The sequence below is a fragment of the Asticcacaulis sp. P2_C5 genome (assembly GCF_056404555.1).
In genome coordinates this window covers 345,716-403,386 of sequence record NZ_JBFUDU010000003.1, presented here as the reverse complement: position 1 = coordinate 403,386, position 57,671 = coordinate 345,716, and the positions used below count along the sequence as shown (strand labels likewise).

General features: G+C 61.1%; 49 protein-coding genes (2 of these 49 running past the window's edge). 26 read left to right on the top strand and 23 right to left on the bottom strand.

Features of this window, described 5'->3' with window-relative positions; all coding sequences use genetic code 11:
* The 3 genes from AC1DXO_RS07735 to AC1DXO_RS07725 all read right to left on the bottom strand — a co-directional run.
* On the bottom strand, positions 1–289 hold the 5' portion of the coding sequence (locus tag AC1DXO_RS07735) for a DUF1349 domain-containing protein (RefSeq protein WP_476977541.1). The gene continues 335 nt to the left of window position 1, outside the view; 289 of the gene's 624 nt are visible here — the first part of the coding sequence; it begins with the start codon at positions 287–289; the stop codon falls past the left edge of the window.
* Between the two features lie 101 nt (positions 290–390).
* The gene (locus AC1DXO_RS07730) at positions 391–2,979 is read right to left on the bottom strand and encodes a TonB-dependent receptor (protein ID WP_476977540.1); all 2,589 of its coding nucleotides are present in this window, start codon (positions 2,977–2,979) and stop codon (positions 391–393) included.
* A 288-nt stretch (positions 2,980–3,267) separates the two neighbouring features.
* A complete protein-coding gene (locus AC1DXO_RS07725; RefSeq protein WP_476977539.1) occupies positions 3,268–4,506 on the bottom strand; it encodes an ROK family transcriptional regulator in 1,239 nt (412 codons plus the stop codon).
* A 227-nt stretch (positions 4,507–4,733) separates the two neighbouring features.
* On the opposite strand from AC1DXO_RS07725, the gene AC1DXO_RS07720 reads away from it, so the two are divergent.
* From AC1DXO_RS07720 to AC1DXO_RS07710, 3 genes are read left to right on the top strand one after another with little or no spacing between them, the layout of a single operon-like run.
* On the top strand, positions 4,734–5,693 hold the full coding sequence (locus AC1DXO_RS07720; protein ID WP_476977538.1) for a carbohydrate kinase family protein: 960 nt from the start codon (positions 4,734–4,736) through the stop codon (positions 5,691–5,693).
* A complete protein-coding gene (locus AC1DXO_RS07715; RefSeq protein ID WP_476977537.1) occupies positions 5,675–6,892 on the top strand; it encodes an MFS transporter in 1,218 nt (405 codons plus the stop codon). The genes AC1DXO_RS07720 and AC1DXO_RS07715 overlap by 19 nt, the downstream gene beginning before the upstream one ends.
* Positions 6,889–8,013 carry an acyltransferase family protein gene (locus AC1DXO_RS07710; protein WP_476977536.1) on the top strand — a complete coding sequence of 375 codons (1,125 nt, stop codon included), beginning with the start codon at positions 6,889–6,891 and terminating at the stop codon, positions 8,011–8,013. Before AC1DXO_RS07715 ends, AC1DXO_RS07710 begins: the two co-directional genes overlap by 4 nt.
* Positions 8,014–8,019: 6 nt before the next feature.
* Here AC1DXO_RS07710 and AC1DXO_RS07705 read toward each other — a convergent pair whose 3' ends face one another.
* From AC1DXO_RS07705 to AC1DXO_RS07695, 3 genes are read right to left on the bottom strand one after another with little or no spacing between them, the layout of a single operon-like run.
* Positions 8,020–9,561 (bottom strand): ComEC/Rec2 family competence protein, encoded by a 1,542-nt coding sequence (locus AC1DXO_RS07705; protein WP_476977535.1) that lies wholly within the window; start codon positions 9,559–9,561, stop codon positions 8,020–8,022.
* A 7-nt stretch (positions 9,562–9,568) separates the two neighbouring features.
* Positions 9,569–11,683 carry a hypothetical protein gene (locus AC1DXO_RS07700; protein ID WP_476977534.1) on the bottom strand — a complete coding sequence of 705 codons (2,115 nt, stop codon included), beginning with the start codon at positions 11,681–11,683 and terminating at the stop codon, positions 9,569–9,571.
* 14 nt (positions 11,684–11,697) lie between these two features.
* Positions 11,698–12,855: a patatin-like phospholipase family protein gene (locus tag AC1DXO_RS07695; RefSeq protein WP_476977533.1), complete on the bottom strand. Its 1,158-nt coding sequence runs from the start codon at positions 12,853–12,855 to the stop codon at positions 11,698–11,700.
* Positions 12,856–13,078: 223 nt separating this feature from the next.
* Between AC1DXO_RS07695 and AC1DXO_RS07690 the strand changes: the two genes are divergently transcribed.
* The 9 genes from AC1DXO_RS07690 to AC1DXO_RS07650 all read left to right on the top strand — a co-directional run bounded on the left by AC1DXO_RS07690 (position 13,079) and on the right by AC1DXO_RS07650 (position 20,573).
* A complete protein-coding gene (locus AC1DXO_RS07690; protein ID WP_476977532.1) occupies positions 13,079–13,435 on the top strand; it encodes a YerC/YecD family TrpR-related protein in 357 nt (118 codons plus the stop codon).
* Positions 13,432–14,310: an ATP phosphoribosyltransferase gene (gene hisG / locus AC1DXO_RS07685; RefSeq protein ID WP_476977531.1), complete on the top strand. Its 879-nt coding sequence runs from the start codon at positions 13,432–13,434 to the stop codon at positions 14,308–14,310. The genes AC1DXO_RS07690 and hisG overlap by 4 nt, the downstream gene beginning before the upstream one ends.
* Before the next feature lie 79 nt (positions 14,311–14,389).
* Positions 14,390–15,688 carry a histidinol dehydrogenase gene (gene hisD, locus AC1DXO_RS07680; RefSeq protein WP_476977530.1) on the top strand — a complete coding sequence of 433 codons (1,299 nt, stop codon included), beginning with the start codon at positions 14,390–14,392 and terminating at the stop codon, positions 15,686–15,688.
* A 92-nt stretch (positions 15,689–15,780) separates the two neighbouring features.
* The gene (hisB, locus tag AC1DXO_RS07675; RefSeq protein WP_476977529.1) at positions 15,781–17,262 is read left to right on the top strand and encodes an imidazoleglycerol-phosphate dehydratase HisB; all 1,482 of its coding nucleotides are present in this window, start codon (positions 15,781–15,783) and stop codon (positions 17,260–17,262) included.
* Positions 17,259–17,846: an imidazole glycerol phosphate synthase subunit HisH gene (gene hisH, locus AC1DXO_RS07670; protein ID WP_476977528.1), complete on the top strand. Its 588-nt coding sequence runs from the start codon at positions 17,259–17,261 to the stop codon at positions 17,844–17,846. The genes hisB and hisH overlap by 4 nt, the downstream gene beginning before the upstream one ends.
* Positions 17,843–18,574: a 1-(5-phosphoribosyl)-5-[(5-phosphoribosylamino)methylideneamino]imidazole-4-carboxamide isomerase gene (gene hisA, locus AC1DXO_RS07665; RefSeq protein ID WP_476977527.1), complete on the top strand. Its 732-nt coding sequence runs from the start codon at positions 17,843–17,845 to the stop codon at positions 18,572–18,574. The genes hisH and hisA overlap by 4 nt, the downstream gene beginning before the upstream one ends.
* Positions 18,564–19,331 (top strand): imidazole glycerol phosphate synthase subunit HisF, encoded by a 768-nt coding sequence (gene hisF, locus AC1DXO_RS07660; RefSeq protein WP_476977526.1) that lies wholly within the window; start codon positions 18,564–18,566, stop codon positions 19,329–19,331. The genes hisA and hisF overlap by 11 nt, the downstream gene beginning before the upstream one ends.
* 13 nt (positions 19,332–19,344) lie before the next feature.
* On the top strand, positions 19,345–19,992 hold the full coding sequence (gene hisIE, locus AC1DXO_RS07655) for a bifunctional phosphoribosyl-AMP cyclohydrolase/phosphoribosyl-ATP diphosphatase HisIE (protein WP_476977525.1): 648 nt from the start codon (positions 19,345–19,347) through the stop codon (positions 19,990–19,992).
* A gap of 56 nt (positions 19,993–20,048) precedes the next feature.
* Positions 20,049–20,573, top strand: coding sequence for a DUF805 domain-containing protein (locus tag AC1DXO_RS07650; RefSeq protein WP_476977633.1), 525 nt, complete (start codon positions 20,049–20,051; stop codon positions 20,571–20,573).
* On the opposite strand, the gene AC1DXO_RS07645 is transcribed toward AC1DXO_RS07650, so the two are convergent.
* Complete coding sequence (locus AC1DXO_RS07645; protein WP_476977524.1) at positions 20,570–21,571, bottom strand: cupin-like domain-containing protein; 1,002 nt, start codon at positions 21,569–21,571, stop codon at positions 20,570–20,572. The genes AC1DXO_RS07650 and AC1DXO_RS07645 overlap by 4 nt on opposite strands.
* A gap of 159 nt (positions 21,572–21,730) precedes the next feature.
* On the opposite strand from AC1DXO_RS07645, the gene AC1DXO_RS07640 reads away from it, so the two are divergent.
* The 4 genes from AC1DXO_RS07640 (at position 21,731) to dgcA (ending at position 27,087) form a co-directional block, all read left to right on the top strand.
* The gene (locus AC1DXO_RS07640) at positions 21,731–22,246 is read left to right on the top strand and encodes a DUF805 domain-containing protein (RefSeq protein ID WP_476977523.1); all 516 of its coding nucleotides are present in this window, start codon (positions 21,731–21,733) and stop codon (positions 22,244–22,246) included.
* Positions 22,247–22,388: 142 nt separating this feature from the next.
* Positions 22,389–22,652 carry a hypothetical protein gene (locus AC1DXO_RS07635; protein ID WP_476977522.1) on the top strand — a complete coding sequence of 88 codons (264 nt, stop codon included), beginning with the start codon at positions 22,389–22,391 and terminating at the stop codon, positions 22,650–22,652.
* A gap of 159 nt (positions 22,653–22,811) precedes the next feature.
* Positions 22,812–25,667, top strand: coding sequence for a tipN (locus tag AC1DXO_RS07630; protein ID WP_476977521.1), 2,856 nt, complete (start codon positions 22,812–22,814; stop codon positions 25,665–25,667).
* 442 nt (positions 25,668–26,109) lie between these two features.
* Positions 26,110–27,087: an N-acetyl-D-Glu racemase DgcA gene (gene dgcA, locus AC1DXO_RS07625; protein ID WP_476977520.1), complete on the top strand. Its 978-nt coding sequence runs from the start codon at positions 26,110–26,112 to the stop codon at positions 27,085–27,087.
* A gap of 168 nt (positions 27,088–27,255) precedes the next feature.
* On the opposite strand, the gene AC1DXO_RS07620 is transcribed toward dgcA, so the two are convergent.
* On the bottom strand, positions 27,256–28,473 hold the full coding sequence (locus AC1DXO_RS07620) for an MFS transporter (protein ID WP_476977519.1): 1,218 nt from the start codon (positions 28,471–28,473) through the stop codon (positions 27,256–27,258).
* 51 nt (positions 28,474–28,524) lie between these two features.
* Between AC1DXO_RS07620 and pip the strand changes: the two genes are divergently transcribed.
* From pip to AC1DXO_RS07605, 3 genes are all read left to right on the top strand, one after another.
* Positions 28,525–29,529, top strand: a complete 1,005-nt coding sequence (gene pip / locus AC1DXO_RS07615; RefSeq protein WP_476977518.1) for a prolyl aminopeptidase — start codon at positions 28,525–28,527, stop codon at positions 29,527–29,529.
* A 90-nt stretch (positions 29,530–29,619) separates the two neighbouring features.
* Entirely contained in the window at positions 29,620–30,039 is a 420-nt protein-coding gene (locus AC1DXO_RS07610; RefSeq protein WP_476977517.1) for a response regulator, read from the top strand.
* 35 nt (positions 30,040–30,074) lie between these two features.
* Positions 30,075–30,746: a protein phosphatase CheZ gene (locus tag AC1DXO_RS07605; RefSeq protein ID WP_476977516.1), complete on the top strand. Its 672-nt coding sequence runs from the start codon at positions 30,075–30,077 to the stop codon at positions 30,744–30,746.
* Positions 30,747–31,008: 262 nt separating this feature from the next.
* On the opposite strand, the gene rodA is transcribed toward AC1DXO_RS07605, so the two are convergent.
* The 6 genes from rodA to AC1DXO_RS07575 all read right to left on the bottom strand — a co-directional run bounded on the left by rodA (position 31,009) and on the right by AC1DXO_RS07575 (position 38,281).
* Entirely contained in the window at positions 31,009–32,175 is a 1,167-nt protein-coding gene (gene rodA / locus AC1DXO_RS07600) for a rod shape-determining protein RodA (RefSeq protein WP_476977515.1), read from the bottom strand.
* Positions 32,176–32,179: 4 nt separating this feature from the next.
* Positions 32,180–34,183, bottom strand: a complete 2,004-nt coding sequence (mrdA, locus tag AC1DXO_RS07595) for a penicillin-binding protein 2 (protein ID WP_476977514.1) — start codon at positions 34,181–34,183, stop codon at positions 32,180–32,182.
* Positions 34,184–34,310: 127 nt separating this feature from the next.
* On the bottom strand, positions 34,311–34,883 hold the full coding sequence (locus AC1DXO_RS07590; protein ID WP_476977513.1) for a hypothetical protein: 573 nt from the start codon (positions 34,881–34,883) through the stop codon (positions 34,311–34,313).
* On the bottom strand, positions 34,880–36,070 hold the full coding sequence (gene mreC / locus AC1DXO_RS07585) for a rod shape-determining protein MreC (protein ID WP_476977512.1): 1,191 nt from the start codon (positions 36,068–36,070) through the stop codon (positions 34,880–34,882). Before mreC ends, AC1DXO_RS07590 begins: the two co-directional genes overlap by 4 nt.
* Before the next feature lie 98 nt (positions 36,071–36,168).
* Positions 36,169–37,212, bottom strand: coding sequence for a rod shape-determining protein (locus AC1DXO_RS07580; protein WP_476977511.1), 1,044 nt, complete (start codon positions 37,210–37,212; stop codon positions 36,169–36,171).
* 370 nt (positions 37,213–37,582) lie between these two features.
* Positions 37,583–38,281 carry a TVP38/TMEM64 family protein gene (locus AC1DXO_RS07575; RefSeq protein WP_476977510.1) on the bottom strand — a complete coding sequence of 233 codons (699 nt, stop codon included), beginning with the start codon at positions 38,279–38,281 and terminating at the stop codon, positions 37,583–37,585.
* Positions 38,282–38,471: 190 nt separating this feature from the next.
* On the opposite strand from AC1DXO_RS07575, the gene AC1DXO_RS07570 reads away from it, so the two are divergent.
* Both AC1DXO_RS07570 and AC1DXO_RS07565 read left to right on the top strand, forming a co-directional pair.
* Complete coding sequence (locus AC1DXO_RS07570) at positions 38,472–39,680, top strand: pyridoxal phosphate-dependent aminotransferase (protein WP_476977509.1); 1,209 nt, start codon at positions 38,472–38,474, stop codon at positions 39,678–39,680.
* A gap of 101 nt (positions 39,681–39,781) precedes the next feature.
* Positions 39,782–40,963: a glycosyltransferase family 4 protein gene (locus AC1DXO_RS07565; protein WP_476977508.1), complete on the top strand. Its 1,182-nt coding sequence runs from the start codon at positions 39,782–39,784 to the stop codon at positions 40,961–40,963.
* 15 nt (positions 40,964–40,978) lie between these two features.
* Here AC1DXO_RS07565 and AC1DXO_RS07560 read toward each other — a convergent pair whose 3' ends face one another.
* The 5 genes from AC1DXO_RS07560 to AC1DXO_RS07540 form a co-directional block, all read right to left on the bottom strand.
* A complete protein-coding gene (locus AC1DXO_RS07560; protein ID WP_476977507.1) occupies positions 40,979–41,482 on the bottom strand; it encodes an N-acetyltransferase family protein in 504 nt (167 codons plus the stop codon).
* Positions 41,472–41,939, bottom strand: coding sequence for an alternative ribosome rescue aminoacyl-tRNA hydrolase ArfB (gene arfB, locus AC1DXO_RS07555; RefSeq protein WP_476977506.1), 468 nt, complete (start codon positions 41,937–41,939; stop codon positions 41,472–41,474). The genes AC1DXO_RS07560 and arfB overlap by 11 nt, the downstream gene beginning before the upstream one ends.
* 29 nt (positions 41,940–41,968) lie before the next feature.
* Positions 41,969–42,478: a hypothetical protein gene (locus AC1DXO_RS07550; protein ID WP_476977505.1), complete on the bottom strand. Its 510-nt coding sequence runs from the start codon at positions 42,476–42,478 to the stop codon at positions 41,969–41,971.
* A gap of 72 nt (positions 42,479–42,550) precedes the next feature.
* Positions 42,551–43,222, bottom strand: a complete 672-nt coding sequence (locus tag AC1DXO_RS07545) for a DUF2459 domain-containing protein (RefSeq protein ID WP_476977504.1) — start codon at positions 43,220–43,222, stop codon at positions 42,551–42,553.
* Positions 43,223–43,309: 87 nt separating this feature from the next.
* The gene (locus AC1DXO_RS07540) at positions 43,310–43,777 is read right to left on the bottom strand and encodes a Dps family protein (protein WP_476977503.1); all 468 of its coding nucleotides are present in this window, start codon (positions 43,775–43,777) and stop codon (positions 43,310–43,312) included.
* A gap of 195 nt (positions 43,778–43,972) precedes the next feature.
* Here AC1DXO_RS07540 and nadA point away from each other — a divergent pair, with 195 nt between their 5' ends.
* Genes nadA through AC1DXO_RS07520 form a run of 4 tightly spaced genes read left to right on the top strand, consistent with a single transcriptional unit; the run spans position 43,973 to position 48,067 of the window.
* Complete coding sequence (gene nadA / locus AC1DXO_RS07535; RefSeq protein WP_476977502.1) at positions 43,973–45,061, top strand: quinolinate synthase NadA; 1,089 nt, start codon at positions 43,973–43,975, stop codon at positions 45,059–45,061.
* Between the two features lie 14 nt (positions 45,062–45,075).
* Positions 45,076–46,617 (top strand): L-aspartate oxidase, encoded by a 1,542-nt coding sequence (locus AC1DXO_RS07530; protein ID WP_476977501.1) that lies wholly within the window; start codon positions 45,076–45,078, stop codon positions 46,615–46,617.
* On the top strand, positions 46,617–47,465 hold the full coding sequence (gene nadC / locus AC1DXO_RS07525) for a carboxylating nicotinate-nucleotide diphosphorylase (RefSeq protein ID WP_476977500.1): 849 nt from the start codon (positions 46,617–46,619) through the stop codon (positions 47,463–47,465). The genes AC1DXO_RS07530 and nadC overlap by 1 nt, the downstream gene beginning before the upstream one ends.
* On the top strand, positions 47,465–48,067 hold the full coding sequence (locus AC1DXO_RS07520) for a hypothetical protein (RefSeq protein WP_476977499.1): 603 nt from the start codon (positions 47,465–47,467) through the stop codon (positions 48,065–48,067). Before nadC ends, AC1DXO_RS07520 begins: the two co-directional genes overlap by 1 nt.
* A 45-nt stretch (positions 48,068–48,112) precedes the next feature.
* Here AC1DXO_RS07520 and AC1DXO_RS07515 read toward each other — a convergent pair whose 3' ends face one another.
* The 4 genes from AC1DXO_RS07515 to AC1DXO_RS07500 all read right to left on the bottom strand — a co-directional run bounded on the left by AC1DXO_RS07515 (position 48,113) and on the right by AC1DXO_RS07500 (position 56,563).
* Positions 48,113–49,954, bottom strand: coding sequence for a glycoside hydrolase family 35 protein (locus AC1DXO_RS07515; protein ID WP_476977498.1), 1,842 nt, complete (start codon positions 49,952–49,954; stop codon positions 48,113–48,115).
* A 278-nt stretch (positions 49,955–50,232) separates the two neighbouring features.
* The gene (locus tag AC1DXO_RS07510) at positions 50,233–51,492 is read right to left on the bottom strand and encodes an MFS transporter (protein WP_476977632.1); all 1,260 of its coding nucleotides are present in this window, start codon (positions 51,490–51,492) and stop codon (positions 50,233–50,235) included.
* A gap of 226 nt (positions 51,493–51,718) precedes the next feature.
* Entirely contained in the window at positions 51,719–53,365 is a 1,647-nt protein-coding gene (locus AC1DXO_RS07505) for a sodium:solute symporter family transporter (RefSeq protein ID WP_476977497.1), read from the bottom strand.
* Between the two features lie 396 nt (positions 53,366–53,761).
* Entirely contained in the window at positions 53,762–56,563 is a 2,802-nt protein-coding gene (locus AC1DXO_RS07500) for a TonB-dependent receptor (protein ID WP_476977496.1), read from the bottom strand.
* A 352-nt stretch (positions 56,564–56,915) separates the two neighbouring features.
* Here AC1DXO_RS07500 and AC1DXO_RS07495 point away from each other — a divergent pair, with 352 nt between their 5' ends.
* Positions 56,916–57,671: the 5' end (the start) of a tryptophan halogenase family protein gene (locus AC1DXO_RS07495; RefSeq protein WP_476977495.1), read on the top strand. It continues 777 nt past the right edge of the window; only the first 756 of its 1,533 coding nucleotides appear in the window; it begins with the start codon at positions 56,916–56,918; its stop codon lies off the right edge, out of view.

The following is a 57,671-nucleotide window of genomic DNA, read 5'->3' as shown; positions in this document are numbered from 1 at the left end:
AATGGCCGTCGTCGGCATAGAGCATCAAGGCGGCGCCGTCGAAGGTGTTCTGGAACGGAATGTCGACCCTGGCGGCGAAGATGAAATCGCCGGTGACGGGGAACAAGACCAGAGGCGCCGTGACGCTCGGCGGGCTCCCGTCCGCCGGGACATAGAAGTCGCTGCCCTTCGATGCGGTCAGGCTCAGGCTTTCCGGAGGCTTGGCGAGAATCGTGTGGGCCGGTTCCGCGGCGACGCTTGATGCCATAACGGCGATGAACAGCGGGATTAGAATTTTCGCAAACGTCACGTCAGCTCCAATGTGATGGCACGAGCGTGCCCCAGGCTAGGGAAAACCTGGGGCACGTCTCACCATACCCAGGCCGGAGGGCCGGGTCGGGTTACCCGGTATCAGAAATCAAAGCCGAGGCGAACCCCCAGGGTGCGCGGAGCGTCGTAGCTGGCGCGGATATGGCCCTGGTCGAGCGACTGGAAGTTCTTGGTCGCTTCGTTGGTCAGGTTCTCGCCGTAGATCTCGACATAGTATTTTGCCGACGGCGGGGTGATGCGGATATTGGCGTCGAATTTGGCATAATCGTCCTGCTTCTGCGCCAGGTGATCGCCGTTAAAGTTGGCGACGTCGAGCCACATCCGGCTCTGCCAGTGCATCAGGATATAGGGTTCGATCTCCAGTCCATTACCGAGCGTGATATCATGCTGATAATGGACGCTGAGCGACCATTCCGGGGCGAAGGGCAGTTGGTGGCCCTTGATGCTGACCTGCTCGTCGGGCGCGCCGCATTCCGGTTGCCCGAAGATGGTCCGTTCGGCGCAGGCATATTCGTCGATCAGCGTGCCTTCGATAACCTCGGTGTGCAGCCATGAGATATAGCCGCCGAGCTGGCCGTGGGCCCACGGCTTGGCGTCGAATTCCAGCTCGACACCTTCGATACGGGCCAGCGGCAGGTTGTCGGTCGTCCAGGCGGTGACGGCGCGGCCCTGCGACGGGCTGGTCGGGTTGGTGTCGATGCCGATCACCTTGTCGCCGGTGTTCTGCATGTCGTGATAGTCGCTCAGGAAAGCGGTCGCCGACAGTTGCAGGCGGTTGTCGAACAGCTTGCCCTTATAGCCGGCCTCGTAATTGGTGACGTGTTCGGGGCCATATTCGAGGATCTGGATACAGCCATTGTTGCAGAAGTCGGCCGCTTCGTACATGCCGCCCATCTTGTAGCCGGTGGCGATCGATCCGTAGAACATGTGCCTGGACGACGGATTGTATTCGACGCCCAGCCGATAGGTGCCCTGGTTCCAGCTCTTGTCGGCGTCGGTAATATAGGTCAGCGGGTTGGCGTCGCTGCCCAGCGGCGCATTGCGGCCCATATCCCATTCCAGGTCGCTGGACTGGTGGGCGCGGACTTCGGTGGCCGAATAGTGGCCGTTGTACCAGGCGTCGCTGGGTGTCCAGTCGCCGTATTCGTAGCCATTGTGGTCGCCCTTCTTGTCCCACGAATAACGCCCGCCGGCCGTCAGGGTCAGGGTGTCGGTCAGCTTGTAATCGAACTGGCCGAACAGCGCCTTCGATTCGGTCGTGCGGTCGCGCTGGTCGTAGACGACGCCGAACGGCAGGCCGTCGATCAGCGAATCCGAGTCGGCATCGTAGGTCTTGTTCTCGATGAAATCCTGGCTGTAAAGGATCTGCTTGTGCTCATAGAGATAGAAGGCGCCAACGACATAGTTGAGGCGGTGATCGCCGCTCGACTTGAGCTGGATCTCGTGCGTCATCGAACGGTAGTTGCTGCTCTGGGTGGCGCTGGTATTGTCCTGGACCGGATAATAGAGGGTGGCTGCCTGTTCCGGCGTCTGGGGCTCGCCGATCGATGACCATTCGGCGGGCGCATAGAAACCGCCGTCGTCGTCGGTCAACTGGTGGCGGCGCTCGTCCTCAAAGCCGCCACGATATTCGAGCACCATGTCGTCATTGATATTGTAGGCCGCCTTGAACTGATAATCGTCCAGCGTCATGCGGACAAAGCCCGGGACATTGATCTTCAGGTAGCGCAGCGGATGGTCGCAGGCGGCGGCCGTACCGACAGCCGAATCGCAGTCGACATAGTTATGTTCGCCTGCGCCGTTGTCGGCAAAGCGCGACACCGTTGCGGTCAGTTCCAGATTGTCCGTGGGACGCCAGCGAGCGATCAGGCGGGCCGCCCACTCGTCGGCATTGTTGTATTCGTCCTTCGCCGAGACCGGATGGTTGTAGCGCTGGTCGACATCAGGGATGCCATCCAGCGCAATGCCGTTGGCGGGTGAGGCGATATCGGTAAAATCCTGGACCTGGCTGCCATAGCCGTCGTGTTGGTTCATCGTGTAGGTGGCGCGGACGGCGAAGGTATCGTTGAAACCGAAATTGTACATGGCGTGGACGGCACGGCCGTTGAAGCTGCCGAGGCCAGCATCGACCTTGCCGAAATACTGCGAGAATTTCGGCTTGGCGGGGATGACGTTGATGACACCGCCGGGCGAGTTCATACCGAACAGGGTGCCCTGCGGTCCGCGCAGAACCTCGACGCGCTCGACGTCATACATCAGGGCCAGAGCGCCTTGTGGCCGGGGAGAATAGAAGCCGTCCTGGTGCACCGACACCGCCGCTTCGGCGACTTCGGTGGTATCGGTCGAGGTAACGCCGCGCAGGCTGATCGCCGTGCTGGAATCGCCATTGGCGCCCATCTGCAGGTTGGGCACGGACGTCGCCAGGCCGCGGACATCGTCGATTCCCTGCTTGTCGAGGGCGTCCTGGGTCAGGGCCGACACGGCGAGCGGCGTCTTCAGCAGCTTGGTTTCACGTTTCGAGGCGGTGACGACGACTTCGGTGATGCCGGTGTCGGTGGTGGTCGCTGTGGTCGTCGCCGTGTCCTGGGCGAAGGCCGGCGCGGCCATCAGGCCCAGAGCGGTTGTGATCATCAGCAAGGCGCGCGTGCGGCCTAAATTGTGTCGTGTCATGGAAGTGCCCTCTTTCTCGCCGCGTTTCGCAGCCCCGTTTTGAGAGCAATTTGTCGCAAGGTTACGGGCTTGTCAATATATACTTCCAACGGATGTATTTATTATATCGAAAAGGATCTAACCGCAGATTTCGCCGATTGACGCAGATTTTTTCGGAGCTTGTCCTGCTGCTGAAAATGAAGTCGGCGTGTCAAAGCGCTTCGCGCAATGGCTTCAGTTTGGCGCGTTCAGAGTCGGAGATATTCTGAAAAATCTGCGTCAATCTGCGAAATCTGCGGTTCAAAATTCTTAAATTCCAAACCGCCGAACGGTTTTTTCGCGCGGGGTTTCGGGCTCCTCTGCCCGGCCCTGAGTCAGGACCTCCATGCGCGGCGTCAGCTTTTCGTAGATCGGCAGGACAGCCGCCCCCAGCAGCGCGCTGTCGCCAGCCTGGGCCGAGATGACGACACGGCCGGATTCGCGCGCCCCGCCGCTGCGCACCGAATGCAGCCACGGCTGGGCGTGGTCCATCAGGGCCTGCCACAGGGCCGGCGGTGCGGCGCCGCCCAGCACAATGGTTTCCGGGTCGAGCATGTTTTCGACCGTGCAGACCGCCTGGCGCAGATAGGGTGCGACCGAGCGGCACCAGTCGTGGATGGCCGGATCGTTTTCGTTGAGGCGGCGCGTGATGTCGTCGGACGACAAAAGGGCGCCCTGCCCGACCACGGTTTCCGACAGGGCATGCAGCGACAGATAGGTCTCCAGGCAACCCCGGTTGCCGCAACTGCAGGCACGGCCATCGCGTTCGACCGGAATATGGCCGATTTCGGTGGCATTGCCATTCGCCCCGGCGTAGGCGGCGCGATCGATCATCAGGGCGCCGCCCAGCCCCGCGCCCATATAGAGGTAGAAGAACCGGTTGATGTCGCGCGTCGCGCCGAACAGGGATTCGCCGACCGCGCCGGCAACGCTGTCGACATTATAAAAGACCGGCAGGTTGACGGCCTCTTCCAGGGCGGTGAAGATTTCCAGCCCACGCCATTTTTCGAAGACGGTCGGCCCCTTGAAGCTGAGGTCCGGCGCATCGAACGGGCCCGGCATGGCGACCCCCACGCCCCAGATGCGATCGGGATGGCGTCCCTGCTCGCGCAAGGCCTCGACCTGCTTGATCATCGCTACCAGGGCGGTTGTCGGGTCGCGCAGGTCGACACTGACCTCGCGACGGTCGCGCATTTCGCCGATCAGATTGACCCGCGCCGAAGCGATGTGGTTCAGCTCCAGGCTGATCCCGATGGCGTCGCCGCCGTCCGGATTGAGCTCGAACGACATCGGCGGCTGGCCGCGCAACCCGTCGCCCTTTTGCCGTTTCGAGACGATCAGGTTGAGGTCTTCGAGGTCCTGGGTGATGTTGGCGATGGTCTGCGGGCTTAGACCAACCTTGTCGATAATGTCCTTGCGCGAGGCCGTGACCTGCCGGCGGATAACGTCCAGCACGATGCGACGGTTGAACGGAGCGCTGGATTGCTGGGTCGTGCCGCGGCTAACCATGTTAGGGCTCCGTCTCCTGTTTCGCCGGCTTTTGTGGTGTCGGTCGGATAGGACCAATTATTCCCCAGAGGACGAGATCATGGCAAGGTTTATGTGGCATCACGGCAACAAATATTAAACACACTCGTTGGATTTAATAATTGACAGGCCGTCGATCTGTGACATAGCCTGTCGATGGAACGGCGCCTCCGCCCTTTCCCAATAGGTATGGCCCAACGAGCCTGATAATGAACTTCAGACCTGAAATACCTTTGCGCGCTGCGCCTGCCGTGACAATCCTCGGCGATAGCGGGATCGACCTGGTCATGGGTCCCCTGGACCAATGGCCCCAGCCGGGAACCGAGACCCTGATGCCGCGCAGCGACATGCGCGCCGGCGGATCGGCCGGTAATACCGCCCTGGCCCTGCGCCATCTCGGCGTGCCGGCGCGGCTCGTGTCGGCGATCGGCAACGACGCCTTGGGACAGTGGCTGAAAGACCAGTTCGGCGATATCGAGGCGGAGCTGAGCGTTTGCGCGGCGGCAACCAGCCTGTCGGTCGGATTGCTGCATGAGGGGGCTGAGCGCACCTTTTTCACCACCCGCGGCCATCTCGAGCTTCAGGATCAACCTGTGCTGCCACCGGCCCGTGACGGCGATATCCTGCTGCTGACGGGCGTGTTCCTGTTGCCGAGGTTGCGCCGGGACTACGGCCGGATTTTGCAACAGGGTCGCGACCTGGGCTATCGTATTGCGCTCGACACAGGTTGGCCGCCGGAGGGCTGGACAGACGCGGTGATCGCGGACGTGCGGTCATGGCTGGCCCTGGCCGATCACGTCCTGCTCAATGAGGTCGAGATCCTGCGCCTGGGCGAAAGCGACAATCTGACAACCGCCATGGCGCGGCTCAGTGGTGACTTGCTTCCCGGCGCGTCTCTGGTCGCCAAGGTCGGCCGCGACGGCGCCATCGGGACGCGTAACGGCGAGATCGCGCGCGCCGCGCCGCCGCCTGCCGCGGAGATTTTCGATACGGTCGGCGCCGGCGACGCCTTCAATGCCGGCTATCTCAATGCCTGCACCCAGGGTGCTGTACTGGGCGACGCCCTGACGGCGGGGTGCCGCACGGCGACACAGATCATCAGCCACTTCCCGCGCCGCCTCGACGGCGCCACGCCTGCGAAAGACATGTCATGGCAAACCGCGGGCTGATCGTCGCCTACATATTGTGCGTCTGGTTCGTGATTTCGTTCGTCACCAATATCATCGGGCCCCTGATGCCGGTGATCATCAGCGACTTTCACCTCAGCCTGACCCTGGCCGGAGTCCTGCCGTTTTCGTTTTTCCTCGCCTACGGCCTGGTGTCGATACCGGCCGGCGTGGTGATCGAGACGCGCGGACCAGGCTTCGCCCTGTTAAGCGCCTTCGGCATCAATCTGGTCGGCGCGCTGGGCTTTGCCCTGCATCCAACCTACCTGGCCGCCCTCGCCGCCCTGTTCATCATCGGCATCGGCATGGCGATGTTGCAGGTCGTTATCAATCCGCTGATGCGCAATGCCGGCGGGGAAGCGCATTTCGCCTTCTTTTCCGTCCTGGGACAACTGGTGTTCGGCCTGGCCTCCTATGTCAGCCCGATGGTCTTTTCGGCCATCATGACCGGCAACGCGCATCTGCCGCACGTCGCCCATGGCCCGGTCTGGGTTTTGCTGTACTGGCTGTTCGCCGCCCTTTTCGGCTTGAGTCTGCTGGCCACCCTTCCACTTAATCTGAAACATTTCGAACTGGCGGCCGACGAAAAGAGCGGCCCGCTGACCGTCTATGTCGAACTGCTGAGCGACAAATATGTACGGCTGTTTTTCATCGGCATCGCCGCCTATGTCGGCACCGAACAATCTCTGGCCAATTGGATGTCGCCATTTCTCGCCGCCTATCATCATGTCGATCCGACACGGACAGGCGCGCTTGAAGTCGGCAATTTCTGGGGGCTGATGTCGGTCGGCTGCCTGCTGGGCCTGGGCTTGCTGAAACTGCTCGATTCGAAGGTCGTGCTGCGCGGCGCCGTCGTGGCAGCCGCTGCCTGCCTGGCCCTGGCCCTGTTCGGGCCGGCACAGGTCAGCCTGATGGCCTTTCCGGCGTGCGGCTTTTGCTTGTCGGTCATGTTCTCGATCATCTTTTCGCTGGCGCTGAACTCGATCCCGAAACACCACGGCGCCCTGTCGGGCATACTGTGTTCCGGCATTCTGGGCGGCGCCGTCTTGCCTCTGATCGTGGGGGCCGTCAGTGAGCACAGTTCGTTGCGCATCGGCCTGCTGCTGGTCTTCATCCCTCTGGGCTTCATGCTGAGCCTCAGCTTCTGGGCGCGGCCGCTGGTCCGCAACGCCACCCTTTTCAACAAGGAAGTCCTATCATGAGCGATGCCCAAAACGCATCAAGACCGCGTCTGGTTTCGCTGGATGTGTTGCGTGGCCTGGCCGTGATCGGCATGATCCTGGCCAATGCCACCGATGGCGTGAAAGAGGGCCTGGGCGCCGAGGTCTTTCCGCAACTGCTGCATGAACGGTGGGACGGCCTGCATTTTGCCGATACGGTGTTTCCGGCCTTTCTGATGATGATGGGCGTATCGGTGCCGATGGCTCTGTCGCGTGTAAAAGCTGACGGGCTCAAGGCCGACCAGGGCATGAAGATCTTCTGGCGGGCGTTCCGGCTGTTTCTGCTTGGTTTCGTGCTGGCCAATCTCGACTGGTTCGCCGATTTCAGCGCCACGACCTGGCGGTTGTTCGGCGTTTTGCAGCGAACAGGCCTGGTCTATAGCGCCTGCGCCTTGCTCTATCTGACGTGCGGGCCGAAAACGCGCCTGGCGCTGATCGGTGGCCTGCTGCTGGCCTATTGGCCACTATGTTTGTTGCCACAACTGGGCGGCGGACCAACGGATATCTGGCAGCGCGGGCATAATTTTGTCGCCTCGTTCGATCGTGTCTGGCTGGGTGCCGGCGGGCACAACTACGTCCAGGGACCGGAAGGCTATGATCCGGAAGGCTTGCTGGGTACGATTCCAGCCATTGCCCACGGGCTGATCGGCGTGGCGATCGGCGAATACCTGCAAAAGACGCAGGGACGTCAGGCAGCTTCAAGGCTGGCCCTGGCCGGACTGGCCATGCTCACCGCCGGGATTGCCTGGGGCTTTGTCTTTCCAGTCGTCAAGGACATCTGGTCGAGCACCTTCGTGCTGGTGACCTGCGGTTTGACCACCATGCTGCTGGCCGGCCTGCACGCCTGGCTGGACGACGGCAAGACGCGTAGCCTATGGCTGCTCTTCCCCATGGCAATCGGGCTGAATGCCGTTACCGCCTATGTACTGGACGAACTGGGCGCCGGCATGCCGACCTGGGCGCTGTTCGCCCTGTCCTATCACGCCCTGAAGCCGTATATCCATGAACCCATCGCGGCCCTGACGCCGGTCCTGCTGTTTATCGGCTGCGTCTGGCTGGCCTGCGAAGCCCTGCGGCGCAAGGGCTGGATCATCAAGATCTGACGGCGCTTACAGCGAAAGCTTCAACTCAACCCATATCGGATCGCCAGCCGCAACATCAGGGCCGTACTTCAGCTTGAAGATCGAGCCTGAGGCGGTGAAGGCGGCGCGTTCATGGTCTGTCGCGCCGTCGCCACGCACAACCCGGTGGCGCGTCATGGCGAGAAGGCGATCGTAGAGCTTGGGAAAGGGCATTTTCCATCCCTCCGTCGCATTAACCGTCTTCTGTTCGCGCGCCGTAGCTTCGACAAGCGGGATCATGACGCTCAACGCCTTGTGGGTCATCAGTTCCAGTCCTTCGGCCTTCAGGGTCGCATTATGGCTGGCATGGTGCCCGACCTTATAGAAAACAACATTGGGCAGGATATCCCGGATCGTCAGCTGCGGTGGATTTTCGCCGTCATGGGCCGGATAGGTCTGGCGCCCCCACGACAGCCAGTTGCCGACCTGGGCGTCGCCGGGAAAGAGCAGCATGCGCTTTTCGGGCAGTTCAAGCGCCAGGGCCAATGACGTATTGTTGACGTCGCCGTCTATCTTCAGCGCCAGGCTCTCGGCACTGTCGAGCCATTCTGTCTCGATCCGCCGGTCCTTCAGCTTTTCATTCTCATAAAGGGCCACCACGGCATCATCGGCGATACGGTGGTCGGCACCATCGTAGCGACGCCAGTGACCGCGCGCGAACGGCTGTTCGTACTTGCGCGCCTTGGCCGCCACCTCTTCGTCGTCGCTGTAGAGATCCGCCAGGCCGGCCATGGTCTCAACCTCCTCCGGCCGGGTGAGATAGGTCGGCTCGACCAGATAGGTTTCGTTGTCGTCCTTTTTGCTGGGATCAAGCCGGCGCAGTAGAGTGTCGTCGCGCGGCGGGCCCAGGACATAGGCGCGAAAGGCGTCGTCCAGGCCCCATTTCACCGCCTGGCCGGGCTTAAGGTAGCTGACATTTTCGGCGCCGGCCCGAACCTTCAGCCAGTCGAGTATGTCCCGGCAACTGGAATTGCCGCGCAGTCGGTCGGGCGCCTCGCCGTCGAGACGGCTGGCGGCCATGCCCAGCGCCCGGGGCGGCTTAACGTCGCCATAGAACTGCAGCAGGTCGCGAACCGTCTGCAGGCCGGGGTTGGCGTTAAGCGCACTGGATTGTGTCAGGGCTGTCAGCGCCTGCACAGCCTTGTCCTTCTTCGTCCGGTAGCCATTGGCGAATTCGTCGGCATAGTCTTCGGTCCACGCCATCCATAGCTTTTTGATCTTCAGCTCGGCAAAGGCGTCATTGGCCAGGATGAAGCCCGACAGGTGGTCGTAATGTTCGTGCGTTGCGACGACCAGGTCGAGCACGCCACCGGTATCGTGCATCAGGTCTTCGACGCCGGCGATGATGCGCGACTTGCCGGTAGCCGTGGACGGCTTGTCTTCGGCCCTTCCGATACATTGCAGCACGCCGCAATCGATCAACATACGAAAAGCGCGTGTGCCGTCGGTGTGGCTGACGAGGAAAAAATCGCCCAGGAGGCCGCGATACATGCGGATAGTGACGGCGGCGGCAGAAGCTTTGGTCGGCATGTCGTCCTCACTGCCCTCTGTGGGTCATGGCAAAGGGCTCCCCGTGGGCGCCCGGCGTGTAGGTGAAGCCAAATCCATCCGGCGTGCCCATGTGCTCGCCCTGCTGGCGCAGACGGACATCGTCGTCGATGCGCTTGCGAATGACGTAGCGCAGCTTGTTTTCCCGCAGATCGATAATCAGCGTCGCGCCACCGCGGAATACAAAGTCGTTGGGATGGGTTTGCGGGTCATAGAGTTCGGCGCCGCTGTCGATGCGCGCCTGCTGGTCGGTGTCGAAATATCCGCGACGTTTCTGCGTGACCTCGACGACGAGTTGGCGGACATCCTGGCCATCCGGGCCCGCGCGACGCGTTGTACGTACGCTGTGTACCTCGACCGCCGGTCCGGTCGCGCCGTCGGCAATACTGTACAAAGGTCTGTCCGGTCGGCGCTTGAAATAAAGGCCAAGACATTCTTCCCACGCCTGGTCCGACCCCGTGCGACCGACGACGTGCCCCGTGCCGACAATACGGAGAATGTCTGCGACCAGCGCTTCGCCGCCCGGCAGGGCCTGCAGCAGGGCCTGCAAGCCGGCGAGGTCGACTTCGCTGTCGCTGTCGGGTCCTGCAACAGTGAAGATTTCCGCCGTCTGACCGGAGATCCGGCCCGCTGCTTGCCAATGAGTCCACAAGCGCTGTTTCAACGCCAGGGTCTTGGCCGTGCTTTCCCGGCCTCGGATGAAGACGCGCAGGTCGGGCAACAGCAGCCAGCTCCATACCTTGCCGCGGTTCTTTTCCGACACGCGAATAATGTCGTTACGGTCATAATGCGGCGTCAGGTCGAGCTGCAGGTCGCTGATATCCCTGACGTCGATAATCGCCCTCCCCAGAATCTGTTCGGCATTGTCCCACAACAAATTGTCTGGCGAAATCGACAGGCAGTTGTCGGGCAGTATGCCGCGCCGGCGAAAGGCTTCAACAAAGGCCAGGCGGTAGTTGAGGCGGTCGTCAGGGATCAGGTCAGTATCGGCCGTCACAACGGCGCGCAGGAACTCGCCGAAGCGCGGGTCAACCGGCGGCATGTAGTCGAGAGCGCGAATACACATCCGCAGCACGTGATCGGCCGCCTTGGAAGCCTCCCTGGCCAATCGCGCCGTCAGGTCGGGATGCAACGCCTGGCCGCTGCCGGGCCGCACACCGCCGATGCGCAACAGATCCGCTGTACGCCTGCGATAGATGGTAAGGAAGGCATCGAATACGCCAGCCACCAATATGGCGCCGCGGTCGTGCGGTTCCGTCGTGCGGTCGAGCAGGGTCGGATCCGGCGCCTTGTCGATATACTGGCGCAACGACGTCCGCCCACTGATCGCCGAGGCGAATTGGCTGGCCAGGCCGCTTAACAGGCTTTCCTGGTTTAGTGAACCGCCCAGAGCCTCGATCTGGTCATACACCGCTTCGTACAGGGTGAAGTGCGAGAACAGGGCGACGATATCGGCAAAGGCTTCGTGAAACGCCAGGCTGTCCGGGCTTGTCGATTCGCTGTAGCGCCGATGAATACCGTCCAATATGGCGTGGGTCGTTTCGTGGGCAATGATATCGTGCGACAGGGCGGTAAAAATCCAACTGGCGCCGGCAGCCGCATTGGCGGCGCGGAAATAACCGAACAGAAGCGCGTGCTTGTCCTTTGAATAATAGGCATTGGCCTCGCGCAAAGCATGGGGGTAGATTCTCAGCTTCTTGGCTGGCTCATATTTTTCCAATTCTGGATTCCAGCACGGCGCCCAGATTACCTTGCGGCCCAGCGCCCGCTCGAACAGGCGCACGGTCTTCATCGCCACGGCAAAAATCATCTGCTGGTGAAACTGCGGGTTGCCCTCGGACGGCGACAGGCCGTCCTGGGCCAGCAGATGCGGATGGTTGAGATCGACCGCTTCGTAGAACTGGCCGCTGGGTGGATCGACATCGATCACTTCGAAATAGTCGTTGACCGGCCCGGCGGTCAGCGGCTCCTCCCACGGTTCCTCCCACGGCAGGGCAATCATGGCATGAGCGTACTTGACCGACTTCAGATCGATTGCCGCCTGGGGATCGAATGCATAGACGCGCAGGCGTCGGACAGCAGGAGGGGCATAGTCGATGGCCATGGCGGATGCTCCCGTTAAACCGGATATTTTGACGCCGGCAGCGGCACGGGCAGGCCCGGCAGATAGGAGCGCGTGGCACAGTCGGCGAGATAATAGCCGTGGCGCACCAGCCGGTTGAACGCCTTTTCGCCTAGCGACCACAGCCTGACATCCTCGTCCTGGGCGGCCTCCACCTCGGTCGAGCTTAAGGGCGGCAGGTCGGGCTTGTTCTCATAATCAGTGCTGTCGTTACGCAGCGGCCAGTAGGCCACGGAGCGTACCTTGCGCTTGGCCATCTCCATCAGATGGCGAACACGATTGTTCTCGGCCTGGCGATGAATCATGCCGATGACGCGCTGAATATCCCACTTTGTCGAATGAACGCTTTCCTTCATCGGGTCGCCGGCATTGGACACCAGCAGTCTGCCGTAACGCTTCCAGATCGGCTCCAGGCCCATATTGTCATAAATGCCGCCATCACATAGCAGGGCGCGCTTGATGAAATCGCCTCCGTTGCGGTCGGCGCCCTTAACGGCCTTCACGGTATATTCCGACAGATCCAGGGTCAGGGGGCAGAAGAAGGGTGGAAAGGCCGATGATGCTGCGACAATATCCGCCAGCCGGAATCTTGGTGCGTCGATCATGCCGACGCGATAGTCGGCGGCATAGGCCTTCGAAAATCGCCACATCGAATTGAGTTCGTAATTGGTGGACAGGAAGACGAAACGCGGCGCCGAAGCCTCGTCCGGCAGATCCTGAAGGGTCATATCGCCGACCAGATGTTTCCGGTAGCCACCCGAGACCTTCTCAGCGGCTGTGTGGAAAGGGTCCAGTATGCCACCGACACCGGCATAGATGTCCAGATTGATCTCGGTCAGGAAATCCTTCAGTGGCTGGACAACCTCTTCGTGGAAATTCTCAGCCACATGGTTGGCGTCGAAATCCAGTTTACCCCAGCGCGACGCCAGCAGACCGGCGGCAATCGATCCACCCGACACACTGGCAATGCGCTTGATTTTCGGTAGCAACCCCAGTTCGTTAAGGCGCACAAAGCCGCCGAGATGGTAGGCCGCCGCCTTGTAACCGCCGCCCGACACGCAATAGCCCATGCCGTCCGGGTCGAATTTTTCGGAGTCGAGTGGGTCGTGCGACAGCGCCTCGACGGTATGAAATTGCGCTTCGGTTTCAGCCATGACGGGCTCCCCTTATGTTTGAGGCAAATCTATCTCATCAGGCGTATTTCGCAACCCTTACATGAAAAATTCATCATTGCGCCTTCAAGGCTGGGGAATCCATCGGCACCTCATTTTCCATTATTCTTGCGCCATTCGGCCCTTGCATCCCACTTTGCGTTAATGTATTAGCACGATAACACATTAACACGAAAGGTTCCGACAAAGCCTCTTGCGGTCCCGAATGTATCAGCGTATCAGCACGCTGCCACAACCGGAGACCTTGCACATGGGCGCCGACCATCCCCATCTGAAACGCGATATCGAGATCCTGTATCAGGCCTTCCTGGCGCTGGAAAACGAGGACGACGTGCGCAACTTCCTCAAGGACCTGTGCACGGGCCAGGAGATCCGGGCCTTTGCCGAACGCTTCCGCGTGGCCTGGCTGCTGGATCAGGGCGAACTGTCCTACCGCGAGATTTCGGAGCAGACCGGGGTGTCGACGACGACCGTGACGCGGGTGGCCAAGTATCTGAGAGATGAACCGCACCAGGGCTATCGCCGCGTGCTGGACCGAATGAAGGACAAGACTGTAACATGACTGAACAACGCCTGCGCATCGCCATTCAGAAATCGGGCCGGCTGGCCGACCGGTCGCTGGAACTGATCAATGGCGCCGGCCTGCGCGCCATCCGCGGCGCCAATGAGTTGCTGTACCGCGTCGAAAATCATCCGATCGACCTGCTGCGCGTGCGCGACGACGACATCCCGACCTTTGTCGACGACAATGTCGCCGAACTGGGTATCGTCGGCTACAACGTGCTGAAAGAGCACTTCCCGGACAAGGACCTGGAAGAGATCATCGTCATGCGCCTGGGCTTCGGTTCATGCACGCTGAAGATCGCGGTGCCAGACGCGTTTGACTATCAAGGCCCGCAGAGCCTGGAAGGTAAGCGCATCGCTACCTCCTATCCCAATATCCTGGCCGCCTGGCTGCGCGAACACGGCGTGACCGCCGGTATCGTCGAGATGCGCGGTGGGGTCGAGGTCGCGCCGCGCATGCATATCGCCGATGCGATCTGCGACCTGGTCTCGACCGGCACGACCTTGGAACTGAACCACCTGCGGCCTGTCGAACTGGTGCTGAAATCAACCGCCGTTCTGATCAAGGCGCCGCACGCCCCGCCCAAGGGTCTGGAACATCTGTTCGAAATGGTGATCCGCCGCTTCGACGGCGTGGCGACCTCGATGGGCGCCAAATACGTCATGTGCAACGCGCCGCGTAGCCATCTCGACGAGATCATCAGCCTGCTGCCGGGCGCCGGCAGCCCGACCATCATGCCGCTGGCAGACCCCGATATGGTCGCCATCCACTCGGTGTGTGAAGAAAACGTGTTCTGGGAGACGCTGGACAGCCTGAAGGCAGCGGGTGCCTCAGCCATTCTGGTGCTGCCGATCGAAAAGATGATGAAGTAACAGGGCAGATGCCCCTCCGGCGAGACAAGCTCGCCACCTCCCCCGTGCGCTTCGCTACAGGGGAGGACTGGATAAAACGATGAAGACGTTTGTTTGGAATCAATTGGATAGCGCAGGGCGCAAGGCGGCGCTGAGCCGGCCGGAAAACCGGCGGGATACGGCTGTGCTGGATCGCGTGCGGGGTATCTTCGACGATATCGAAGCACGCGGCATGGACGGCCTGCGCGACTGGGCGGTGAAGCTCGATGGTCATGCGCCGGTGCGCATCGCACTCGATAGCGCAACGGTCGATGCCGCGAGGGCCATGCTGACGGCAGAAGATCTGGCGGCCATGGAACTGGCGGTCGACAATGTTCGCGCCTTCCAGAAGGCTGAGTTGCCCGGCGACGGGCCGGTGATTGCGCCCAGGCCGGGCCTGTCCCTGCAACGGCTGTATCGCCCGATCACCACGGCGGGACTTTATGTGCCGGGCGGACTGGCGCCGCTGTTTTCGACCCTGATCATGACGGCTGTACCGGCTTTCGTTGCGGGCGTGCCCAACCGGGTGTGCGTCACGCCGCCGGCGAAAGACGGCTCGATCCACCCGATGATGATCGCAGCGGGCGCCGCATCCGGCTTGGACGCCATATGGAAGGTCGGCGGGGCGCACGGTATCGCCGCCCTGGCTCTCGGCGTGCTGGACGGTGTACCGCCGGCCGACAAGATCTTCGGACCCGGGAACAAATATGTCGCCGAAGCCAAGCGTTATGCCACGGAACGCGTGTCGGGCCTGGCAATCGACATGCCTGCCGGCCCTTCGGAACTGCTGGTCATTGCCGACGATACGGCCAATGTGAAACTGGTGGCGGCTGATCTGCTGTCGCAGGCCGAGCACGATGCCGACGCCCAGGTTATTCTGGTCGCCCTGTCAGTGGGGATCGCCGAACGCATTGCCGCCGAGGTCGAGGTCCAGGTGGCGCGGCTGCCCAGGGCCGAGATTGCGCGGGCGTCGTTGCAGCAGGCGCGCGTGTTTATCGTTTCCGGTGTTCCGGAAGCGGCGGAGGTGTCGAACCTGTATGGGCCCGAGCACCTGGCCATCCAGATCGCCGATGTCGATGCTGTGGTGCCTTTGCTGACAGCGGCCGGAACGATCTTTGCCGGCACCTATGCCGCAGAAACCTTTGGCGACTATGCCGCCGGGCCGAGCCATGTCCTGCCGACCGATGGCGCGGCGCGGGCCTGGGACGGGATTACCGTGCGGTCGTTCCTGACCAGCTTTGTCGTACAGAAGGCAACGCGCGAGGGGGCTGCGGCGATCGCACCTGCGGCGGCCCGACTGGCGCGGTTGGAAGGCCTGGAAGCCCATGCCCTCGCGGCGGACTTCAGGTTGGAGATATAAAATGGCCACCAATCATGCCCCCGCCGTTTTATTTCGTTGCGCTAACGCTCCGCTCCTTGAGCGCAGTGGATTTCCGGCTGAAGGTATAGGTCATGTTTAACTCCCCCTTCTCTTCCCTGAATGCATCAGGTGCCGGGCTGGAAAGCCTGCCGCCGTCGCTGGAACCGTTGCGCGAGCGCATGGCCGACTTCTACGGCGTCGAAAGTCATCAACTGATCGTGACGCGTGGCGCCTCGCATGCCATGGAAATCCTGATGCGCCGGCTGCGCGTCCACGGTCACGAATTCATCTGGGCCGGCGCCGACCACTATCTCGACGATCTCTGCGCTGTCTACAACCTGACCGTCCGCAAGCCGCCGGAAAGCGGCCCCCTGGCCAAGGGCGGCGGCTTTTATCTGGTCCATAACCCGAGCCAGAAGGACGGCCGAGTCATCGACCTGATCACGGCGCGCACCCTGGCGGTCGAAATCTTCCCGACCGTGCTGGTGATCGACGAATCCTATGCCGACGCCAGCGCCGGCAGCCTGGTCGAACTGGCGACCAGCGAGACCAATGTCGTCGTGCTGAAAAGCCTGTCCTTCCTGTTCGGCATGTCGGGCGCGCGGGTCGGAGCGCTGATTGCCAACAGCAAGACGCTTCAGGGCCTGCTGAAATATTGCGAGCCGCATCCCCTGCCGACGCCGTCGGTACGCGCCGCTGAAGCCGCCCTGTCGCCGTCGCGCAGCTTGAGCGTCCAGGCGCGGATCGATCTGATCCGTTCCGAACAGGCGCGCGTTAAGGCCGCGTTAAACAATTCGCAACTTCTGGAATCGTTTGATCTCAACGACGGTCCGTTCATGGTGTTGCGACCGAAGAACCTGTTGCAGGTCCAGACGGCCCTGAAACGACTGGGCCTGTCGCCGCAGGTGACGCCGACCGGCCTGCTGCTGGCGCTCGGCGATGTCGCCACCAATAACCGCATCCTGCGCGCGCTGGAGGTCGCTCCTGAGGGCAAGGCTCCGCGCACCGGCGAGGTGCTGCGCGACACCAAGGAGACGCGGATTTCGGCCCTGGTCAATCTCGATGTGGCAAAGCCGGTCAAGGTCCATACTGGTATCGGCTTCTTCGATCATATGCTGGACCAGGTGGCGACCCACGGCGGCTTTTCGCTGCAACTGGCCTGTGAGGGTGACCTTGAAATCGACGGCCACCACACGGTCGAAGACTGCATGCTGGCGTTCGGACAGGCGTTGAAACAGGCGCTCGGCGATCGCATCGGCATGGCGCGCTTCGGCTTTGTCCTGCCGATGGACGAGACGGAAGCCAAGGTCAGTATCGATCTCGGCGGGCGACCGTTCTGCGTCTTCAAGGGCACGTTCGAAGCCACCCATATCGGCGACTACCAGACGGAAATGACGGCGCACGCCTTCCGGTCGCTGTCGGAAACCCTGGGCGCCTCGATCCATGTCGAAGTCGAGGGCGGCAACGACCACCACAAGACCGAGGCCTGTTACAAGGCGCTGGGCCGGGCGCTGCGCCAGGCGACGCGGATCGAGGGCGATGCCCTGCCCTCCACCAAGGGGATGCTGGCATGATCACTGTGATAGAACTCGGATGCGCCAATACAGCGTCGGTGCTGTTTGCGCTGGACCGGCTGAACGTCGAGGCGAAACTGTCATCCGATCCGGTCGAGATCGCCGGCGCTAAAAAGGTCGTTCTGCCGGGTGTCGGCGCGGCCGGCTTCGCCATGGCGCGCATCCATGAACTAGGACTGTTCAACGTCATCCGAAATCTCGAAGTTCCGCTTCTGGGTGTGTGCCTGGGCCAGCAACTGCTGTTCGAGGGGTCGGACGAAGGCGATGTCGAATGCCTGGGTCTGATCCCCGGCCGCGTAACGAAGATGGAAGCGTCGCACGACCTGGTCGTGCCGCATATGGGTTGGAACCAGTTGGCGGTGACCGGCGACGATCCGCTGACGCGCGAGGTGCACGATGGCGACTACGCCTATTTCGTCCACTCCTTCGCCTGCCCGGTCAACGACAGCACCATCGCCACCACCACCTATGGTCAGCCCTTTGCCGCCATGGTCCGCCGGGGTAATGTATATGGTTGTCAGTTCCACCCCGAGCGGTCGTCCGCCACAGGGGCGCGTATTCTGGAGAATTTTGTAAGCCTATGATCCTGTATCCCGCCATCGACCTGATCAAGGGTGAATGCGTTCGCCTGGCCCAGGGCCGCTTCGACGCCGTCACCAAATATGACAGCGATCCGTTCGCGCGACTGGCCCTGTTCAACGAAGAGCGCGCCCAGTGGGTGCATATCGTCGACCTCGACGGCGCCAAGGCTGGATCGCCGCAGCAGCATGAACTGATCGGCCGGCTGGCCCAGGCGTCAAAGGCCAAGATCCAGACCGGCGGCGGCGTGCGCTCACGCGAACACGTTCAGACCCTGCTCGACGCCGGCGTATCGGCGGTCGTGGTCGGATCGGCGGCGGTCAAGTCACCGGACGAGGTGCGCACCTGGCTGTCGCATTTCGGCAAGGACCGCGTCACACTAGCGCTGGACGTGTTGCCTACAGCCGATGGCGGGTTCGATGCCGCCCTGCATGGCTGGGTCGAAGGCTCGGGTATTAGCCTGTGGGACGTGCTCGACTATTATCCCGCCGGCACGGCGCAGCGTATCCTGGTTACCGATGTGTCGCGCGACGGCATGCTGATGGGACCGAACATGGCGCTGATGCAGGCCCTGCGGCGCAAGCGGCCTGACCTGGAAATCCAGGCGTCGGGCGGCGTGCGTTCGGTCGAGGACCTGTACGATCTGAAGGCGCTGGGTGTCCACGGCGCCATTGTCGGCAAGGCGATCTACGAGGGTCTGATTGATTTGAAAGCGGCGATTAATGTTGGCTAGACGCATCATCCCCTGTCTCGACGTCAAGGACGGCAAGGTCGTCAAGGGCGTCCAGTTTGTCGGTCACGAAGTGCTGGGCGACGCCGTCGACCTGGCCCTGCGTTATCGCGACGAAGGCGCCGACGAACTGGTGTTGTACGATATTACGGCGTCTTCGGAAGGACGGACAGTCGATTACAACTGGGTGCGCGATATTGCCCGCGCATTGGACATTCCGTTCTGCGTCGCCGGCGGCATCCGCTCGGCCGAACAGGCGGTGAAGTGCCTTAACAGCGGCGCCGACAAGGTGTCGATCAATTCGCCGGCCCTGGAACGGCCCGACCTGATCAACGAACTGGCTGAAATGGCCGGATCGCAGTGCGTCGTCGTCGGGATCGACAGCCGCGAGATGGATGGCGACTATTATGTCCACCAATATTCCGGAGATCCGGACAAGATCCGCACAGTCGGACGGCGGACGCTGGATTGGGTCGTCGAGGCGAAGGCGCGCGGCGCCGGCGAGATCGTGCTCAACTGCATGAACCAGGACGGCGTGCGCAAGGGCTACGATATCCATCAACTTCGTCTGGTTCGCGATCTTCTCGACATTCCGCTGGTCGCCAGCGGTGGCGCCGGTGCGCCGGAACATTTCAGCGAGGTGTTCGATAAGGCCGATGTGTCGGGCGCCCTCGCCGCCAGCGTGTTTCACAAGAAAATCATTGCCATCCCCGATCTGAAGCGTGATCTTCGCGCCGCCGGAATTCCGGTTCGCCTTTAACTGCCGAGAGACCATGCCCGACGCGCACCACATTCCCAATCCCCTGACGCTCGACGATGTGGCGCGGATCGATTTCGCCAAGGCTGGCGGGCTGGTCCCTGCCGTGGTCCAGCACGCCGATACGCTGCAGGTTCTGATGCTGGGTTATATGAATGCCGATGCGCTGACGGAGACGCTGAGCGGCGGCCAGGTGGTGTTTTATTCGCGCTCGAAAGAACGGCTCTGGCGCAAGGGCGAGACATCCGGCGACGTATTGGTGCTCGACCACGTCCTGACGGATTGCGACGAGGACGCCCTGCTGGTCATGGCGCGGCCGCAGGGGCCAACCTGCCATACCAGGACGACGTCGTGCTTCGGCATGGAAACGGCGCCGGGTATCGGTTTCATGGGCTATCTCGCCGAGGTGGTCGCCACGCGCGCCAAGGCGCCGCCGGCCGACAGCTATACGGCGCGGCTGATGCAAAAGGGTATCGCCAAGATCGCCCAGAAGGTCGGAGAAGAAGGCCTTGAGACGGCGCTGGCCGGACGGGCCGGCGACCTGGACGAACTGCACAACGAAGCGGCCGACCTGCTGTATCATCTCAGCGTGCTGCTGATGGCGCGCGAAACGGGCCTGGGGCCGGTGCTCGACGTTTTGCGCGATCGCCATAAGGGACGGTAATTTACAAATGCAAGGTTTTGTGATCACTGTCGCCTAGCCGTGGGAGGGCAGATGTGATGGCCAGGGTTAAGGCCTTTGTGACGTTTCGGGAACTGACTTCGGCCAGGGGACGCTGCACGCGTGTGCAGTATCTCGTCTATGGCATCGGCAGCCTGGCGCTTTTGCTGGTCCTGCCGTTCGGCATCGGCGGATTGCTGTCCCTGTTCGGCCCGCCGCACATCCTTGATCTCAATCTCTCGACCATCCTCACCCGGTTCACTATTCTGACCGCCGTTCTGGTAGCCTGCCTTGTGGTCTACGTGCTTTTCTGCATCTCTGCCAAGCGACTGCACGATCTGAACCTGCCGGCGGTAACCGGGCTGCTGCTGTTCGGCGGGACGGTATCCGACGCCATTGTCACCTTTGGCGACGCCTATGTGCCGCTCGACGGTGATCTGGCGGATTTTGTCTCGCTTGGCGCCTATATTGTAGCCGGGCTACTGGTTCTGGCGCTGTGCGTCTGGCCGGGCAATAAGGGCGACAATCGTTATGGCGCTGATCCGGCAGCGGACGAAGGCGTAGCCCAGTCCGCCGAAGGCTAATCCTTGGCCAGGTTTCGGCCCATTTCCTTAAGCATGGCTGTGCGTTGCGCGGGCGGCAGGTCACCCAGCAGGCCGCGTTTGTCCACCGGCAAGTGGTCGGCGACCGGGCCATTGCGCAGGAAAACGAAGTGATCGAACATCATCTTCCACACCCTGAGCTGGTCCTCCGGCAGGTCACGCACCGTCAGCATAGCGTGCAGCATGGCCTGTGTCGGCGTGCCAAACGCTTCGGCCGGGTTCCACCAATGACTGATCTGGACATTGAAGGTGCCATCCGACACGACGTGGTGCCACCACATGTACGGTATGTACAGAACATCACCGGGTTCGAGATCGGCGACCGTAGCGGCCTTTAGCGCTTCGGCGAAGCGCGGATGGGCTTCGAAGTCCGGGTTTTCCAGGTCGACCATGGAGGTCGGCACGCCCGAAACGGTTGTCTCGAGCGGGCCGACATACAGGTTCGGCAGTTGTTCGGGCGGGAACAGGATGAATCGCTTGGCGCCACCGACCATGCAGGCCAGGTTTTCGTAAAGGTCGAAATGGATCTGGGTCTGGGCGACGTTGCCGATCCAGATACGCGGTTCTGCAGCAATGCCGGGCAGGCGGTTACCGGCCTTTACCCCCGGCAGATGGTCCTTCAGCGGCGCCGACTGAATGTAGATACGCTCGCCTTCGCGATTGTCCTTCAGCCTGCGCAGAAGTTCCAGAGCATGGGCCAGGGGGACCTTGGCGCGCTGGAAATTGAAGCCGGCCAGGCCCTCGCCGTAGAAAAATTTGCCGTCGCCGGTCGCCTGGCGAAAGGTCATGGCGGGAGCACCGTTGTCGTGCTTCCGGAGATAGTCGATCAGGGCGTCGGACGATTGCAACGCTGCCTGGACGATCGGCCAGTCGCGCACCAGATCCTTGAAAATGACAGGTTGATCCTGGTCAATCAGCGCCGCAGCCAGGGTGGCCAGAGTCACGTCGCTTCGCGTGGCAACAGTCGGAAAGGAGGGCATGGCGGCACAGTCTCGCGGCACGGGTGTAGTGGGCGTCGCCGTCTTATCGGAAAGCCCTCGGCCCGGCAATCGCCGCGGGCTTTACAGTGGCCACCTAAAACCGTTAAACTTGGTTAACGCATAACGCAGCGTGCGGGAGCAACGAGCGGGAGCAACGAGATGATCCATCTGGCATGGGATACACGCGGCAGGCTGGGACGCCAGGCCTATAAGGATGCCACCGGCGGGATCAGCCTGGTCACCTGGGCCGGGATTATCCTAGGCGCCCTGTTCGTCTTCAATTTCACGCGCGGCAATATCTATACCTCGACCGCCGTCGTGGCCGGGATCATGGTCGTTCTGGTCTATCTGCAATATCGCTATGCGCAATTATCGATACGACGGCTGCACGACCGCGGGCTGTCGGGCATTCTCTACCTGCCGATGATCGTCTTTGCCCTCGCCGCGCTGGGCTATGGCGGCTGGGCCCTGATCAAGGTGATGTATGCCGGTGGGCTGTGGGCGTTGCTGTATAATCTGCCGGGCCTGGTCGAACCCTATATCTCGGTGTTTTTCTACAATGGCATAGGCCCAACCATCGCCATTCTGCTGATCATCTACAACCTGTTTATCGCCTGGAGCCTGGGGGCACGCGGCCGCCCGCATGATAATCGCTACGGCCCGGCAACGGAATAGCAGGGACTGTTTTCCGCCAAATTCGGCAATATTACGCCTTTGTGAACCGTAACAATTGCAACCGTGACGAATTTGCGGCATGATAGGGGCAGCGTGTGACGGGCTTGGGGCCTTTCGGCGCCTTTGCTTCCGGACCCTGTTCATGTCGTCCCTGTCTGACATGGTAAGTGCTGCGATCGCCGGGCTGTTGTCCGCGGCGCTGGTTCATTTCGGCGCGACCGATTCCAACGACAAGACACACAAACAGCCGACGCCGGCTCATGCCGGCGCCGATAAGAGCGATGCCACGACCAGTTCAGCCCCTCTGCCCGCCGATGACGACCGATTCGCTCCGGCAAACCCCAATGCAGCGCCGAAGACACGTGCTGCAACGGTCCACCGGAACCTGCCCGGCCACTCGTCCTGAGCCTGTTCGCGAACGGACGAAGTTTCCGCTTCGAAGCGACAAAATCCTTTGCAAAACAAGCCCGTTGAGGCTAGCTTTCCCGCGATGGGAGAAACCGTCCTTTGTCAGCGCGCGGAAAACCGTTTGACGCGAAATTGAGTCGGGCCACAGGATACTTGAATGAAATCACGCCGCCCCCCGCTGAACCTGACCGAACCCAAGGGAATCCGCCGTCGCACGCCCCGTGGCGAGCTTGTCGGAGAGGACGCCGTGGACACGGCTGACAGCGTGGCGGACGACGACATTCTCGAGGCGCCTTTGACGGGCGGTCCGTACAATGCCCGTCACGAAGCGCCGCCGGAAGAACCGCAGGCTGTCGAAGCACCCGAAGACGATGCCGACGGCTTCGATATCCCCCATCCTGCGCCCCTGGCTACGCCGCAGGCCCGGATGCAGGCTCAGCCTGAAATCCATACTGAGATTCGGGCCGAGACCTGGGCCGAGCCCAAGGCACGTGAACCGCTTTTCAAGACGACCGGTCCAAAACTGACCCCGCCGCCCGAAGCGACGCCGCCTGCCCGTGCCGAAAGCGTGGAAAAGGCCAGGGCCGACGAAGAGCCTGTGCGCCGTGATCTCAGCACGTTGAAGATCGAGCCCGAGGGCGTCATCAAGGCCACCGGCGCGCCGGCCGTCTATTTCTGGGGCACAGCCACCGCCATCAGCGTCATGTGGGCCGGCGGTCTGGCGGCCTTTGTGCTGGGCGCCCAGGGTTCGCTCGACGCCTTTTCGGTCGCGCCCTTCCGTCTGGCTGTGCTGGCGCTGTTATGCCTGTTCCCGATCGGCCTGATCTTCGCTTCCGCCTTTGCCCTGCGTAACGCCGCCGCCCTGTCGCGCCAGACCCAACGCACGGCCGCCCTGGCCGACGCCATGCTGGCCCCTGCCGCCTCCGCGGCCTCGCAGACCGTGGATCTGGTTGACGCCCTGCGTTCCCAGGTCGATCACGCCGTCCGCGCCGTGCGCCTGGCCCATGCCGATATTGCCGAGTTGAGCAGCCGGCTGAAAAGCGAAACCGACCGCCTGCAGGACGCCGCTCAGATCGCCCGCGCCGCCACGGCCAGCATCACCCGGTCGCTGGAGCACGAGCGCGAGGCCGTCAACCTGATGAGCCAGTCGCTGGGGCATCAGTCCGCCGGTATTATCGAAGCCGTCGACCGTCAGGCGCGCATGGTCGCCGACGCTTCTGACCTGGCGCAGACGCAATTGCGCGAGGCCGAAGCCTCACTGGCCTCGACCGCTTCGGACATGATGGGCGCGGCCTCCGACGTTTCGGATTCGGCCCGCCGCATCAGCGAAGACCTGGACCGCCAGACCCAGCGCCTGGAAACCGCCGGTTCGGGTGTTGCCGACCAGATCCGCAGTGTCGAGGAAGGCCTGTCGCAGCAACGCGCCGGCCTGGTTTCGGCCGCGTTGTCGCTGCGCGCCGACCAGGAGGACTTCGCTGTTCATATCGAGAACCAGCGCGCCCAACTGACCGAAGCCCTGTCGATCACCCGTATCGCCACCGTCGACCTGGGCGAGACCTCGGCGCGCGGCATCGATGTGCTGCGCGATATCGTGCTGACGGCGCAAGAGAATTTCCGTTCGGTCATGGGCGCGGCGGAGAACGAGCGCACGGCGTTCGAGACGCGCGTCCACGCCACCCTGTCCAATATCTCGGTCATGGCGGCCGACGCGCGCGACGACCTGATCAACGAGACCAAGCGTTCGCTGGATCAACTCAGCACGGCGGCAACCGATGCCCGCAAGGCCGCCGATATGGCCGCCCAGACGGCACAGTCGCGCGTCGACCGGCTCAACGAGTCGATCTTCGAAGCCAGCAAGAAGGCCGATGAAGTCTTCGATTCGCGCTTCAATGCCGCGCGTCGCCTGATCGAAAATTCGGCGGAACTGATCAGCGAGGCCGGCGACCAGACGGCCGAGAAGCTGGACCAGAGCTTCGCCCATGCCCGCGAGGCAATCAGCGAGGTCAGCGCCGCGCTCAACGAACTGACAGGTTCGGCTGACCAGTTGCCGCTGATGGCGCGCGACCGGCTGGACGAGATCCGCAAGGCGGTCGAAGACGGCGTCTCGGCCATGACGGCCGCCGCCAAGCGCGCTGCCGTCGAGACCGAGGCCGTCGACCAAGTCTTCCAGGAACGGGTCAAGCGCAACTACGAAATGCTGAACGAAGCCGTGCGGCTGATGGGCGTGATTTCGGGCGACCAGCCCTTGCCCCAGGGCCAGGGTGCGATGGAAGCGCCTGACCGCCCGCGCGAGCGCGACTATGGCCGCGGCTTTGCCCCGGCCCGCCAAAGCCCGGCCCTGCGCGAGACACCAGCCTTACGTGAGGCACCTGCCCCTCGTCCGCAGCCACAACCGTCAGCGCCGGCTCCATCGTCCTCGGCCGGGCGCCTACGCCTGTCGGCTGTCAGTGAGACCCGCCCGTCGCCGGGGCCGCAGCCTGCACCGCAATCCACCCGGACTGCGCAGCCTCCGCAAGGTGGCAAGGGCGGTGACGGCTGGTCGTGGCGCGACCTGCTGAACGGCATGGAGTCGGGCAGCGGTGAGCCGCGCGCCGAGAGCTCGGTCCAGTCCTATGAGCCGGTTCAGGCGCCGCAGCCACCGCTCGATCCGGAATTCGACAATCTCGACGACCTGATGATCGGTGAAGTCACGGCCATGGGGGTCGACGCCGCTGCCCTGCTCAGCCGGTCGCGCATCGAGGAAACCATCGCCGCCATCATGGCCGAGGACAACGAAGGCGCGCGCATGGTCGTCCGCCGCGTGGCCCCGGCGGCGATCCGCCGCCTCAGCCGCCGTTTGCTGACCGATGGCCATCTGCGCCAGCAGGCCAACGACTTCGCCACCTATTACGATCAGCAGATCAATATGGCGCTGATGTCGAAAGAGCCTTCACGGGCCTTGAACGATGTCCTGGCAACCGATCCCGGCCGTGCCTACCTGCTGCTTGATGCGGCGATCAGCGATCTGATTTAACAGGTTTTACCCGCAGATAGTGCTCATTGATTTTCAGTAACTCCCAAGTCGAGCGAGAAACCTTGATAAAGCCATACTGACAGCCATTGGAAACCGTTCGCGCAACTTAGTGACCGCACGTCTTCAACAGTGGAATCTTGGATCACGAAAAGCACTAAAATCAGAAAAGCACGAAATGTCAGGGCGGAAAATTCTCCCGCGCGAAGCGCCTTCATTCTGTGCCTGCGTCACGAGCTCTATGAATGCCCTTCGGGCGACATAGGATCAACCACTCCATTCGTGCTTTTCTGATTTTCGTGCTTTTCGTGATCCAAGATTCCACTGTTGAAGACGTGCGGTCGCTAAGTTGCGCGACCCATTTACAACCGCTTGGCAGTTACGATTTTGATATGCGTAGTCTGTGGGTAATTTTCATCACAGGCCGCACAAGGACTAGAGTTTTATGCGCCTTATTCTTCGTGACGAGACCTTTCCGATTGACGGCCGGTTCACCATTGCGCGCGGATCGAAGACCGAGGCCCGTGTGCTCTATGTCGAACTGCATGACAACGATTACGTCGGGCGCGGCGAAAGCGTACCCTATGCCCGCTACGGCGAAAGCATAGAGCAGTGCCTGGCCGACATCGACGCGCTTCGTCATCGCATCGAAAATGAACTGAGTTTCGGCGAGCTGTATGAGATGCTGCCGCCCGGAGCCGCGCGCAACGCGGTCGACTGCGCCCTGTGGGATCTTAATGCCAAGCGGACCGGTATCCCTGCCTGGAAGACGGCTGGTCTGCGCCGCCTCGACCCGCTGAAGACCGCCTATACATTGAGCCTCGATAGTCCTGAAGCCATGGGCCAGCAAGCTGCCGCCAATGCGCGACGGCCAATGCTAAAGATCAAGATCGGCGACCCCGCCGATATCGACAGCGTCGAAGCCGTTCGGCAATACGCGCCAAAGGCGCGGCTGATTGTCGATTGCAATGAAGGCCTGTCGTTCGAAGACCTGCTACGCGTGGCGCCGCAATTGGACAAGTTGGGCGTCAAGCTGATTGAGCAGCCGTTGAAGGTCGGCGAAGACGAGCAACTGCTGGGTTATAAATCTCCCGTGCCGCTATGCGCCGACGAGAGCCTGCACAGTCGAGCGGAACTGGACCGTGTGTCGCGACTGTACGACGTGGCCAATATCAAGCTCGACAAGACCGGCGGCCTGACCGAAGCTCTGGCCCTGAAGGCGGCGGCCCTGGAGGCCGGCATGGCGATCATGGTCGGCTGCATGGTGGCGACGTCTTTGAGCATGGCGCCGGCGATGATCGTGGCGCAAGGCGCCGATTTCGTCGATCTCGACGGCCCGTTATTGCTGGCGGAAGATCGTGAGCACGGGTTGGAGATTACAGGTTCTGTGCTGCATCCGCCCAAGCCGGAGCTTTGGGGCTGAGACTTCAAGATTTTTGCCGCGAAACACGCGAAAAGCGCGAAAAGGCAGTGGAAACATCTATGCCTGATGGGCCTTCAATCGCATTGGCCACATCTGGATAGTAAGCGCTTCGCGCGAAGTGTTTAACAGCACATTTCGCGCTTTTCGCGTGTTTCGCGGCAAAAATCTTTAAGCCGCCGCCGCGAAGCGCTCGCGCTGGATATACAGCCAGCCGGCGCACAGCAGTCCGGCAACCGCCAGACCGGCCATCAGGGCGTAGCCACCAGCCCCCCACGCCTGGTATGCTGCGCCCGAGGCCAGCGTCCCCAGCCCCATCATCACCCCATTGCTGTAGGCGGCGTTGGTCGTCTGGGCCAGGCCCTCATAGCCCTTCGGCGCCAGGCGGAAGACGAGATCCAAACCGGCCATATAGACCGCCGCAAAGCTGAAGATGTGCAGCAACTGCAGCAGAATCAGGGCCCACAACGGCGGGGCCATGATCATGATCCCCCAACGCACGGCTGCCAGGACGCCGGCCAGCAACAGCATCCGCCACGGACCGACGCGGCGGCGCAGGCGTTCGCCCCACATCAGGAAAACGATCTCGGCCGCCACGCCCAGGCCCCACAGCCAGGCGCAGGTCGAGGTCGAGAGTCCCTGCGCCTTCCACAGGATGTTGGAAAACGCGTAATAGAAGCTGTGCGAGGCCTGCAGAAAGGCCACAGCCAGGATCAGCCACATGAGCCCCGGCGCCTTCATCATCTGGCGCAGCCGCAACCAGCCCGAGGCATTTTCCTCGCGGCTCAGATGCCGGACGTCCTGACGCGGCTCGGCCGGCAGGATGAAGCGACCGGCCGCCGCCATGACAGCGCAGGCCAGGACCACCCAGGCCAGGATGACGTCGTCGGGCGCCACCAGCAGGACATAGCCCATGGCGACGCTTGCCACCACGAAGGCGGCGGAACCAACGGAACGCGGCAAAGCGTAGAGGTAGTTGTGACTGCGCGACAGCTGCAGGGTCATCGAATCGAGCAAGGGGCTAATGCCCGTCGAACAGGTGTAGCCACACGTGAACAGGACCAGATAGGCTATGAAGCGCCAGGGGCCGTAGAGATTGCCCAGCGCCATCAGGGCATAGAAGACGGCCGCCAGGATGGCGAGCCAAAGCAGCGGCGTACGATAAAGCGTAAAGCGATCGGACCAGACGCCGCTTAAGGGGCCGGTCACGGCACGCAACAGCAACGGCAGCGCCAGGATGGTGCCTATCTGTCCGCCGGTCAGGCCCTGGGCTTTCAACCATACCGGGATGAACGGCAGGTTCGCCCCGGTCATGGCGTAGAGCAGGATATAGAACAGAGCCTGACGCCACGGCGTTGTCAGCGCGAAAAGAGTTGTGGCCTGGGGCATTTGGGCTTTAGAGTACAGCGATACACAAAAGTCCACCTTGTCTTAGAGACCATGACCGATTCTGCCAATTCCAAGCCCAAATCCGCGCCGCGTGGCCTCTATCCCGATATCGAGCCCTATGACAGCGGCCATATGGCGACGGAAGGCAAGCACCGGATCTATTACGAGCAGTGCGGCAATCCGGCGGGTTTGCCGATTGTGGTGCTGCACGGCGGGCCGGGCGGCGGCGTGTCGCCCAATCTGCGTTGTTACTTTAATCCGGAGGGCTACCGCATCGTCCTGTTCGACCAGCGCGGTTGCGGCAAGTCGACACCGCACGCGTCGCAGGACATCTCGCTGGAAGACAATACCACCTGGCACCTGGTGGCCGATATCGAGCGCCTGCGCGAGAAGCTCGGCATCGAAAAGTGGGTTGTGTTCGGCGGTTCCTGGGGTTCGACCCTGTCGCTGGCCTATGCGCTGACCCACCCCGACCGCGTCGCCGGACTGATTCTGCGCGGCATATTCCTGGTCCGCAAGCTGGAACTGGACTGGTTCTACCAGCAGGGCGCCAGCTTCCTGTATCCCGATATCTGGCAGAAATTCATTGCCCCCATTCCCGAAGCGGAACGCGGCGACATGCTGAATGCCTATGTAAAGCGCCTGAACGGCCCCGACCGCGCGGTGCAAACACGCTGCGCCCTGGCCTGGAGTGGCTGGGAGGGCGATACCCTGTCGATCGAGGGGCCGGCGGAATCAGCATCGAAGTTTTCCGATCCGGAATTCGCCCTGGCCTTTGCGCGCATCGAAAGCTGGTACTTCAAGAATGCCGGCTTCTTCGAAAGCGAATCCTGGGTGCTCGACAATATCCGCCGGCTGAAGGACATACCGGCATGGATCGTTCAGGGCCGGTTTGACGTGGTGACACCGATGACCACGGCGTGGCAATTGCACCGGGCATGGCCCGAGGCGCGCTTCAATCTGGTCAAGAAAGCAGGGCATTCCTCAAGCGATCCCGGCATACTGGAAGGCCTGGTTGCTGCCGCCGACGAAGCCCTGGCGACCGTCGCACGGTAGGGGCTTAGTGCCCTCGCAGCGTCACTAACCGGATTTAAACATATTAGGTTCAGTCTTCCGACAGTTTTCTTGATCTGAAGGCCGATCTGCATGCCTGCACACGTACTCATCCTGGAAGACAGCAAGACCCAGGCGATCATTATCAGCAAGATGTTTCAGCGTGCCGGCTATCCGACCGTATGCGTCACAACGGCCGATGAGGCCTTGGAGCAACTTCGCACCCAGCCTTTCCGCCTGCTGGTTTTCGACGTCTTTATCGAAAGCCGCAATACCCTCGATGACCTGGCCATGTACCGCGAACTGGCGCCCGACGCCCCCATCGCCATCATGACGGCGGGCCAGTTGAACAATCCGGACGCCGGCGCCGAGGCCCTGAACAAGGCTCGCCGCGCCCGCGTGAACTTCCTGTTGCCCAAGCCCTTCTATTTCGACGACGTGAAGCAGATCTGCGAGGACGTCGAGGCCTTCTGGAAGCGTACCGAAGGTTCCCGGGAAGCTATGGCCTCCTGAGCTGCGCACCTATTCAAACAACCGAGGGGAGTAATATGGCCTATGCAGCGCGTATACAGCCGGACTCCGCCGATCCGGATGACGCGTTTCTGCGTAATGTCGGCCTGTCGCCCGACCTCTACCATCTGGCCCAGCAGTCCGAGGCTCTAGTCGACCTGATGGCGCACTATTTCGACCATATTGAAACCGGCCGGGCGACCGACTTCAGCGCCATCGCTGAATCGATCCTGCACGCACGTGGTGAAATCCGCGAATTGCGGCCGATGAACGTTTCGCAATCGCAGCTGCCGTCGGCCGGTGCCGAGATGGACGCCATCATGCTCGATACCGAGTCCGCGACCAACGTCATTATGAGCGCAGCCGAACGCATACTGGAGCTGGAAACCGACGATAAGGCTGCCAAGGATGCCATAGACGACGCGGTCATGCGTATTTTCGAGGCCTGCTCGTTTCAGGATATTACGGGCCAGCGCATTTCGAAGATCCTCCGCCTGATCGGCCAGATCGAGCATCGCATGGGCCGCCTGGCGACATCCCTGGGCGGGGACCAGGAGTTCGAGCCCATCTCCGCCGAAGAACAGCGGCGTCGCGACCTGATCCTGAACGGCCCGGCGATCGGCGGCCCCGAAACGGCCCAGGCCGATATCGATTCGATGTTCTCTGCCGACAACACCGAGGACTCGATCGACGCCATGCTGTTTGATTAGGCCCACAGAGTCCCCCTCCGTCAGCGACGCGCCCCTACTTGCCTCGACCTACGGTCATCGGCGGGGCTTGCGCTGCCACCTCCCCCGTAACGCCCTTCGGGCTACAGGGGAGGACTGAACAAGAGAGAGCTCACTTCTTTTCTTCAGCGCCGGCGGGAAAATTCGGAGCCTTGAGTCGAGTAGCAGGAGGCAAGCGCCGCAGGTACACTTAGTACCTGCCAGCGCAGCCGACGCCCTAATCGGCCAAGGATGCGAATTTTCCTTACTCGAAGCGGGAGAAGATAGAGGCCTGTCGGGGAAGCTCCTGATAGCGGTGAACCTTGACACCCAGCACCAGGCCGAAGCCGGTCATGACCATCAGCATGGCCGAACCGCCGTAGGAAACGAGCGGCATGGGCACGCCGACGACGGGGAACAGGCCCATCACCATAGCGCCGTTGATTAGGACGTAGAGGCCGAAAGTCGCGGTCGCGCCGGCGGCAGCCAGCCTGCCGAAGTGCGAGTGCGACAGGGCCGCCATGCGCAGGGCCATGGTGATGATCAGGGCGTACAGCAGGAAGATCATGAAGCCGCCGGCAAAGCCCAGCTCTTCACAGACCGCCGCCATGATGAAGTCGGTGTGTTTTTCCGGCAGGAAGTTGAGCTGGGACTGTGAGCCCAGGCCCAGCCCTTTGCCCAGCAGGCCACCCGAGCCCATGGCGATCTTGGACTGCAGGATATGGTAGCCGTCGCCGGACGGGTCGCCTTCCGGATTGAGGAAGGTCAGGATGCGCTTTTTCTGGTAGTCGTGCAGGACGTAGTTGAAGGCGACGACGACCAGCGGCACCATGGCCGCGGCGCCGGCGGCGATGACTTTCCAGTTCAGCCCGGCCAGGATCATGACGGTCAGGCCGGTCAGGGCGATCAGAACGGCTGTGCCCAGGTCGGGCTGTTTCATAACCAGGAGGACCGGCAGGCCGATCATGGCCATGGGCACCAGCAGCCAGACCGAGAAGCTGGCATCCTCGGCCTTGCGTTCGTGATAAAAGCGGGCCAGGGCCAGGACGATGGCCAGTTTCATGAATTCCGAAGGCTGGAAGGCCGGCAGCGGCCCGAGATCGAGCCAGCGCGTGGCGCCCATGCGGGTTTCGCCGATCAGTTCGACCAGGATCAGCAGGATCAGCGCCACGCCATAGGCCGGATAGGCCAGCTCCAGCCAAATGCGCAGATCCAGCAGGGCCAGGCCCAGCATCAGCACGGTGCAGCAGGCAAAGACCAGCAATTGCTGGTAGGCCCACGGCTCCCATTTCATGCCGCCGACACTGTACAGAATGAGCACGCTGATCGAGGCCAGCATGCCCAGCAGCACGACGAAAATCCAGTCGATCTGACCGATCTTGCTGTCGTAACGGTCGCGTTGTCCCGGGCGGGAAAGGGCGCTGTCAACCATGGTACTACACGCTTTTCTGGGCAGCCGCGGCGGGTACGGCCGCAGGAATCGGATCGGGGTCGGGTGGCCTTAGGCCGGTGTCGGGTGCAATATCGTCTTCCGGTGTATCCTTGAGCTGATCTGCCGGGATACCGACGATGCGCTTCTGGATCTCCGGGTCCTTGAGCAGGGCGGTGCGCATGATTTCACGTGCCTTGGGCACGGCCGAGGACGCGCCCCAGCCGCCGTGCTGAACGAGAACGGACAGGGCATATTTCGGTTTGTCGGCCGGGGCAAAGGCGACGAACCAGGCATGGTCACGCTTTTCCCATTCCATGTGCAGAGTCGCTCGCGACCCGCCAACAATCGTGTGCGATTGGGCCGTACCGGTCTTGCCGGCCATGACGATCGGGCCGAGATCGAGCTGACCCGAGCGGGCCGCCGTTCCGCTGGTCACCACGTCACCCATGGCAGCCCGGACAAAGGCGGCATGGTTTGGGTCGACGCCCAGACTTTCGAATTCAGGATATTTGATGTCTTCACCACCGATCGCCTTAAGCAGGCGCGGCAGGACCTTTTTCTGCCCGTTGGCGATACGCGCCACGGCCACACAGTTTTGCAAAGGATTGACGCTGACGAAACCCTGGCCAATACCGATCGACGGCGTGTCGCCGGGCCACCAACGCGTGTAGTCCGGGCCCTTCTTGGCGAAGTATTTCGCTTTCCAGGCTTCGTCCGGAACGACCCCCGGCATCTGGCCCTTGATGCCTATATCGAATATATCGCCCAGACCCAGCTTGCGGGCTGTTTCGGCGATCTTTGTCGGACCAACGGCAAGGGCGCATTGGTAGAAATAAACGTCGCACGACGTAACAATAGCGCGGTGCAGGTCCAGCGTGCCGTGGCGATTGTCGCAATGGAAGACGTGACCACCGAACGGAAATGAGCCGTTGCAGGTATGCGTGGTGGCCGGGTCATAGCCGTGCTCCAGGGCCGCCATCGAGACCACGCATTTGAAGGTCGAGCCCGGCGGATAGGTGCCCGACAAGGCCTTGTCGAGCAGCGGGATGTGGTCGTAATCGGCCAGCAGGCGATAGACCTTCGACGGAATGCCGGAGACAAACAGGTTGGGATCGAAACCCGGAGTCGAGGTCATGCACAGGACTTCGCCGGTGTGGATGTTCATCATCACCGCGGCGCCGGAATCCTCACCGAAGACTTCGACGGCGCGCGCCTGGATATCGGCATCCAGTGTCAGGGTGATGTCCTTACCCGGAACAGGCGCCAGGGAGCCCTCGCCGTCCTCGCCGACCACGCGCCCCTGCGCGTCGACCTCGACCTTCTTGCCACCCTTGGTACCACGCAGGATCTTGTCATAGGCCTTTTCAATCCCCGCTTTGCCGATACGGAAGCTGGGGTGATGCAGAAGATCCAGGTCGGCGTTGGGATCCGTCTCCTCGGCCGCCATATCCTTGGCGTTGATCTTGGAGACGTAACCTACGACGTGGCTGAAGGCGCCGCCGTAATAATAGGCACGCAGTTGGTCCATGTCGGCGACGACACCCGGAATGTCATTGGCATACAGGCTGACGCGCGAGAAATCGTCCCAGCTCAGGTCGCCGGCGATCAGGGTCGGCACGGAACGCAGATTCTGGTTGATGTCGCGCAGGATGCGGCGACGGCTGGAGACGGTCTTGGGCAGGATATAGGATACCTGGTCCAGTGTGGCGTCGATGTCCTTGACTTCGTTGGTCTCGATCATGACGCGGAAGGACGGGCGGTTTCCGGCGATCAGCTTGCCGTTGCGATCCAGGATATCGCCGCGTGGTGGCGGGACAACGCGGAAATTGAACTGGTTGCTGATCGACATCTTTCGGTACTTGCCGCCCTGCACCAGTTGCAGGTGGGCTAGCCGGCCGGTCAGGGCGAACAGGCCGAATGCCACCACGCCCCCCATCAGGAAGGCGCGCCGGGTGAACATGCCCTGGCGTTCGTTGACATCGGTGAAGACGAGTGAAGGTTCAGCCATTGGCACCTCCAGAGAGTACGCGAATACATGAACACAGCGTCCGACCGGACGCCGCGCACGTTTGCGCGCCCCCGCGGAGGCCTGAGCGAAGCGAAGTAGCCGCGAGCGATATCATGCTACTCCCTCCTTACTGAAAACGGACATCGGCATGGAGGTATTTCTCCATGAGATACAGGACGGCCGGGAAGCCGAGGCCGGTCGCGAAGGCCTGTTCGAACACACCCCACAGGCGCGGCACGCTGCCCGAATCGATAGTGATGACGATGGTGCCGAGACCGAAAAAGACAAGTTCGGTCAGGATAAACGCGCCCAGGACAACAATCCATTCCTGGCCGATGACATAGGTCCGCACGCCGACCAGGACGCCGTAGACGAGCATCAGGCCGAGCGTCCAGAAACCCAGGGGCGCCCCCCAGAAGAAGTCGAGAAACAGGCCAAGGGCACCGAGGACGAAGGGCGCGAAATAGGACGGCCGGATCAGCGGCCAGGCAAAGGCCAGCAATAGCGGTGTCACCGGCTCAGGCAGGTACAGGCCGAAGGGCTGGAACGCCGTGGCCAGAACGATGGTCAGGCCCAGGCTGACCAGGGCCGGAAACAGGATCCAGTCCCAGGGCGTGATGATCCGGGATGCCATGCCGCCGCGCATGCCCCGGTTAAGCGGGCTGCGTTCGAACAGGCCACGCTTCATCAGGGGTTTCATCGGTTGTTTCCTGACGGTGAGGCGGCGGGGGCAGTCGACGGCGTAGCCTCAGGCACGAAAGGTTTCAGGACCGGCGCCGCTGAGCTGGCGGCGGATGACGCCGAACTCGAGGTCGAGGTCGCAGCAGCCTTGGGCTTGGGCTTGGGTTTCGGCTTGACCGGGACAGCGCTCGACGCAGCCGCCGCGGACGGCGCTGTGCCGGACACAGGACCCGCGGAGGCCGAAGCGCTGGTGACGGCCGGCGTAACGGTCTTCGATTGCGGGTCGACCTTGGGCATGGCCGGTGGCGGCAGGACATCGCTGACAGCCGGCGCACGCAGCAGGGTCGAGGCGTCGGGCAGTTGCGAGAAGTCGTTGAACAACACGACCTTGACGAAATCGATCGGCGCGCGGTTAGCGTAGAGACGAACGCGCCAGACACCATCGACACCCTTTACCGCCTCACCGACCGGCAGACCGCGCGGGAAGATACCACCGTCGCCCGAGGTCAGTATTTGGTCGCCGACGCGGATACTGTCCTTGCCGCGCACAAAATCCATCTTGGCGAAGCCGGTATTGCCGTCGCCGTTCATCATGGCTCGGGCGTCGGAACGCATGACCATCACCGGCACATGGCTGGTGACGTCGGTGACCATCAGGACGCGGCTGACATCGGGCGAAACACCGACGATGCGGCCAACCAGGCCCTGGTCCGTGATAACCGGGTTGCCGAATGAAATCTTCTTGCGCGCGCCGGCGTCGATCAGACGGTTATTGGCGAAGGGACCGCGCGACACGGACACGGAACGTGCCGTCACCATGACCATTGCCGGTTCGGTGCGCAGGTTCAGCAGCTTTTCATAGCGTGAATTGATGTCCTTTTCCTCGACATACATGTCGCGGTACTGGGACAGCTCGGCCACCTTCTTGCGCAGGATGCGGTTTTCGCGCACGGCAAAGAGATAGTCATCGAGCCAGTTGGTGCCATCGCCGACCTTATGGACCGGCCAGGACAGGATATTGTTGCCCGGGCCGGCGACACTGTCGAAGTTGGCGCGGTTGGCATAGGCGTCGGCATCGACCTGCTCACGCCGGTCGCCAAGCAGCAGCAGGGCCGCGACAACGCAGACCAGACCGACAATGCCCATCACAGCCCAGGTCATGGGCAGCTTCAGATGCTCGAAATGCTTGTTGTCCCCGTACGACACGCTACTATTTTCCCTAAGGCCGGAGAGCTCAGCTTATATTGTTGTAATATGGCTTATATACGATTCTAGCGTAATAAGATTGGTCTTACGTCACAAGGTTACGACATTGTGGCGTCAAGAATGCCCTTCATCCAACGCGGATGCTCCAGCACGCGACCGCAGCCGATGGCGACGCACGACAGCGGGTCTTCGGCAACCGAGACCGGCAGGCCGGTCTGATCGCGAATTTCAACATCGAGGCCGCGCAGAAGTGCCCCGCCGCCCGTCAGCATAATGCCCTTGTCGGCGATATCGGCGGCCAGCTCCGGCGGCGTCGCTTCCAGGGCCACCTTGACGGCGTCGATGATCTGGGCCACCGGCTCGGCCAGGGCTTCTGCCGCCTGGCGTTCCGACATGCGGACTTCGCGCGGCACGCCCTGCATCAGGTCGCGTCCCTTGACGTCGATTGCCATGCCTTCGCCGTCGTGCGGGACACGGGCGGTGCCGATGTCCTTCTTGATGCGTTCGGCGGTGGTTTCGCCGATCAGCAGGTTGTGGTTGCGGCGCATGAAGTTGGTGATGGCTTCGTCCATCTTGTCGCCGCCGACCCGGACCGACTTGGAATAGACGATACCCGACAGGGACAGGACGGCGACTTCGGTGGTGCCGCCGCCGATATCGACGACCATGGAACCGGTCGGCTCGTGGATCGGCAAGCCGGCGCCGATGGCCGCGGCCATGGGCTCGTCCAGCAGGCCGACGCGGCGCGCCGAAGCGTTGAGACAGCTGTCATTGATGGCCCGGCGTTCGACGGCCGTGGCGCCGGAAGGCACGCAGACAATGACCTTGGGGTTCACGAAACCCTTGCGGTTGTGGACCTTGCGGATGAAATACTTGATCATTTCCTCGGCGACTTCGAAGTCGGCGATGACCCCGTCGCGCATCGGGCGGATGGCTTCCATGTGACCGGGCGTGCGGCCCAGCATCTGCTTGGCCTCGATGCCGACGGCATGGACCAGCTTGCGGCCGCCGACATTGCGCAGCGCGACCACCGACGGCTCGTTCAGCACGATCCCCCGGCCCTTCATATAGATCAGGGTATTTGCGGTACCAAGATCGATGGCGATGTCATTGGAAAATCCGCCGAAGAAGGATTTGAACATGGAGGGTAACTACCTTGGGACGCTTGTATCGCGCTCTTTATCAAAAGCCTGGAAAGTATCCGCGTAGGTGTCCCCCTCATCAAGGCTCACGCATTGAATCAACAGGCCAGACCTACCGGAAAGCCCTCACTTGCCCTTATTGCAAACCAATTTCAAGGGCCTTGCGAGGCTTGCAAAAAAAAAGTTGCTTTCAACCCACAGGGGAAATGGTTAACAGACTGTTTTGATTGAAAAATACGCGGTCAGATAACAATCGATCACGTAAAATGTCATGGGATTTTTCGGGACGCGTGGTCGCGCCTGCCAGGTCGGAAGCCGGACCTGGAATCGGGGCGCCCAGCCTCCTGGAGCGTCATAAATATGTCGCCGCCTACCCCTTGTTCTTGGCGCGTTCGTACAGGGTCCGGGCCAACAGCATCAGGGCCAGCCAGATCAGGGCCAGCGCCGCCATGCTGAGCGCCAGTTTCCACTGGCCGGGGCCGCGAAAGGCCGCCATCGAGCCGCCCAGCAGGGCCACCAGCCCGATCTTGGGAATCGACCCCAGGGCGCAGCCGGCGAGAAACGGCAGGAAGGGCGAGCGCGCGGCGCCGAATGCCATATTGACGACGATGGGCGGCGCTGTCGGGATGTTGCGCACGATAAACGAGGCGGAAAAGGCGTTCTTGCCGATATAGGCCGACAGCTTGTCGACACCCTTGCCGCCAAAGCGCCGCAACAGCTTCCCGCCGGCATACCGTCCGATGTAGAAGTTCATCGCTGCCGCCGCCTGGGTGGCGAACCAGCTATAGAAGGCGCCCCACAGCGGCCCGAAGGCGACCACACAGGCCGCCACCAGGACGAACTGCGGCGCCCCGATCAGCGACGAGGCGCAGAAGACCACGGTCACGATAACGATGGCCATCGGCGAATGGGCATATTGCGCCATCCAGGCTTCCAGGGCGGCGATCGCCGCTTGGCCCCACGGCGACCGGCCGATCAGCAGAACGCCCACGACCAGGGCCAGCAGCAGCAGGCTGATCCACAGGGCGCGCACCGCCTTGGCGTCGAGATTGAGGAAAAAGTTTGTCACTTTTTCCCAGATTTGTTGTAGTTTATTGTGCATTGCACACCGCTATGGCCTGAAAGCTACACTTCGGACAAGTTCCTATTTCAGGCAAGAGAAATTGACGCATATGCGCGATGAACCATGGACAAACGAACGTGAGCGGGTAAAGAGAGGCCTGCATTTTTCCGTATATGAAGACCCCAGAGGATCCGTCATGGCCGCCTTTTCCGAATCCGATACCTTGAAGCGCGTCAAGCCGTCACCGACCCTGGCCATCTCGGCCAAGGCGCGCGAACTGGCCCGTCAGGGCAAGAAGGTTATCAGCCTGTCGGCCGGCGAACCGGACTTCGACACGCCGGAAAATATCTGCGACGCCGCCATCAAGGCGATCAAGCGCGGCGAAACGCGCTATACCGACGTCGACGGCATCCCCGAGTTGAAAGCCGCCATCGTCGAGAAGTTCAAGCGCGAAAACGGCCTGGACTACAAGACGAGCCAGATCTCGGTTTCACCCGGCGGCAAGCCGGTCATCTATAATGCCATGATGGCGTCGCTGAACCCTGGCGACGAAGTCATCGTGCCGGCGCCGTACTGGGTTTCGTATCCCGACATGGTGCTGCTTGCCGGCGGCACGCCCGTCTTCGCGGTCGGCGAGATGTCGACCGGCTTCAAGCTGAAGGCCGAGACGCTGGAAGCCGCCATCACGCCTAAGACGAAGTGGCTGATCCTCAACTCGCCGTCCAACCCGTCGGGCGCCGTCTATACCGCCGCCGAACTGAAGGCGCTGGGCGAGGTGCTGAAGCGTCATCCTCAGGTGTGGATCCTGACCGACGACATGTACGAGCACATCCTGTTCGACGGCTTCGAATATGCCACGATCGCGCAGGTCGTGCCGGAACTGTACGACCGCACCCTGACCATGAACGGGGTCTCGAAGGCCTATTCGATGACCGGCTGGCGTATCGGCTACTGCGCCGGTCCCGAACCGCTGATCAAGTCGATGTCGAAGATCATCTCGCAGTCGACGTCGAACCCGTGCTCGATCGCCCAGTGGGCTGCCGTCGAAGCGCTGAATGGGCCCCAGGACTTCATCCCGCAGCGCTCGGCCGTCTTCCAAAAGCGTCGCGACCTGGTCGTTGCCATGCTGAACGGCGCCAAGGGCATCCATTGCCCGACCCCGGAAGGCGCCTTCTACGTCTATCCGTCGGTCGCCGGCTGCATCGGCAAACAGGCCCCGTCCGGCAAGATCATCACGTCGGACGAAGATTTCGCCGGTGAACTGCTGGCGCAGGAAGAGGTCGCGGTGGTGCACGGTGCGGCGTTCGGTCTGTCGCCCTTCTTCCGCATCTCCTACGCGACGTCGGAAATCGTGCTGACCGAGGCGTGTTCGCGCATCCAGCGTTTCTGCGCCAGCCTGAAATAATCAGCTGTGACGCGACGAAAAACATAGACGGTTTCGTTTCGGCGAGGGGGTACAGCCGGGGCCTTGCCCTTGCTGATAAAAGAGGGCTAGACTTCGCGTATATGAGCGCATTTTTTCATTCCGCATGGCTGATTTCGCCTGTCCTGCTGTTGCTGGCGCTTGGTGCATCCGCCGTGACCGCGGCGCTGTTCGCGCTGCTGGTGCTCAAGGGCGGGCCCATCGATATTCCGCGCGAACGCGGCGCCCATGAAACCCCGACACCGACCAGTGGCGGCATGGCCATCATGGCGGCGACCGCCGTGGTCATCGCCGTCCTGCTGTGGTTTTTCGGTGAGCAGATCCCAGGCAGTCGCCGGGACGGCGCCCTGCTCTTGGGCTTTGCCGGCCTGATGGGACTGTCCGGCGCCCTGGATGATCTTGTCGACCTTCCGGCGCGCTGGCGGCTGGGTTTCCAGGTCGGGCTGTGCCTGGTCTTCGCCTTTTTCTATCGCGTTACCAAGCTCGACTTCGGCCCGGGCATGATCGTCGAACTGTGGCCGCCAATCGGATTGATCGGCAGCGCCGCCTGGCTGGTGCTGGGCATCAATACGATCAATTTCATGGACGGCGCCAACGGCCTGGCCCTCGGCACCCAGAGCATTGCACTGCTCGTCTTCGCCGCCCTGATCCTGTTGCTGGCGCCGTTTGCGCCAACGGGTGTTCACCTGTCGATTGTCCTGCTGGTCTGTGTCTGCGCCGCCGGCGCTCATCTCGGTTTCCTGCCGTTCAACATGCCGCCGACGCGCACAGCGCGCAGCCTGGCTTTCCAGGGCGATGCCGGCTCATTGTTCGGTGGCGCCCTGATCACCGGCGCGACCCTGGTCATCAAGGCCTATGGCGTCGGCTCGGTATGGTTCGGCGGCTTTCTCCTGGCGCCATTACTGGTCGATGTTGTCCTGACCCTGGTGGTGCGGACAATTCAGCGCAAGGACCTTATGCGGCCGCATAAGGATCACCTGTATCAGCTCTGGTTGCAACGTCGCGACCCCAGCCACGCCCGCCTGGCCGTCCGCGTATGGCTGTTGTGCGCGCTGTCGAGCGCTGTCGGCCTGGGCGCCCGTGTCGTCGACCAGTTCTATCACAGCGACATCCGCTTTTTCTGCCTGGTCATGGTGATTGTTACCTACAGCCTGTTGTGGGTGCAGATCCGCCGCGGACTGCTGCGGCGCGAACCCATCGCCTGCCGCACGGACACGACCACCCTGCCCGCCAGCGATATCGCTGAGGAAGCCCAAAGCGGCTGAATTCAAGTTAGAAGCTCAGCTTAGCAACAGGCCCATCATCAGGTCGTCTTCGTAAAACCCCGCCGGGTCATAAACCCGCCCGGTCAGGCGGCCTTCAATCCTGAAGCCCAGGGATTCGTAGAGCGCGATCGCCCGGGCATTGGTTTCCCGGCAAGCCAGTTCAATGCGGCGAATGCGCGGCATATCAACGCGAACGTGCGCGATGAACGCCTCGAACAGGCGCCGCCCGACGCCCTGCCCCTGGGCGTCGGGATGGACAGCAATGGTCACGTCGCTCAGGACATGAGCGAACTGTTCGGGCTCCATGGCCCAGCCGTGCAGTTCACCGACGATGCGTCCGTCCACGACAGCGACCAGGCTAAGCCCCGCCGCCAGGCTATTGTCGAGATAGCAGGCAATATGGCGCGGCTCTATCTCATGACGACGGCGCGCCAGCCCGCCGCTTTCGCCAGCAGCACGATAGAGTTCCAGCATGCCGTCGGCATCGTCACGCGTCGCGCGGCGAATCTCAAGCGTCATCATCGTCCCCGATTTTTTGGCGGTTGGATTTCACGGTGGCGCGAATCGCCTTGCCTTCCAGGCGGCGGCGAACGGCGCCCCTGGTCGGCTTTGTCTTAATGCGCGGTGGCGGCGGTGGTTCGGCGGCCTTCTGGACAAGTTCGACAAACCGCTGCACCGCTGCCTTGCGGTTCATATCCTGGGTGCGGTGGGTCTGAACGAACAGGACCAGTTCGCCCTCGCCCGTCACACGCCGTCCGCCCAGCTTGGTCAGGCGCTGCTTGACGTCGTATGGCAGGGTCCAGTTGCTGACGATCGAGAAACGCAGTTCGACCGCCGTCGATACCTTGTTGACGTTTTGCCCGCCCGCCCCCGAGGACCGCACGAAGGTTTCGTGCAGTTCTTCGTCTGGAACACTGATCTTGGGCGTGATGAAAACCATGGCCGGCTTTTGCGGGAAATCTACGCTTGAGTCCATAACCGCCGCGGCGGCAGGCTTGAACTTTTCTAGTCGATTGAGTCGAGTTGCGCACGAATACCATATAGGGACATGACCTTGATAAGGTCTTCTTTACGTGTCTGAGCACGCCAGAATTCGAGCATATGGATCATATAAAACACAAGGAGACCCACTAACGCAATCACCGCGACTTCCTTTGCGTCGCCTGGAGGCAACGGATCGCGAATGCTGAAATACGAGAACATGGCAACCGCCATCACGCCCAGTCCTGCGTATACCCAAACCGCAATCGGATCCATTTTCAGGCGTACAGTCACACGACTGCCGTCGCCATGTGCCTCAATCGTGCCGCAGAAATAGAAGTTGGGCAGCCGCCGGCTACGCTGAGCTTTCGACAATATCTTGAAACTATTGCCCTTTACGGTTCCAGTCATTGGCTTATAGCGCAAAGCCTCGCCACCGCCTCCGCTCATTGCAAACATTTTTAAAGCGCGCGCAACATCCTCCGGCGGCCGCGGAATTTCAGCTTCAAACCTGTCGTATGGAAAAATTTTCATGTGTGGCCCCCTTACGCTCCGGGCAGTCTAACATCAGGGGTAGCCTTAAAGTCAACATCCAGCCAAAACCTGCTAAGCGCCGTCTTCAATTCCGCTGCGCAGTTTCAGATCCAGCGCCAGCAACGGCGCAAGGCCATCGATCATCGGCGCGGTCGGCAATCCCGCGGCTGACAACTGGTCAGCCGTCCAGTTGTTGCACAGGCGGACGACCGAGAAATGCTCACGACTGGTGAAGAAGGGATTGCCCGGCCTGGCGACGGGATCGAGCACCGGGGCGCCATCAGCGGTCACGAACGAAGCCTCCATATGCGCCGCCATGGCTTCGAATCCGGCGCGCGACAGGACCAGTTTTTTAGCGTCCGGCGCCCGATAGACGGCAAAGACGCGAATGACCGAAGGATTGCCCGGATGGAACAGGGCGCGCAGGCCATCAAGCGCCCGGCCGAACGACGCACCTTTGCCGGTGAAAAATCCGGCATCTCCCCAGCCAAAGGCCAGCCAGTCTCCGCCGCCGGCCTCTGCCGCGGCCTTGTCCAATACGCCGCCGCGGGCTGCGACTTCAGCCGCCGGGACGACGATATCGGTATGAAACCCGTTATCCAGGACGTAGACCGTCACCGTATCGCCCGAGGCCGGATACAGGCTGCGCTCACCGTGACGTGCTGTCAGCAAGACCGCCAGGCACCAAACGGCGACAAAGCCTAACAGCGTCTTCCAAACCAGGCCTTTGCGCCAGACCGTCATGAAAAATCCCTCCCGAACATGGCGCAATGAACCATGTTCAAGAGGGACCGTCCAATTAATTATCACGAACCCGTGATCAGGTGGAAATCAGGCCAACGTCGCCTTGATCATCCACAGGTGCTTCTCGTGGGCGGTCAGGCGCGTCGTGCACAGATCGGCCGTCGAGACATCGCCGGCGTCTTCGGCGGCCTTCACGGCGCCTTTCAGGGTGGCGACGACCGTAATGTGATCGTCGGCCAGGTCCTTCAACATGTCTTCGGCAGACAGGGACGGATCGCCGTCCTTGATCGAGGTCAGGTTACCGAGCGCGGATACGCCCATCGGTGCGGGCTGACCCAGGGCGCGGATGCGTTCTGCGATCTCGTCGATCGACGTCCAGATCTCGTTATATTGCTCTTCGAACAGCAGGTGCAGGCCGCGGAAGGTCGGCCCCTTGACGTTCCAGTGATAGCCGTGGGTCTTCTGGTAGATGGTGAAGCTGTCGGCCAGGACCTTGGACAGTTCATGGGCGACCGCAACGGATTGATCGAGCGCTTTTTGGGAATCGGCGGACATGGGAAATCTCCTCAGATGGATGTTCCGCAGATATGGGACCGCACATAAGGATTCAAGTGGGATAGGTCTGTGAGCGGATTGTTATAATTCGTGATCGCGCTTTTTGCACAATCCATATTGCATCCTGCCGGTACGGGGCTATGTTATGACCACCTTATGCTAAAAATGAGCATAAGTATCTGAAGGAGAGCCGACATGGCCGATACCGCTGGTTTATTGGACTTTACCCCGCAGGTCGAAGCCGAAACCGCCGCGATTCATGCGCGCCTCAAGGGCAAGGTGTCGGACATCGAGTGGCAGCTTCAGGCGCCGTTGATTGCTGCGATCAACCGCCTGAAAAAGGAAAAGAACGCCGTCATCCTGGCGCACAACTACATGACGCCGGAAATCTTCCACGGCGTCGGCGACTATGTCGGCGACAGCCTGGGCCTGGCACGCGAAGCCGCCCGTTGCGATGCTGCCGTCATCATCCAGGGCGGTGTCCACTTCATGGCCGAGACGTCCAAGATCCTGGCGCCCGAGAAAACCGTGCTGATCCCCGACCTGCGCGCCGGCTGTTCGCTGGCTTCGTCGATCACGGGCGCCGATGTCCGCCTGATCAAGCAGCGCTATCCCGGCATTCCCGTCGTCACCTATGTCAACACCACGGCGGACGTGAAGGCCGAAACCGACATCTGCTGCACCTCGGCCAATGCCGTCCAGGTCGTCGAATGGGCGGCCCAACAATGGGGCACCGACCGCGTTATCCTGATCCCCGACCAGTTCCTGGCTAAGAACGTCGCCCGCCAGACCGATATCAAGATCATCGCCTGGGCCGGGGCCTGCGAGGTCCATGAGCGTTTCGACGCCGAAGACATCGCCCAGGTCCGCGCCGCCCACCCCGGCGCTGTGGTCCTGGCCCACCCGGAATGCCCGCCCGACGTCATCGCGGCCTCGGACTTTACCGGCTCGACCACGGCGATGAGCGATTATGTGACGAAGAACCGGCCGAAACAGGTCGTGCTGATCACCGAATGCTCGATGGCCGACAATGTCACCGCTGATGCGCCGGGTGTCGAGTTCCTGCGGCCGTGCAACCTGTGTCCGCACATGAAGCGCATAACGCTTCAGGGCATCTACGACTCGCTGCTGAAGCACCAATACGAAGTGACGGTCGCGCCTGAGCTGATCCCGCGCGCCGCGCAGGCGGTCCAGCGCATGATCGACATGCCACCGCTCAAGACCCCGGCCCGCTACGACATGGTCAAGGCGCGCCACCATGTCGACGTTGAAATGATTTCGTAAACAGGAGGCAGACAATGCCGGCTGAAACCTACATCCATAATGGCCCCCTCGTCATCGGCGCCGGTCTCGCCGGCCTTAGTGTCGCGCTCAACACCGCCCCCTACCCGACCCTGGTCCTGGCGCCGGTGGCCCTGGGTGTTGCCTGCTCCTCGGCCTGGGCCCAGGGCGGGATCGCCGCCGCCCTGTCCGACGCCGACTCGCCCGAAGCCCACGCCAAGGACACGATCGCGGCCGGCGCCGGCATTGTCGACGAACTGGCGGCCAAGACCCTGACCGACATGGGGCCGGAAACCGTGCACAAGCTCAATGCCATGGGCGCGCCTTTCGACCACAAGGACAATGGCGACTTCGTCCTCAACCGCGAAGCCGCCCACGGCATGGCGCGCGTCGCCCGGGTCGGTGGCGACCTCGCTGGCAAGGCCATACTGGAGGCCGTGGTCCACACCGCCCTGGCCGCCAAACATATCGAAATCTGGGAACCGGCTTTTGCACTGGGCCTGATCAAGTCGCCCGGCAATCGCGTCATCGGTGCGGTGGTCCAGCACGGCGAACGCCGCGTCCATGTCTTCGCGCCTGTCGTCATCATGGCCAGCGGCGGTTCGGGCGGCCTGTTCGCTGTCACCACCAACCCCGCCAATCTGCGCGGCGAAGGCATGGCCATGGCGGCTTTGGCCGGCGCGGTTATCGCTGATCCGGAGTTCGTCCAGTTCCATCCGACGGCGCTGAAATTCGGCCTCGATCCCGCCCCGCTGGCGACCGAAGCCCTGCGCGGCGAAGGCGCTACCCTGATCGACAAGGACGACATCCGCTTCGTCTTCGAAGACCACCCCGACGGCGAACTGGCGCCGCGCGACATTGTCGCCCGCGCCGTGCACAAGGCCAATGTCTCCGGCCGCGGCGCTTTTCTCGATGCCCGCGAAGCCATAGGCGCCCATTTTGCCGAAGAGTTCCCGACTGTCTTCGCGTCGTGCATGGCACAGGGCCTGGATCCACGCATCACCCCAATGCCGGTGGCGCCTGCCGCCCACTATCATATGGGTGGTATCGCCACCGACGTCTTCGGCCGGACATCGCTGAAAGGCCTGTTCGCTGCCGGCGAATGTGCCTCGACCGGGGTTCACGGCGCCAACCGCCTGGCGTCGAACAGCCTGCTGGAAGCCGCCGCTTTTGGTGAACGCGTAGGTAAGGCGGCCCTAGGCGACCTGCCAAAATTCGATTCTGGGCCCGACCCCGCGGGCGCCATTGTCCCTGCGACGCCCCCTATCATGATGCCCGCCGATATTCAGCGCCTGCGCGACGCCATGAGCCTGCATGCCGGCGTGGTGCGCGACGGCAAGGGTCTGACGGCGCTGATCGCCCTGATCGATGAGCTCGATGCGGCGTATCCCGGCGCCCTGGCCCTGATAAATGCGCGCCTGATCGCCGTTTCCGCCTTGCAACGGAAGGAGAGTCGCGGTTCTCATTACCGTAGCGACTACCCCCTCAGCGACAAGACGGGGCACCGCACCTTTACAAGCTGGGCGGAAGCCCGAAAAACGCTCAAGGAACCCGCCTGATGTATTTGCCCGGCCTGCCTGACCTGCTGATCGAACCCGTTATCAAGGACGCATTGCGGGAGGATCTCGGCCTCGCGGGCGATGTGACGGCCCAGGCGGTCATCGCCCCCAAGGCGCGGGTCAAGGCCGAGTTCCGGGCGCGCGGCGAAGGCGTCAGCGCCGGGATCGACTGCGCGCGCCTGGCCATCAGCTTCATGGACCCGCATGTCCGCTTCGAGACCGTGCTGGCGGATGGCAGCCGTGTCGCCGCCGGTGCCGTGCTGGCCCGCGTCGAAGGCAATGCCCGCGCCATACTGGCGGCCGAACGAGTCGCATTGAACCTGCTGTGCCACCTGTCGGGCGTCGCCACCCTGACGTCGAAATATGTCGCGACCGTCGAGGGACTGAAGACCAAGATCGCCTGTACGCGCAAAACCCTGCCCTTGTTGCGCGCCCTGCAGAAGCACGCCGTCAAGTGCGGCGGCGGTCACAATCACCGTTACGGCCTCGACGACGCGATCCTGATCAAGGACAACCACATCGCCATCTGCGGCGGTGTCGATGAAGCCATGAAGCGCGCCAAGGCCGGCGTCGGCCATACCATGAAGATCGAAATCGAGGTCGACTCGATCGCCCAGCTGAAACAGGCCCTGCCCTATGCGCCGGACGTGGTTCTGCTCGATAACTTCTCGCTCGACATGTACGCCGAAGCCGTCAAGCTGGCCGTCGGCAAGACCATCCTGGAGGCCTCAGGCGGGGTCAATCTCGAGACCGTGCGCGCCATCGCCGAGGCCGGGGTCGATGTTATCTCAGTCGGCGCCCTGACACATTCGGCGCCCAATTTCGATATCGGCCTGGACGCCGTGTAATGAAGGGTTTTCGTTGTGCCTGTCTTCTTCCGGTGCTGACGGCCCTGGCTTGGGGTGTTGCACAGGGCAAGCCGGCCGCGCCACCAAAGGAGCCTGACGCGTTGGTGCGCAGCCTGTACACGCAGGTCGTGGCACGTCATCCGCTCGGCATTCCTTACGGCGCGGACAAAGACGTTTTCGCGCCCTATCTCAGCACAACCTTGCTGCACGGGTTCGACGTGCACATCGCCTGCATCGGTGACTGGTACAGGCAGAATCCCGACCCTAATTTAAAGCCACCGGGCCTGTTCGAGGATGGGATTTTCTCGGGCAGCAGCGAGGAAGGGAATCCGCATGGTTTTCACGTCGGGAAAACCGAATTGCAGGAAGACGGCTCGTATCGCGTGCATGTAAAACTGACCCGGCACGCGACACCGGATACACCGGAGGCCTGGTCCTGGCATGTTGCGGCGGTCGTGGTGCGCGAAAACGGGCGCCCTGTCGTAGAAGACGTCCTGTTCTTGAAGGACAACGACCGGGAGATTAATTGGCGGCTATCTGATGGACTAACGGCAGGTTGCGACGGGCCTCGCTGGGTTGGACGGGATGACTCAACCGGGTGAGACGACTGGGTCAAGTCTGATGTCCCGCTCGAGCCTGGCGCAGTCTCAGGTTACAGAGCCTGGCAAGTCCCAGATCTGGCGTGGGCTGCCAGCCAAGCTACGTTCGCCACCTTCGTGCAGGTCCAGGACGATGACCTCATTGCTCCCGGCCTTCAGCCAGTCGCCAGGTACGAACATCGCCTGTTGCGGGCCCACCGACCAGTGACGGCCGATATTGTGGCCGTTCACCCAGACATAGCCCTTGCCCCAGCCGCGCATGTCGAGGAAGGTATAGCCCGGTGTCTTGACGTCGAAATGACCGCGATAGAAGGCGGGACCGTTCACCGGCTTGTTGCCGAAGCGTAAGGCGGAGATATCGTCGAGCGGCAGGCCGTAATGGCTCCAGCCTGTCAGCGGCTTGCCGTTCAGGCTCACCTCGCCGATCAGCCCCTTTTGATCCTTGCCCGTATTGGCGCCGTAGTTGCAGTGCCCCATCGTATCGACAAGGACGTCGAGTGTCGCGCCAGTTGGCAGGTCGACCATCGCGGTCTTCTCGGCGAAACGGCGGTCGAGCACAGCCTGGACCTCCCCGCCGCTGCGAACCAGCGCGTAGTCGCGGACGTCACCGAAGGCGAGGCTGCCCTTGAGGGCTGTTGCGGCCTTGTGCCGGTAAAGCATCAGGCCATGCATCTGGCCCAGGGCCTCCAGACTTTCGGGTGCCTTTGCCGCGACCGGCTTGCCAAGCAGCTGGTCGAGCGCGGCAGATTCGGTCAGCCGGAAGCGCGGGACGGTGATCGACGGCTCTGGCTCCGGCATGGGTGCGAAGGTCTGCGCTGGCAGATAGTTGCGGAACAGCTCAAGGACAGCCTGATACTTCGGCGTCGGCCTGCCGGCCTCATCGAGGAGGGCATCGTAGTCATAGCTGGCAATATCGGGTTGATAGCCATCCTTGTTCCAGTTGGCGCCGGGCGTAAAGCCCCAGGATGTGCCGCCGTGCAGCATATAGAAACTGATCGAATATTTGTGTTCCAGCATCCATTTCAGGCTGGCCAGCAAGGGTTCGGCCGGCATGGTCTCGTGCAGTTTGCCGTAGGAATCGAACCACCCGCCCCACAATTCCGAGCAGAAGAAGGGACCTTCCGGGCGAACCTTGGCGCGATTGGCAAACTCCTTTTCCGCAACGTACTTGGTGCCGAAATTGATACCACCCACGACCCCGGGCACCGAGCCGTTGGCGAAGAATTCAGCCGGATCAGCGGTGTAAAGCATTCCAGAAAACCCAGCATCGCGCAGGCCGGCCTGCTGGGCGGCCAGGTAGGCCTGGTCGCTGCCGAAAGCGCCGTATTCATTCTCGATCTGCGTCAGGATAATCGGCCCGCCGTTATCGATCAGCAGCGGCGTCAGTTCCTGGCCGAGCCGCTTCAGCCAGCCCTTGACCGGCTCCATATAGCGCGGATCGGTCGATCGGGCCGTGATGTCGGGTGTCGGGAACAGCCAGGCCGGCAGGCCACCACCGTCCCATTCGGCGCAAACATAGGGCCCTGGGCGCAGATTGACCCACAGCCCCTCTTCCTGCGCCAAACGAATATAGGCCGCCACATCGAGATTGCCGGAGAAATCGTACTTGCCCGGGCTCGGTTCGTGGGCGTTCCAGAAGGTATAGGTCGTCAGGGTGTTCAGCCCCAGCGCCTTCAGTTTGCGCATGCGGTCCCGCCACGCGGCGCGCGGAATGCGCGGATAATGCATTTCGCCAGCCAGAATCTGAAACGGCTGACCGTCGAGCATAAATTGATCGCCCGTGACGCCGAAGCGAGGGACGGCCGCCAGCGCGGGCATGACATGCCCGAAAACGCCGGCCACCGTGGCAAGGCCGGCAGCCTGCATCAACATCATTCGCCGAGTGGTCATTTTATTTCGTCCCCTGGGTGGAAAATTTTATTGCGAGCCTTAGCGGCCTGGCCTTCCAACAGACATAGGCTACTGTCTCTTGATCGCCGACATACTCACTATAGTGTGATTATATATCACGCGCCGGATGCATGTTTGCAGCGATGGAAGCCCATATTTTGGATAATACCAATTAAACACCCTTTTGGGGCATTATTTATATGACATTTTCGGGAGCGGCCCGCAAGATTAAATGTGATTTAATATGGGTCAATTGAACCAAAAAATCGGCCCTTCCCCTAATGGTCGGCGACGACTTTTTCCGGAGATGCGGCCAGAAGCCGGCGTCTTGTGATCCACAGCCACACCGCGCACGCCGTGCCGGCCAGGGAAAGGGACGCCATCAGGGCATAGCCTTGTTCACCGAAGGCGTCGAAGATCATTCCAGACGCCAGCGTTCCCACGCCAATAAGCGCGCCGCCGGCGTAGGCGGAATTAATCGTCTGCCCCAGGCCTTCAAATCCGGGAGGTGTCAGGAGATGCACGAGTTCGAGGCCGGCGACATAGACTGCGCCAAAACTGAAGGCGTGAAGCAGCTGCAGGGGCCAAAGCATTTCCAACGGGGGAGAGGTCATCATTATTGCCCAGCGAACGATGCCGGCAATGGCTCCGAGGACGAGAAGAGTCCAGGACCCCAGTTGGCGTTGGAAGCGTGAGCGAAGACATAGAAAGGCAAATTCCGCGGCAACGCCGGTTGCCCACAGTAGCCCGCAAACGCTCGACGAAAATCCCCGTCTTTCCCAAATAATCGTCGAAAAGGCGTAGTAATAGCTGTGCGCGGCCTGAAGGCATCCTACCGCGATCAACAGCACGACATAGCCCTTGCCGGAGAAAAGCGTACCCAGCCTTTGCAGGCCGGGGAGCGTCTGGGGCGCCGGACTAAGTTTCAGATCGAGCCTGATGTGCGCGGGCAGCAGGAAGCGGGCACAGGCGAAAACCAGGAAACTGGTAAGAATAATCCACACCAGGGCGGAACCACTGCCGGTGCTCTGCATCAGATAGCCCAGGCAGATATTGGCGAAAACAAAGGATGCGGAGCCGGCGGCGCGCGCCACGCCAAAGGCGAACCCCTCAATGCGGGACAATTGCAGCGTCATGGCATCCAGCAATGGGGTGATGTTTGTAATCCCGGTATAGCCGATGCCGTAGAGCAGCATGAAGGTCGTGAAGCGAAAATCAGGCCATAGTCCCGCGAAAGTCATCGCGGCGTAAGACAGGGTGGAAATCAAGGCCAGCAGCGCAATGGGCGTGCGATATTTGCGGAATCCGTCGGCCCAGATGCCGCTGATCGGACCGGTGATGGCGCGCCCCAAAAGGGGTACGGCCAGTATCCAGGCAATCTGGTTACCCGTCATGCCATGCTCTTTCAGCCAAAGGGGCATGAATGGGAGAGTCGCTCCGGTGCCCGCGCAGAGCAGCGCGTAAAACAGCGCCTGGCGCAGAGGCGTCTTCGGAGGAAGCGGCGTCGCACCCGAATGAGCGTGCGCAAAACGTTGCATCCGGTTCAACCCATGCTCCGGCAACCCGGCCGTCCTTATGTTCTGCGAAAAACCCAGCCATGAAGGCGCCGGATATCAAATGGATAAACAAATTTAAAAAATCGCATTATATGTTCGATGTCAATGCGATCGACGTCCTAAAAACCAAATACTTATGGGAAACGCGCCCCATAAGCCGCAAAATTAGTGTGAATTATTGTGAGGACCGATCGCGGTAACAAGGCACTCACCAAAGGACCAGATAAAGGGCGACGAGGATGGTGACCACGCCGACGGCCAAGACGTTGAATGAACGTGTTGTTCGGAAGTCGATTGTGCTCAGATCAATCATATTTGCCGGCTCGGCTTCTTTGGTCAGCCGTGAAACGGCGACGCAGGCGGCCAGAGATATCCAGAACACCCAGCCGACCCGATTGAGAAATGGCAGATCGGGAAGATAGGCGACAGGCCATAGCGATCGCAGACCAAGAAAATCAGGATGTGTATGCAGATAGGAGGCAAGGTAGAAGAAGCAGGAAGCCCCGAATCCCACCGTAACGGCGGCAAAGGCACCTTGTGTGGTGCACCCTTTCCAAACCATGCCAAGGACGAATATGACGACGATGCCGGGTGCAAAAAAGCCGGTAAGATTTTGTCCGAACTGGAAGACCTGGTCGAAATCGCCCAGCAGGGGCTTGGCCACGACGGCGGCAATGAGCACGGCGGCGGCGGCGGCGATTCGTCCGATCCGCACCAGGATGCGATCTGGAATCGACGGCCACACAGGCTTCACCACATCCATCGTGAAGATGGTGGCTACGGAGTTAATCTTCGATGCCGACGACGCAACGATCGCCGCCACCAGCGCGGCGAAGACAAGGCCCAGGAAGCCATGCGGCAGGAGCGTCATCATCGTCGGGTAGGCCCGATCCGAGCTGGCTATGTCCGGAGCCAGCACCAGGGCCGCCATGCCAGGCAGCACGACGATGACGGGGACCAGCAGTTTGAGATAGGCGGCAAAGGCTACGCCGGTTTGGGCTTCGCTCAGCGATTTGGCAGCCAGGGCGCGCTGAATAATGTACTGGTTGAAGCCCCAGTAAGAGGCATTCATGATCCACATACCGCCGATCAGCACGGCCAAACCGGGAAGGTCCTTATAGTAGGGGCTCGATTTCGGCAGGATCATGTGAAAATGGTCCGGGAAACGCGTCATCAGGATATGTATCCCGCCGAAAATACCGCCGAGCGAGGCCTGGCCGCCGATTTTGGCCAGAGTCAGGGCGGCGATGACCAAGCCCCCCACCGTCAGCAGTGACACCTGAACGGCATCGGTCAGAGCGACGGCCTTGAGTCCGCCTGAAATCTGATAGGCAAGAGCGAATCCGGCCAGCAGGACGAGGGCGATGACGGGGTCAAGTCCGGTAACGGTCGTAATCGCGGTGCCACCCAGCCACAGAATGGCGGTCAGGTTGATCAGGACATATTGCGCCAGCCAGAAGGCCGCCATGATGTATCTGACGCTCGGACCGTAGCGGTTGGCCAGGAAGCCGGGCATGGTCAGGACGCCGTTACGGAAAAAGATCGGCAGGACGAACTTTCCGACCAGGATGAGCGTCGCAGCCGCCATCCATTCATACGAGGCCACGGCGAGCCCGATGCGAAAACCCGAGCCGGACATACCGATAATCTGCTCGGCCGAGATATTGGCTGCAATTAACGACGTGCCAATCGCCCACCAGGGAAGCTGATGGCCGGCGAAGAAATACTCATCGGTACTCTGTGCGTGGCCCCCTCTCCGTCTGGAGACGAACTGGGCGAGCGCAAAAATGACGACGGTATATGTCACCGTGACCGAAATATCCAAAATGGACAGATGATTACCGCTTGCTGGCACGCGAGCTTCCTAACCGATCAAGCTTCGTAAATGAAGGTGCCTCACGCTGTCATTAAGAATCTTGCCCCGGCTATCGCTGCGAATAGGGTAACGGCAGATTTGGTTCGAGTTTCGTGCGCCGTGTCGACGATTCACCCAGGGGTGACGCAAAGAAGCGGCCCGTGCGCTGGTTTGATGTCGCCTTTGGAGGTAAGGCATCCACATGCACGGGCCGTATAAGGTTCGGGAGGAGATATGCGCCGGTCGGAACTGACGCACAGTCGGGTCGCTATCGAAGGCCAGGGAAAGACTATCCGAAAGCGAGCAGGTCGCCCCAGGCAATGCCAAAGGCCTGCCTGGGGCTGAGCCGCCCAAAAGCCTGGGCTGATGGGCGAATTTACACAGTCGACGCCAGATTTAGAAATTTGCCTTCAGTGTCAGGCTGTAGCGACGATCATTAAGCTGCCACAGAAGGCCGCCTGAGGGTCTGGTCACGTAGGTGTGGTACATGGAATTGGTCAGGTTCACGGCATCCACGGACAGCGTGAAGACCTTGCTGATCTGGTAGCTCGCCGATGCATCCAAAGACGAGTACGGAGCTGCAAATTGGTTTGCGCCGAAGACGCCGCTGCCATTGATCTGGTCAAGATATGAAGAGCGCCAGTTGTACGCGATCCGAGCCTGAACCGGGCCCTTTTCGTAGAGACCGATGATATTGTAGCTGTTTTTTGACAACTTAGGCAGGGGAACAGTTGTTCCGCCCGAATCAACGGCTGAATCTACGTATGTATAGTTCGCCTGGATGCCCAGGCCGCTCCACAGGCCAGGCAGAAAGTCAAAGAATTGAGTATAGCCTGCCTCAAAGCCCTGAATTTTTCCTTTGCCGAGATTTACGCTTGTCCAGATATCGTAGTCGACCCCACCAAAATTCATGACCTGACGCCTGCCGGCCAGGTATCCATTGACGTTTTTGCTGAAGACGCCGAAAAATGCCAGGTTCGACGAACCCCAATAATATTCAGCGGTCAGGTCATAGGACGTCGCGGTCATCGGCTTAAGGTACGGATTCCCGGAACTGCCAGTGGGTCGGCCATTTTCGTCATATTGCGACGGAATATTCGGATTTAGCTCCACATGTGCGGCCATATCTGAGAAGTTCGGCCGAGTGATGGTCTGGCCGAAGGCTGCACGAATTTGAAGCTTATCGGAAACATGCAGCCTGGCATTCAGGCTCGGCAAGATATTCGTGTAATTGTTATCAATCGCGATATTCTGCGTGGTGGTGCCTTGATGCAGGTAACCGATGGATTTCTGATTGGTCTTTACTGCGCGAACGCCGGCCGTACCGTCCAGGTCGTAGCCCATGACCGTTGTCGCGAAGTCGCCGGTCAAATATAATGCCTGAGTGGTCTCTTCCTGGCGATTGATGTCGCCAGGGCTGAATGTTGTTTTGAAGGTGTAGGAATTCGGTTTTCCCGCGAACAATTCAGCGTATGTCTTAACGGTGTAATCAAAGACGCTGGAGTGCGGATCGGCATATTCCGGGAACACACCCACCGCGAACCCAACGCCAGGCACCATGAAGTTGCTGGCCGGCCCGGCATAAGCCAGATTCGGATGCTCTGATACCGGAATCAGAGGACAGGCACCCCAGCTCGGATTTGTGCCCGTGTCGTTGCAGACGCCGGTATTGTCCCAGTTGCCGCGAAGCAGAAGCTTTGCATCGGAGAGCCGTACGCCAGCGTGCAACTTGTTAAAGAAATGGCCGTCGTTGTCGAAGTCAAAATCTTGCGTGAACGCCGTCGTTTGAAGCCGGTGGCGGTCGACGGCATTGGCGAGCCACTCATAATACCAATTATTCGGATTGCCGAAATAGGCTGAGGGAACTGTCGGGTTCGCGGGATCAACGACCATGAATTTCGGGTACTTACCAGTCACATCAAACTTGATGTTGAGATTCGGTATGTTCGCGACGCTTCTGCTTTCATTGTCGTACAACTTGACGGAATCGCCATTTCTGTCCGCATCATAGGTGGCACGCTCATAAGCAAAGTCTGTTTTTGACCTAAGCCTTTCCGTGATCTGCCACTTGAAATTGAGAACGGTAATGTTTGTATTGTTTCTAACATCCTGGTCAAAACGGGATGTTGAAAAAATTTGCGGTGACAGAATGCCGCTTGTCGCGTTCCCGTCTGATCCCCAGGTGAATGTCGAGCCGGCCGCAGCCTTGGGGTCGGTATTTTTGTCATCCCCGTAGAGGTATTCCCCGCGACGTATGAACTGATATTCCGAATGGATGTTCTGAGCCGTGAAAAGCATATTTTCATTCGGTTGCCACTGATAGGCAACCGCCAGCCCCTCGCGGACGCGCCGGCCCGAATCCTGGTATATTTCGAAGGATGTCGGCACATAGAGCGTGGTCAGGGCGCCCTTGTTTGGAAAACTCGCAAACGCCGCCGGATTTGAACTCGCCGTGATCACGTGTTGCTGCTGCTGAAGAACGGCATCCTGACGATAATAGGTTTGACCAACTGTCGCATTGATCAGGAACCCCATCCGTCCTGCGCCGGTTTCAAACTGGCGACTTATCAGGCCGGAAATCGACGGAGACGATTTGCGAGCCCGGTCGTAATAGTTCGCTTTGAGCGAAATACTGTTGATGTCCGACTTCGAATCGAACGGCAACCGGGTGCGAATATCAATAACGCCGCCGATACCACCTTCGATCAGGTTCGAAGCGGCGTTCTTATAAACGTCAACTCCGGCCATCAGTTCCGAGGGCAGGCCCTCAAGATCAGGGGCGCGGCCGCCGTTCGCCGTAAAGAAGTCGTGACCGTCGATCAGGTTGCGAACCTGGGTCATGCCGCGGATGGTGACCGCCGGTTCGGTTTTGTGATCGTAGTCCGTCCCGCCTTCACCATAGCGCCGTTGAATCTGGACGCCGGTGATCCGTTGCAGCGACTCGATTGTGTTCACGTCGGGCAACTTGCCGATATCGGTTGCCTGGATGGAGTCGACGATCTGGTTGGCATTCTTCTTCAAGTTACGCGCGGATCGCACCGAGGCGCGCACGCCTGTGACCACGACAACCGTTTCTTTCGTGTCGGCGGCTGCGGCAGGTGCATTGGCATCCTGAGCGTAGGAAGCGATGGGCAGGGCGAAGGCGAGCGCCCCCGCTGTGGCGAATAGCGCGGACTTATAGGCATTGCGTTTGGACACTTGAATCCTCCTAGTGTTCTTATAATGGCGAACCGAGAAAGCCCAAATTTTGTTGGCGAGCCGTCGCGCCCCCGAAATGAGCCGAGTTCTCCCCACTCATTAAATCGCATTATATGTTTTTTCAACGACAAATTTGTATGATTTATTCCTGGCTCATCGTTTTGAAATTTTGTTGCGCAATTGACACGATGCCCCATTTTGTCCAGCAGAGCGTATAGGAGTGTCCGATATTAGTTGCCCCAACGGCATCACTGCGCGATTCATATCGAAGATGTTTAGAGTCTTGAATCTGGATATGTAATCATACATTATTAGTGCAATAAAAATTATAAATAACCGAAGGATGGAAATTTTGGAATCGAATGACAGGTGGATCAGGCGAGTCGTTATCGTCGGTGGGGGAACGGCCGGCTGGATGACAGCGGCCGCCCTATCTCAAGTTCTTGATGGACGGGTGGCGCTGACATTGGTCGAATCTGATGCGATCGGGACCATTGGCGTTGGCGAGGCCACCATCCCGCCGATTCGCACGTTTCATGAATTGGCCGGCGTCAACGAGTCCGACTTTATCCGTGACTGCTGCGCAACTTTTAAGCTGGGGATCGAGTTCCGCAACTGGTCAGGCTTGAACACCAGGTACTTCCACCCCTTCGGCGTTTACGGTACCAGCAAGGATCTGGGCTATTTCTTTCAATATTGGCTGCGCCTGGCCGACCTGGGCCGGGTTGCGGACATCAGCGATTTTTCGCTGTGCACCCTGGCGGCACGGAAGAATGGCTTTGCGCAACAATCTCAAGACCCCAACCATCCCCTCCACAATGTCTTCTCCGCCTATCATTTTGACGCATCCCTCTATGCCCGGCACCTGAAGACCTTGAGCGTCGCCAGGGGCGTCACCCATAGGCTGGGCGACATAGTGGATGCCGAGAAAGACCAGGCCAGCGGATTTGTGACCGCCTTATGTCTCAAGTCCGGAGAGAAGATCGAAGGTGATCTGTTCATCGACTGCTCGGGCATTCGCGGCGCCCTGATCGAAAAATCAATGGGAGCGCCCTACGAGGACTGGTCCAAATGGCTGCCGATGAACCGGGCCATAGCGGTGCCGTGC

Excerpts from the sequence above, each read along its gene's own strand:
- AC1DXO_RS07515 (WP_476977498.1), bottom strand. The coding sequence starts at position 49,954 with ATGACCACTCGGCGAATGATGTTGATGCAGGCTGCCGGCCTTGCCACG.
- AC1DXO_RS07610 (WP_476977517.1), top strand. The coding sequence starts at position 29,620 with ATGCCTGCACACGTACTCATCCTGGAAGACAGCAAGACCCAGGCGATC.
- AC1DXO_RS07700 (WP_476977534.1), bottom strand. The coding sequence starts at position 11,683 with ATGGCCATCGACTATGCCCCTCCTGCTGTCCGACGCCTGCGCGTCTAT.
- AC1DXO_RS07530 (WP_476977501.1), top strand. The coding sequence starts at position 45,076 with ATGCCGGCTGAAACCTACATCCATAATGGCCCCCTCGTCATCGGCGCC.
- nadA (WP_476977502.1), top strand. The coding sequence starts at position 43,973 with ATGGCCGATACCGCTGGTTTATTGGACTTTACCCCGCAGGTCGAAGCC.
- AC1DXO_RS07715 (WP_476977537.1), top strand. The coding sequence starts at position 5,675 with ATGGCAAACCGCGGGCTGATCGTCGCCTACATATTGTGCGTCTGGTTC.
- nadC (WP_476977500.1), top strand. The coding sequence starts at position 46,617 with ATGTATTTGCCCGGCCTGCCTGACCTGCTGATCGAACCCGTTATCAAG.
- AC1DXO_RS07550 (WP_476977505.1), bottom strand. The coding sequence starts at position 42,478 with ATGAAAATTTTTCCATACGACAGGTTTGAAGCTGAAATTCCGCGGCCG.
- hisH (WP_476977528.1), top strand. The coding sequence starts at position 17,259 with ATGATCACTGTGATAGAACTCGGATGCGCCAATACAGCGTCGGTGCTG.
- hisG (WP_476977531.1), top strand. The coding sequence starts at position 13,432 with ATGACTGAACAACGCCTGCGCATCGCCATTCAGAAATCGGGCCGGCTG.
- AC1DXO_RS07725 (WP_476977539.1), bottom strand. The coding sequence starts at position 4,506 with ATGGTTAGCCGCGGCACGACCCAGCAATCCAGCGCTCCGTTCAACCGT.
- AC1DXO_RS07580 (WP_476977511.1), bottom strand. The coding sequence starts at position 37,212 with ATGTTCAAATCCTTCTTCGGCGGATTTTCCAATGACATCGCCATCGAT.
- rodA (WP_476977515.1), bottom strand. The coding sequence starts at position 32,175 with ATGGTTGACAGCGCCCTTTCCCGCCCGGGACAACGCGACCGTTACGAC.
- AC1DXO_RS07620 (WP_476977519.1), bottom strand. The coding sequence starts at position 28,473 with ATGCCCCAGGCCACAACTCTTTTCGCGCTGACAACGCCGTGGCGTCAG.
- AC1DXO_RS07605 (WP_476977516.1), top strand. The coding sequence starts at position 30,075 with ATGGCCTATGCAGCGCGTATACAGCCGGACTCCGCCGATCCGGATGAC.
- hisB (WP_476977529.1), top strand. The coding sequence starts at position 15,781 with ATGTTTAACTCCCCCTTCTCTTCCCTGAATGCATCAGGTGCCGGGCTG.
- AC1DXO_RS07690 (WP_476977532.1), top strand. The coding sequence starts at position 13,079 with ATGTATCAGCGTATCAGCACGCTGCCACAACCGGAGACCTTGCACATG.
- AC1DXO_RS07520 (WP_476977499.1), top strand. The coding sequence starts at position 47,465 with ATGAAGGGTTTTCGTTGTGCCTGTCTTCTTCCGGTGCTGACGGCCCTG.
- hisF (WP_476977526.1), top strand. The coding sequence starts at position 18,564 with ATGTTGGCTAGACGCATCATCCCCTGTCTCGACGTCAAGGACGGCAAG.
- hisD (WP_476977530.1), top strand. The coding sequence starts at position 14,390 with ATGAAGACGTTTGTTTGGAATCAATTGGATAGCGCAGGGCGCAAGGCG.
- AC1DXO_RS07635 (WP_476977522.1), top strand. The coding sequence starts at position 22,389 with ATGTCGTCCCTGTCTGACATGGTAAGTGCTGCGATCGCCGGGCTGTTG.
- AC1DXO_RS07645 (WP_476977524.1), bottom strand. The coding sequence starts at position 21,571 with ATGCCCTCCTTTCCGACTGTTGCCACGCGAAGCGACGTGACTCTGGCC.
- AC1DXO_RS07560 (WP_476977507.1), bottom strand. The coding sequence starts at position 41,482 with ATGACGCTTGAGATTCGCCGCGCGACGCGTGACGATGCCGACGGCATG.
- hisA (WP_476977527.1), top strand. The coding sequence starts at position 17,843 with ATGATCCTGTATCCCGCCATCGACCTGATCAAGGGTGAATGCGTTCGC.
- AC1DXO_RS07640 (WP_476977523.1), top strand. The coding sequence starts at position 21,731 with ATGATCCATCTGGCATGGGATACACGCGGCAGGCTGGGACGCCAGGCC.
- AC1DXO_RS07730 (WP_476977540.1), bottom strand. The coding sequence starts at position 2,979 with ATGACACGACACAATTTAGGCCGCACGCGCGCCTTGCTGATGATCACA.
- AC1DXO_RS07630 (WP_476977521.1), top strand. The coding sequence starts at position 22,812 with ATGAAATCACGCCGCCCCCCGCTGAACCTGACCGAACCCAAGGGAATC.
- AC1DXO_RS07590 (WP_476977513.1), bottom strand. The coding sequence starts at position 34,883 with ATGAAACCCCTGATGAAGCGTGGCCTGTTCGAACGCAGCCCGCTTAAC.
- AC1DXO_RS07695 (WP_476977533.1), bottom strand. The coding sequence starts at position 12,855 with ATGGCTGAAACCGAAGCGCAATTTCATACCGTCGAGGCGCTGTCGCAC.
- AC1DXO_RS07510 (WP_476977632.1), bottom strand. The coding sequence starts at position 51,492 with ATGCAACGTTTTGCGCACGCTCATTCGGGTGCGACGCCGCTTCCTCCG.
- mrdA (WP_476977514.1), bottom strand. The coding sequence starts at position 34,183 with ATGGCTGAACCTTCACTCGTCTTCACCGATGTCAACGAACGCCAGGGC.
- dgcA (WP_476977520.1), top strand. The coding sequence starts at position 26,110 with ATGCGCCTTATTCTTCGTGACGAGACCTTTCCGATTGACGGCCGGTTC.
- arfB (WP_476977506.1), bottom strand. The coding sequence starts at position 41,939 with ATGGACTCAAGCGTAGATTTCCCGCAAAAGCCGGCCATGGTTTTCATC.
- AC1DXO_RS07545 (WP_476977504.1), bottom strand. The coding sequence starts at position 43,222 with ATGACGGTCTGGCGCAAAGGCCTGGTTTGGAAGACGCTGTTAGGCTTT.
- AC1DXO_RS07570 (WP_476977509.1), top strand. The coding sequence starts at position 38,472 with ATGGCCGCCTTTTCCGAATCCGATACCTTGAAGCGCGTCAAGCCGTCA.
- AC1DXO_RS07705 (WP_476977535.1), bottom strand. The coding sequence starts at position 9,561 with ATGCCGACCAAAGCTTCTGCCGCCGCCGTCACTATCCGCATGTATCGC.
- AC1DXO_RS07565 (WP_476977508.1), top strand. The coding sequence starts at position 39,782 with ATGAGCGCATTTTTTCATTCCGCATGGCTGATTTCGCCTGTCCTGCTG.
- AC1DXO_RS07540 (WP_476977503.1), bottom strand. The coding sequence starts at position 43,777 with ATGTCCGCCGATTCCCAAAAAGCGCTCGATCAATCCGTTGCGGTCGCC.
- AC1DXO_RS07650 (WP_476977633.1), top strand. The coding sequence starts at position 20,049 with ATGGCCAGGGTTAAGGCCTTTGTGACGTTTCGGGAACTGACTTCGGCC.
- AC1DXO_RS07720 (WP_476977538.1), top strand. The coding sequence starts at position 4,734 with ATGAACTTCAGACCTGAAATACCTTTGCGCGCTGCGCCTGCCGTGACA.
- pip (WP_476977518.1), top strand. The coding sequence starts at position 28,525 with ATGACCGATTCTGCCAATTCCAAGCCCAAATCCGCGCCGCGTGGCCTC.
- hisIE (WP_476977525.1), top strand. The coding sequence starts at position 19,345 with ATGCCCGACGCGCACCACATTCCCAATCCCCTGACGCTCGACGATGTG.
- AC1DXO_RS07710 (WP_476977536.1), top strand. The coding sequence starts at position 6,889 with ATGAGCGATGCCCAAAACGCATCAAGACCGCGTCTGGTTTCGCTGGAT.